The sequence below is a fragment of the Cohnella sp. SGD-V74 genome (genome assembly GCF_003001675.1).
Classification (GTDB): domain Bacteria; phylum Bacillota; class Bacilli; order Paenibacillales; family Paenibacillaceae; genus Cohnella.
Genome location: NZ_PVYW01000027.1, coordinates 1 through 57,466 on the forward strand (window position 1 = coordinate 1; position 57,466 = coordinate 57,466).

Annotated in this window: 52 protein-coding genes, 1 pseudogene and 1 riboswitch (1 of these 54 cut by a window edge); of the genes and pseudogenes, 34 read left to right on the forward strand and 19 right to left on the reverse strand. The window is 57.0% G+C overall.

All coding sequences use genetic code 11. From position 1 onward, the window contains the following. The coding region (locus B0G52_RS30560; RefSeq protein ID WP_143762675.1) for a transposase at window positions 1-440 on the reverse strand (440 nt) is incomplete at its 3' end. A gap of 626 nt (window positions 441-1,066) precedes the next feature. Between B0G52_RS30560 and B0G52_RS30565 the strand changes: the two genes are divergently transcribed. After that, window positions 1,067-1,798 (forward strand): YkoP family protein, encoded by a 732-nt coding sequence (locus B0G52_RS30565; protein ID WP_094050224.1) that lies wholly within the window; start codon window positions 1,067-1,069, stop codon window positions 1,796-1,798. 12 nt (window positions 1,799-1,810) lie between these two features. After that, window positions 1,811-2,491: a phosphatase PAP2 family protein gene (locus B0G52_RS30570; RefSeq protein ID WP_158223959.1), complete on the forward strand. Its 681-nt coding sequence runs from the start codon at window positions 1,811-1,813 to the stop codon at window positions 2,489-2,491. 39 nt (window positions 2,492-2,530) lie between these two features. On the opposite strand, the gene B0G52_RS30575 is transcribed toward B0G52_RS30570, so the two are convergent. Further along, window positions 2,531-4,240, reverse strand: coding sequence for a CPBP family intramembrane glutamic endopeptidase (locus B0G52_RS30575; RefSeq protein ID WP_094050226.1), 1,710 nt, complete (start codon window positions 4,238-4,240; stop codon window positions 2,531-2,533). A 251-nt stretch (window positions 4,241-4,491) separates the two neighbouring features. Continuing rightward, a riboswitch (cyclic di-AMP (ydaO/yuaA leader) is annotated at window positions 4,492-4,672 on the forward strand. Window positions 4,673-4,784: 112 nt separating this feature from the next. Between B0G52_RS30575 and B0G52_RS30580 the strand changes: the two genes are divergently transcribed. The 3 genes from B0G52_RS30580 to B0G52_RS30590 are packed head-to-tail and all read left to right on the forward strand — an operon-like array spanning window position 4,785 to window position 7,646. Next, window positions 4,785-6,128: a TrkH family potassium uptake protein gene (locus B0G52_RS30580; RefSeq protein WP_233163218.1), complete on the forward strand. Its 1,344-nt coding sequence runs from the start codon at window positions 4,785-4,787 to the stop codon at window positions 6,126-6,128. 13 nt (window positions 6,129-6,141) lie between these two features. Then, window positions 6,142-6,810: a potassium channel family protein gene (locus tag B0G52_RS30585; protein WP_094050227.1), complete on the forward strand. Its 669-nt coding sequence runs from the start codon at window positions 6,142-6,144 to the stop codon at window positions 6,808-6,810. A gap of 56 nt (window positions 6,811-6,866) precedes the next feature. After that, a complete protein-coding gene (locus B0G52_RS30590; RefSeq protein ID WP_233163220.1) occupies window positions 6,867-7,646 on the forward strand; it encodes a polysaccharide deacetylase family protein in 780 nt (259 codons plus the stop codon). Window positions 7,647-7,657: 11 nt separating this feature from the next. Here B0G52_RS30590 and B0G52_RS30595 read toward each other — a convergent pair whose 3' ends face one another. Then, window positions 7,658-8,575: a LysR family transcriptional regulator gene (locus B0G52_RS30595; protein WP_094050229.1), complete on the reverse strand. Its 918-nt coding sequence runs from the start codon at window positions 8,573-8,575 to the stop codon at window positions 7,658-7,660. Window positions 8,576-8,756: 181 nt separating this feature from the next. Here B0G52_RS30595 and B0G52_RS30600 point away from each other — a divergent pair, with 181 nt between their 5' ends. The 4 genes and pseudogenes from B0G52_RS30600 (at window position 8,757) to B0G52_RS36855 (ending at window position 13,655) form a co-directional block, all read left to right on the forward strand. Continuing rightward, window positions 8,757-9,428, forward strand: a complete 672-nt coding sequence (locus B0G52_RS30600; RefSeq protein WP_094050230.1) for a succinate dehydrogenase cytochrome b558 subunit — start codon at window positions 8,757-8,759, stop codon at window positions 9,426-9,428. A gap of 17 nt (window positions 9,429-9,445) precedes the next feature. Next, window positions 9,446-11,203, forward strand: coding sequence for a succinate dehydrogenase flavoprotein subunit (sdhA, locus tag B0G52_RS30605; RefSeq protein WP_094050231.1), 1,758 nt, complete (start codon window positions 9,446-9,448; stop codon window positions 11,201-11,203). Window positions 11,204-11,206: 3 nt separating this feature from the next. Further along, window positions 11,207-11,992 (forward strand): succinate dehydrogenase iron-sulfur subunit, encoded by a 786-nt coding sequence (sdhB, locus tag B0G52_RS30610; protein ID WP_094050232.1) that lies wholly within the window; start codon window positions 11,207-11,209, stop codon window positions 11,990-11,992. Between the two features lie 294 nt (window positions 11,993-12,286). After that, window positions 12,287-13,655, forward strand: a pseudogene (locus B0G52_RS36855) (transposase). Window positions 13,656-13,792: 137 nt separating this feature from the next. On the opposite strand, the gene B0G52_RS30620 reads toward B0G52_RS36855, so the two are convergent. The 4 genes from B0G52_RS30620 to B0G52_RS30635 are packed head-to-tail and all read right to left on the reverse strand — an operon-like array spanning window position 13,793 to window position 17,991. Continuing rightward, window positions 13,793-14,908 carry a hypothetical protein gene (locus tag B0G52_RS30620; protein ID WP_094050233.1) on the reverse strand — a complete coding sequence of 372 codons (1,116 nt, stop codon included), beginning with the start codon at window positions 14,906-14,908 and terminating at the stop codon, window positions 13,793-13,795. 1 nt (window position 14,909) lies between these two features. Next, window positions 14,910-16,340 (reverse strand): sensor histidine kinase, encoded by a 1,431-nt coding sequence (locus B0G52_RS30625; protein ID WP_094050234.1) that lies wholly within the window; start codon window positions 16,338-16,340, stop codon window positions 14,910-14,912. Continuing rightward, entirely contained in the window at window positions 16,337-17,020 is a 684-nt protein-coding gene (locus B0G52_RS30630; RefSeq protein ID WP_094050235.1) for a response regulator transcription factor, read from the reverse strand. The genes B0G52_RS30625 and B0G52_RS30630 overlap by 4 nt, the downstream gene beginning before the upstream one ends. Before the next feature lie 23 nt (window positions 17,021-17,043). Beyond that, window positions 17,044-17,991, reverse strand: coding sequence for a D-alanyl-D-alanine carboxypeptidase family protein (locus B0G52_RS30635; RefSeq protein ID WP_094050236.1), 948 nt, complete (start codon window positions 17,989-17,991; stop codon window positions 17,044-17,046). A gap of 220 nt (window positions 17,992-18,211) precedes the next feature. Here B0G52_RS30635 and B0G52_RS30640 point away from each other — a divergent pair, with 220 nt between their 5' ends. Next, complete coding sequence (locus B0G52_RS30640; RefSeq protein ID WP_094050237.1) at window positions 18,212-20,206, forward strand: methyl-accepting chemotaxis protein; 1,995 nt, start codon at window positions 18,212-18,214, stop codon at window positions 20,204-20,206. Between the two features lie 101 nt (window positions 20,207-20,307). Then, on the forward strand, window positions 20,308-20,961 hold the full coding sequence (locus B0G52_RS30645) for a sensor domain-containing protein (protein WP_158223960.1): 654 nt from the start codon (window positions 20,308-20,310) through the stop codon (window positions 20,959-20,961). A 98-nt stretch (window positions 20,962-21,059) separates the two neighbouring features. Here the strand turns inward: B0G52_RS30645 and B0G52_RS30650 are convergent, their stop codons facing one another. Next, window positions 21,060-21,368: a winged helix-turn-helix transcriptional regulator gene (locus B0G52_RS30650; protein WP_094050239.1), complete on the reverse strand. Its 309-nt coding sequence runs from the start codon at window positions 21,366-21,368 to the stop codon at window positions 21,060-21,062. Between the two features lie 159 nt (window positions 21,369-21,527). Between B0G52_RS30650 and B0G52_RS30655 the strand changes: the two genes are divergently transcribed. Continuing rightward, entirely contained in the window at window positions 21,528-23,489 is a 1,962-nt protein-coding gene (locus B0G52_RS30655; protein WP_158223961.1) for an AraC family transcriptional regulator, read from the forward strand. A 164-nt stretch (window positions 23,490-23,653) separates the two neighbouring features. On the opposite strand, the gene B0G52_RS30660 is transcribed toward B0G52_RS30655, so the two are convergent. Further along, on the reverse strand, window positions 23,654-24,466 hold the full coding sequence (locus B0G52_RS30660; RefSeq protein WP_094050241.1) for a histidinol-phosphatase: 813 nt from the start codon (window positions 24,464-24,466) through the stop codon (window positions 23,654-23,656). A 21-nt stretch (window positions 24,467-24,487) separates the two neighbouring features. Beyond that, window positions 24,488-25,390: a LysR family transcriptional regulator gene (locus B0G52_RS30665; protein WP_094050242.1), complete on the reverse strand. Its 903-nt coding sequence runs from the start codon at window positions 25,388-25,390 to the stop codon at window positions 24,488-24,490. A 182-nt stretch (window positions 25,391-25,572) separates the two neighbouring features. Between B0G52_RS30665 and B0G52_RS30670 the strand changes: the two genes are divergently transcribed. From B0G52_RS30670 to B0G52_RS30725, 11 genes are all read left to right on the forward strand, one after another. Further along, entirely contained in the window at window positions 25,573-27,141 is a 1,569-nt protein-coding gene (locus tag B0G52_RS30670) for an MDR family MFS transporter (RefSeq protein ID WP_094050243.1), read from the forward strand. Window positions 27,142-27,145: 4 nt separating this feature from the next. Continuing rightward, entirely contained in the window at window positions 27,146-27,733 is a 588-nt protein-coding gene (locus B0G52_RS30675) for a PadR family transcriptional regulator (RefSeq protein WP_094050244.1), read from the forward strand. Window positions 27,734-27,862: 129 nt separating this feature from the next. Beyond that, on the forward strand, window positions 27,863-29,113 hold the full coding sequence (locus B0G52_RS30680; protein WP_094050324.1) for an MFS transporter: 1,251 nt from the start codon (window positions 27,863-27,865) through the stop codon (window positions 29,111-29,113). Between the two features lie 283 nt (window positions 29,114-29,396). Continuing rightward, window positions 29,397-30,389, forward strand: a complete 993-nt coding sequence (locus B0G52_RS30690; protein WP_094050246.1) for a helveticin J family class III bacteriocin — start codon at window positions 29,397-29,399, stop codon at window positions 30,387-30,389. Between the two features lie 261 nt (window positions 30,390-30,650). Next, window positions 30,651-32,018, forward strand: coding sequence for an ABC transporter substrate-binding protein (locus B0G52_RS30695; RefSeq protein WP_094050247.1), 1,368 nt, complete (start codon window positions 30,651-30,653; stop codon window positions 32,016-32,018). 239 nt (window positions 32,019-32,257) lie between these two features. After that, window positions 32,258-32,932, forward strand: coding sequence for a carbohydrate ABC transporter permease (locus tag B0G52_RS30700; RefSeq protein WP_369827169.1), 675 nt, complete (start codon window positions 32,258-32,260; stop codon window positions 32,930-32,932). A 9-nt stretch (window positions 32,933-32,941) separates the two neighbouring features. After that, window positions 32,942-33,745, forward strand: a complete 804-nt coding sequence (locus B0G52_RS30705) for a carbohydrate ABC transporter permease (RefSeq protein ID WP_094050249.1) — start codon at window positions 32,942-32,944, stop codon at window positions 33,743-33,745. Window positions 33,746-33,814: 69 nt separating this feature from the next. Then, window positions 33,815-34,546 (forward strand): glycerophosphodiester phosphodiesterase, encoded by a 732-nt coding sequence (locus B0G52_RS30710; protein WP_094050250.1) that lies wholly within the window; start codon window positions 33,815-33,817, stop codon window positions 34,544-34,546. A 40-nt stretch (window positions 34,547-34,586) separates the two neighbouring features. Beyond that, window positions 34,587-35,189, forward strand: coding sequence for a glycerol-3-phosphate responsive antiterminator (locus tag B0G52_RS30715; protein ID WP_094050251.1), 603 nt, complete (start codon window positions 34,587-34,589; stop codon window positions 35,187-35,189). A 120-nt stretch (window positions 35,190-35,309) separates the two neighbouring features. Then, window positions 35,310-36,125: an HAD-IIA family hydrolase gene (locus B0G52_RS30720; protein ID WP_369827170.1), complete on the forward strand. Its 816-nt coding sequence runs from the start codon at window positions 35,310-35,312 to the stop codon at window positions 36,123-36,125. A gap of 16 nt (window positions 36,126-36,141) precedes the next feature. Further along, window positions 36,142-36,663 (forward strand): MgtC/SapB family protein, encoded by a 522-nt coding sequence (locus B0G52_RS30725; protein WP_094050252.1) that lies wholly within the window; start codon window positions 36,142-36,144, stop codon window positions 36,661-36,663. Between the two features lie 30 nt (window positions 36,664-36,693). Here B0G52_RS30725 and B0G52_RS30730 read toward each other — a convergent pair whose 3' ends face one another. Then, window positions 36,694-37,650 (reverse strand): zinc dependent phospholipase C family protein, encoded by a 957-nt coding sequence (locus tag B0G52_RS30730; RefSeq protein WP_094050253.1) that lies wholly within the window; start codon window positions 37,648-37,650, stop codon window positions 36,694-36,696. A 113-nt stretch (window positions 37,651-37,763) separates the two neighbouring features. Here B0G52_RS30730 and B0G52_RS30735 point away from each other — a divergent pair, with 113 nt between their 5' ends. The 3 genes from B0G52_RS30735 (at window position 37,764) to B0G52_RS30745 (ending at window position 40,669) form a co-directional block, all read left to right on the forward strand. Further along, entirely contained in the window at window positions 37,764-38,222 is a 459-nt protein-coding gene (locus B0G52_RS30735; RefSeq protein ID WP_094050254.1) for a chemotaxis protein CheX, read from the forward strand. A gap of 82 nt (window positions 38,223-38,304) precedes the next feature. Then, complete coding sequence (locus B0G52_RS30740; protein ID WP_094050255.1) at window positions 38,305-39,087, forward strand: SDR family NAD(P)-dependent oxidoreductase; 783 nt, start codon at window positions 38,305-38,307, stop codon at window positions 39,085-39,087. A gap of 28 nt (window positions 39,088-39,115) precedes the next feature. Then, window positions 39,116-40,669: a DEAD/DEAH box helicase gene (locus B0G52_RS30745; RefSeq protein ID WP_094050256.1), complete on the forward strand. Its 1,554-nt coding sequence runs from the start codon at window positions 39,116-39,118 to the stop codon at window positions 40,667-40,669. Window positions 40,670-40,811: 142 nt separating this feature from the next. Here B0G52_RS30745 and rbsK read toward each other — a convergent pair whose 3' ends face one another. Both rbsK and pdaA read right to left on the reverse strand, forming a co-directional pair. Continuing rightward, window positions 40,812-41,744, reverse strand: coding sequence for a ribokinase (gene rbsK / locus B0G52_RS30750; RefSeq protein WP_094050257.1), 933 nt, complete (start codon window positions 41,742-41,744; stop codon window positions 40,812-40,814). Between the two features lie 319 nt (window positions 41,745-42,063). Further along, window positions 42,064-42,852, reverse strand: coding sequence for a delta-lactam-biosynthetic de-N-acetylase (gene pdaA, locus B0G52_RS30755; RefSeq protein ID WP_094050258.1), 789 nt, complete (start codon window positions 42,850-42,852; stop codon window positions 42,064-42,066). 211 nt (window positions 42,853-43,063) lie between these two features. Here pdaA and B0G52_RS30760 point away from each other — a divergent pair, with 211 nt between their 5' ends. Next, entirely contained in the window at window positions 43,064-44,263 is a 1,200-nt protein-coding gene (locus tag B0G52_RS30760) for an S-layer homology domain-containing protein (protein WP_233163222.1), read from the forward strand. An 87-nt stretch (window positions 44,264-44,350) separates the two neighbouring features. Here the strand turns inward: B0G52_RS30760 and B0G52_RS30765 are convergent, their stop codons facing one another. Next, the gene (locus B0G52_RS30765) at window positions 44,351-44,578 is read right to left on the reverse strand and encodes a hypothetical protein (protein WP_094050259.1); all 228 of its coding nucleotides are present in this window, start codon (window positions 44,576-44,578) and stop codon (window positions 44,351-44,353) included. Window positions 44,579-44,683: 105 nt separating this feature from the next. Between B0G52_RS30765 and B0G52_RS30770 the strand changes: the two genes are divergently transcribed. The 5 genes from B0G52_RS30770 to B0G52_RS30790 all read left to right on the forward strand — a co-directional run bounded on the left by B0G52_RS30770 (window position 44,684) and on the right by B0G52_RS30790 (window position 50,534). Beyond that, window positions 44,684-45,787 (forward strand): GerAB/ArcD/ProY family transporter, encoded by a 1,104-nt coding sequence (locus B0G52_RS30770; protein WP_094050260.1) that lies wholly within the window; start codon window positions 44,684-44,686, stop codon window positions 45,785-45,787. After that, entirely contained in the window at window positions 45,784-47,223 is a 1,440-nt protein-coding gene (locus B0G52_RS30775; protein WP_094050261.1) for a spore germination protein, read from the forward strand. Before B0G52_RS30770 ends, B0G52_RS30775 begins: the two co-directional genes overlap by 4 nt. Next, window positions 47,220-48,365 (forward strand): Ger(x)C family spore germination protein, encoded by a 1,146-nt coding sequence (locus B0G52_RS30780; protein WP_094050262.1) that lies wholly within the window; start codon window positions 47,220-47,222, stop codon window positions 48,363-48,365. The genes B0G52_RS30775 and B0G52_RS30780 overlap by 4 nt, the downstream gene beginning before the upstream one ends. An 83-nt stretch (window positions 48,366-48,448) precedes the next feature. Beyond that, window positions 48,449-49,243, forward strand: coding sequence for an ABC transporter ATP-binding protein (locus tag B0G52_RS30785; RefSeq protein ID WP_304441903.1), 795 nt, complete (start codon window positions 48,449-48,451; stop codon window positions 49,241-49,243). Beyond that, entirely contained in the window at window positions 49,236-50,534 is a 1,299-nt protein-coding gene (locus B0G52_RS30790) for an ABC transporter permease (RefSeq protein WP_094050263.1), read from the forward strand. The genes B0G52_RS30785 and B0G52_RS30790 overlap by 8 nt, the downstream gene beginning before the upstream one ends. A gap of 260 nt (window positions 50,535-50,794) precedes the next feature. On the opposite strand, the gene B0G52_RS30795 is transcribed toward B0G52_RS30790, so the two are convergent. After that, window positions 50,795-52,096, reverse strand: coding sequence for an aminotransferase class I/II-fold pyridoxal phosphate-dependent enzyme (locus tag B0G52_RS30795; protein WP_094050264.1), 1,302 nt, complete (start codon window positions 52,094-52,096; stop codon window positions 50,795-50,797). A gap of 162 nt (window positions 52,097-52,258) precedes the next feature. Continuing rightward, a complete protein-coding gene (locus B0G52_RS30800) occupies window positions 52,259-52,867 on the reverse strand; it encodes a pyridoxamine 5'-phosphate oxidase family protein (RefSeq protein WP_094050265.1) in 609 nt (202 codons plus the stop codon). Between the two features lie 154 nt (window positions 52,868-53,021). Between B0G52_RS30800 and pdxR the strand changes: the two genes are divergently transcribed. Together pdxR and B0G52_RS30810 are read left to right on the forward strand one after the other, a co-directional pair. Then, window positions 53,022-54,590 (forward strand): MocR-like pyridoxine biosynthesis transcription factor PdxR, encoded by a 1,569-nt coding sequence (pdxR, locus tag B0G52_RS35770; RefSeq protein WP_094050266.1) that lies wholly within the window; start codon window positions 53,022-53,024, stop codon window positions 54,588-54,590. Beyond that, on the forward strand, window positions 54,583-55,368 hold the full coding sequence (locus B0G52_RS30810; protein ID WP_094050267.1) for a helix-turn-helix domain-containing protein: 786 nt from the start codon (window positions 54,583-54,585) through the stop codon (window positions 55,366-55,368). The genes pdxR and B0G52_RS30810 overlap by 8 nt, the downstream gene beginning before the upstream one ends. Before the next feature lie 23 nt (window positions 55,369-55,391). Here B0G52_RS30810 and B0G52_RS30815 read toward each other — a convergent pair whose 3' ends face one another. The 3 genes in view from B0G52_RS30815 to B0G52_RS30825 are tightly spaced (at most 45 nt apart) and all read right to left on the reverse strand, a layout consistent with a single transcriptional unit that may run on beyond the window. Beyond that, the gene (locus tag B0G52_RS30815) at window positions 55,392-56,147 is read right to left on the reverse strand and encodes an ABC transporter permease (RefSeq protein ID WP_233163224.1); all 756 of its coding nucleotides are present in this window, start codon (window positions 56,145-56,147) and stop codon (window positions 55,392-55,394) included. Further along, on the reverse strand, window positions 56,080-56,919 hold the full coding sequence (locus tag B0G52_RS30820; RefSeq protein ID WP_094050268.1) for an ABC transporter ATP-binding protein: 840 nt from the start codon (window positions 56,917-56,919) through the stop codon (window positions 56,080-56,082). The genes B0G52_RS30815 and B0G52_RS30820 overlap by 68 nt, the downstream gene beginning before the upstream one ends. Window positions 56,920-56,964: 45 nt before the next feature. Further along, on the reverse strand, window positions 56,965-57,466 hold the 3' end of the coding sequence (locus B0G52_RS30825; protein ID WP_094050269.1) for an ABC transporter substrate-binding protein. The gene runs 530 nt beyond the window's last position; only the last 502 of its 1,032 coding nucleotides appear in the window; the start codon falls outside the window, past its right edge — the gene reads right to left on this strand; its stop codon occupies window positions 56,965-56,967.

The following is a 57,466-nucleotide window of genomic DNA, read 5'->3' on the forward strand; positions in this document are numbered from 1 at the left end:
CGTTTGCAATAGACGGAATCCGAAACGCGAACAATGCCCGATAGCAGCCGATTCGATTCTCTCGCAGCCATGGCGCGGCGAATTTTGTGACAGATTAACCATGCTGTTTTGTAGGTGACATGGATCGCTTCGGAGAGCTGGCGGGCATTCACGCAGCGGGGCTGGGCATGCAGAAATATGGCCTGGAACCAACGATGAAGAGGCGTACGGCTGCCCTCCATAATGGTGCCGGCGATCAAGGAAGTTTGCGTATGGCAGGAGCGACATTCGTAGAGCGGAATCCGACGGGTGGAAATGAGATAGAAAAACGGGTGGTTACAGCGCGGACAGCGAAAGCCGTCGGGCCACTTCATCTCGAATAGAACAGAGAAACAATCCGCTTCCTCCTTATAGACGGAACAAAATTTTTGGAATTTCTCCGCGGCTTCTTTAAGGCTCATACGAATCTCCCTTCCGCATTAAACGAACGTTTGTTCTCTACTCAATTATACCAAACTCTTGTTCTTATTTAAAGTTGAAATTAGTTAATTTTTCTTTTTACCATCATGATTTCCAACTGACTCAAAGGGATATCGGCAAAAGGAGCGAAATGTGAACGGGAAGAAGTAGACGGACTGATCGAAAGGGATAGCGACAAAAGGAGCGAAAAGTGGAACGGTGAGGGGCAGACGGACTGACGGAAGGGGATAGCGGCAAAGGGGGCGAAATGTGAACGGGAAGAAGGAGACGGACTGATCGAAAGGGATAGCGACAAAAGGAGCGAAAACGGAACGGGGAGGAGTGGACGGACTGACGGAAGGGGATAGCGACAAAAGGAGCGAAAAGTGGAACGGGAAGAAGCAGGCGGACTGAAGGAAGGGGATAGCATGAAAGGGGAGAAAGGAGAAGAGGCGACGAGAAGACGAGAGGGGGGCCGTTGTTCCCCGTCGCACTGTCGTTCGCTGAGTGAGTACGCCTCGTCGGCCGTATCTCATGTGTTCTGGACCAAAGTCTAATGCCTGCTGGACGAAAGTTCGGAAACGAACCCGACGCGGAACGATGGGAGCGGGGGAAGCGGCGAGATACAATGAAGCTAAAGCAAAACGGAGGCGGAGGAACGGACATGCAAAATCAACCGGAATGGTCGGCGGGCAACGCGGGGTGGACGAGAGGAACTGCGGCGCTGCGGCGCGGCTTCGGCAGTGCCAGACAGAATGTCTGGATGACGTGGGAGAGGACGGCTGCTTGGGCGATGAAGCTGACGAGCGAGCATGCGCTGTACGCGGGGATCTGCATCGTGATGGTCAAAAGGTATAAGGGAGAGCCGTTCGTCTGCGAGGATGGGACCCGGATCGAACGTGGAGACCAGATCGGCGAGCTGCACCTGAACAACGGGAAGGTGCTGGCGCTGACGCGGGAACTCGGCGCGGATCGGGCAGCGCTTCAGACGGCGCGCCTGGCGCGGAATTCGCTTAAGGAAATCCGGCGGGAGCTGGACGGTCGGCCGGAGCTGGCCGGGATCAAGGCGCTCGTTGGGGTCACGATTCTTCATCGGGGACTGACGCACGGTCTCGGATTTGAACAGCGTCCGCTTGCTTCGAAGCGGTTCGAGAAGCTGACGTCGATCTATTTGAAGCTGCTTCTCCGCTTCATGCATCCGAACGGACTGGCGCGCAGCGAGCGGAGCAGGCTGAAGCTGACCCCGGTGATGCTCGTCTGCACACGCGGCAATCTCGCTCGCAAGTTCGGGCCTAAGCCGGAGCTCCGGCAGCAGCACGAGGGCGGATCGTCCGCCTGCGAGAGTTTAGCCTCTGGATAAGGAGTGAGCAAGTTGAATGCAACCCCGATCGAATCGCGAGCCCAGTCCGTCAAGCGAGGGGCGGCGGCTTGGCGGCCCCTGCTGTGGCTGCTGCTTATTCCGGCTATTAATCTGCTGTACGTTCTGCAGAACCGGGCGGCGGGCAATGCGAGGTCGCTCGTAACCGAAGTCGACGGGAGTATTCCGTTCGTGCCGGCATTCGCGCTGCCTTACTCGCTGTGGTACCCGTTCCTGTTCGTCGTATTCGTTCTTGTTCTTCGCAAGGACAAGAGGGAATATTTCCGGCTGCTGCTGGCGTTTTGCCTCGGCTTACTGCTGTCGAACCTCGTTTTCCTGGTGTTTCAGACGACCGTTCCCCGCCCCGAGATCGGGACGGAAGGTTTTTTCCACGGGATTGTCTCTTTTATTTATGCCAACGACCAGCCTTACAACTGCTTTCCGAGCGTGCACGTGCTGACGAGCGCACTTATGATTTACGGCGCTCGCCGATTAGGAATGGCGGCGAAAATCCCGATCGCGGTCGTGGCCGTCAGCATTATCGTTTCGACGGTGTTTATCAAGCAGCATGTGATCGCGGACGTTATGGCCGGGCTGCTTGCCGCCAAGCTCGTCTTCTGGCTGGCCGGGGAGCTCATCAGGCGGTTCGAACGAAGAAGAGAGCTATCGGAAACGATGAAGAGAGCTGTCGGATAAGTAAACAAAGTATCAGACAGCTCAGCTTCCTCATCAGCTTCAGGTCTGAGGCCGCAGCGCTCGATGAAGCCGCCAGATCACAATGCCGACGAGAGCCGGGGTGAGGAGGCTGAAGACGCCTCCGGCGAAATCGCCCGGCAAGCCGTCGAACATCATCTGCATGCCCATCAGAATCGCATCGAGCGTTACATGCGCGAAAATGACGGCCATCAAACCGAAACGCAGCATAAACCAGCCGAACAGGAACGACAGCAGCACGAGTTCGATGACGCGCGTGTAAACCGGATAGACCGCGTAGCCGACATGGCCGAGCGCCCAGAACAGTCCGGGCGGCACGATGGCGACCGTCGTCAGGACGACGACCGTTCGGGCCGAAGGCTCGCCGCCTTTCAGCTTGCGCGCGAGGCCGACGAACCAACTGCGGAATACCCCGATGCCGAACAGCCGGCTCTGCAGCTCCTCCGATATGCCCGCGCACCAAGCCAGCAGCGGCAGCAACAACGGAATACTCATGTTGTACATCGACTGTGTGGCGTCCGAAGAGGCGAAAGCGCCCAGGCTCTTTTCCAGCACGAGCAGGATGACGGACTGGGCCCCCAGCAAAATAAAGGCGAGGAAATAGCCTTCCTTCATGCTCTTCAGCACCGCTTCCCCGTAACCCGATTCCCGCCATCTCGGCCAGAGCGAGTGGCCCATCGATTTCCACAAGCCGTCTCCGCCGACGGCCGAGAAATAAGTGAGCAGCGCCATCGCCGCGTAAGTGACAAGGCTGACCGTAAGATTAACGGTATCCCCTACGCTGATCCCCGATTCCCAAGTTCCCGCGCGCAGGCCGGGAATCATGTTATAGGTCAGGCCCGCGTACAGCGCGAAAAAGACGGAAGCGAGGAAAATGCCCCTGCGGTAGGAAGTATGACTGCCATGAGTCCCCGCATAGACGATCGCCAGGATGAACAGCAGCACTTGGGGCAAAATGAAGCCGAATACCGACAATCTCGTCGCCCAGCGTTCTTGCCCCTCCATGTACTCGGTGAACGCCTCCGGCAAATCGACCCGGTAATCGACCGCTCCCCCTTGCCATATCGGGAAAGATGAACTCGTCAGGCGGAAGGGCGCGGGAGTGGCGACTTGAAGCTTAAGCTCGGCTTCCCCGATCGCCGCTTGCCGGGAGACGTATTCGAAAGCTCCTCCGTCGGTCGTTCCGCCGGCCCATTCCCAATCGTTCGTGCGAATTCCGAACCAGGAAGCGTACTGCAGCGCGTTCGCGGCTTGTTCGGCCGTCGGCTCCTCCGACGAGAATATAGATTCGCCGGCAGCAGAGTCGGAATCCGCGCCCAAGTGACGCCAAGCGACCAGGCTGCCCGACTCCATGTGGAGCGAGACGGTTAGCGCCCCGGGCACCCCGTCCGCGTACAATTCAACGACGTAGACGTCGGTGGGAGTTACCGCGGCCCACTGCTTATTGTACGAGTCTGTCAACGCATGTTTGGAGAAGTAGCCGTTCGTTTTGCCGTCCGTCATATGCGTGACCGTCGTCTTTTTTACGTCGGAGGCTTGGATGTTGAATTTGTCGGCGGCCCATTGGATCGCCCGCTGCTCCGCTTCGGCTCTTGTGAGCACGGGGGCGGTGTGCATGGAAAACAATTGCCCTGTTATGGGGAACACTTGGATCAATAAAAACAATGCCAGTCCGATCGCGGCCGTCCAAACCCAGCGTTTGTCCAGCGGAAGCGGTCGATTTTCGATCATTCGGTTTCTCTCCTCGCCTGCAGAAATTCAAGTAAACGTATACAGTGGCTTCGTTCTTAACGTCTGCCGATTTTTTCATTTAGTATCTCGTATTTTCGGCGAAAATGAAAGCAAACGAAGCGATAATGACTGTCCGATGGCTAATCCTTCGGATAATTATGCGAAAAAATGCCTAAACGAGCCGGATTGCCCCCTTTTTGACGTTGTTCCTCCGCGGGGTAAAGACTATAATGCGGTGGTACGTCTTTTATCCGATAGAACGGCCGAATTTCTGCATGCAGAAAACGGGGGAACCAACGGACGACGTGTACAAGAACTATTGTATTCGGACATCCCGGGGTGAATTCCGACCGCGACCGACGCGGAGGATAGGGCAGCCTGTTCGAGCCCGAACCCGACAGCTAACCTCGTAGGCGCTATACGAACAGGAATCGCGTGCAGTGATGGCACTGGGGTTCCAGTGCTTTTTTTGCGTCTGGAGGAAGCCAAAGGCGTTTTTGCTTATTTGCGTAAAAAAGCGACGGGTGCAGCCGAGGTGGATTAATTGTTAAAAAAAGCGGTGCGATGGTTGTATGCTTCTCCTCCGAGAATATTGCTGCTCGGATTTTCTTTCATTATATTGACGGGGGCCGTGCTGCTTATGCTTCCCGTCGCGTCCGAGAACCGGGAGCCGATCTCTTTCGTGGACGCCTTGTTCACCGCGACTTCGGCGACATGCGTGACCGGTCTTGTGCTGTTCGATACGGGCTCTCACTTCTCCACGTTTGGCCATTGGGTCATCTTGCTGCTGATCCAGATCGGCGGCATCGGCTTCATGACGATGGCCACGCTGTTTGCGCTGATTTTGCGGAGGCGGATTTCGCTCAAGGAACGGCTGGTTTTGCAGGAATCGCTGAATCAGGGCAGCATCGAAGGGCTCGTCCGGCTCGTGCGCAAAGTCATCTTCTACGCGCTGGCGCTGGAGCTGGCCGGAGCGGTGCTGTACACGATCCGCTTCGCGTTCGACATGCCGTTCGGCCAGGCGGTCTACCACGGCGTATTCCACGCGATTTCCATTTTCAACAACGCGGGCTTCGATCTGTCCGGGAACGGCAGCAGTTTCATTCGGTATTCCGAGGACTTCTATATCAATATCGTGTCGATGGCGTTGATCGTGCTTGGAGGATTTGGTTTTATCGTGCTGGCCGACCTGTTCGATTATCGGCAAAAAAGGAAATTTTCTTTGCACACGAAAGTCGTGCTCAGCGTCTCCGCCGGATTGATCGTCGTCGGGGCGCTGGTCATCCTGATCTTCGAATTCACGAACGGGCGCACGATCGGAGACGAGCATTTCGCGCACAAGGTGCTGTCCGCGCTGTTCCAATCCGTGACGACCCGCTCTGGCGGCGTCTCCACCGTGGAAATTGCCGAGCTGCGCCAAGCGACGCAATTTTTCATCGTCATTCTGATGTTTATCGGAGCTTCCCCGGGTTCGACGGGCGGAGGGATCAAGACGACGACGTTCGCTGTGCTGGTCGGCGCGGTGCTGGCGATGATGCGAGGCAAGGAGGACGTCGTGCTGTTCCGGCTGCGGCTCGCCCAGGAGAGGGTGTACAAAGCGATTACCGTTACGCTGTTCTGTATCGGGATCGTGCTGGCGGGAACGATGCTGCTCGCGACGACCGAGGATGCCAGCTTCCTGAAAATTCTGTTCGAAGCGACGTCGGCGTTCGGCACCGTCGGATTATCGATGGGATTGACCGCGGACTTGAGCTTGGCAGGCAAGCTGACGATTATTGTTCTGATGTTTATCGGGCGCCTGGGGCCGCTTACGTTGACTTACGCATTGGGGCCTAAGCAGGGACGATCGCTTTACCGTTACGCGGAAGGTAAAATCATCATCGGGTAGAGGACGGAGAAAGATGAAGTTGAATCAATTCGTTATCATCGGTCTGGGCAGGTTCGGTTCCAGTCTGGGCCGGGAATTGATCAGATTGGGGTACGAAGTGCTCGGCGTGGACCGGGACGAGGAAAAGGTGCAGGAGCTGGCCGGCGTGCTGACGCACGCGATCATGGCGGACGCGACGGAGGAGGAAGTGCTGCGCTCCATTGGGGCGCGAAATTTCGACTGCGGCGTCGTAGCGATCGGCGACGATATCCAGGCGAGCATTCTGGCGACGATTCTGCTGAAGGAGCTCGGAGTGAAGAAGGTCGTGGCCAAGGCGGTGTCCGATCTGCACGGCCGGGTGCTGGAGCGGATGGGCGTCGACCGGGTCATCTATCCGGAGCGGGACATGGGCGTACGCGTCGCTCATCAGCTCGTCTCGCCCAACCTGCTCGATTACATCGAACTGTCCAAGAAGTATACGATCGCGGAGCTGGCGGTGCCGCAATGCTGGTCCGGCAAATCGCTGGAGGACGTCGACTTGCGCGGCAAATTCGGCTGCAGCATCGTGGCGATCAACAAGCCGCAAGGCATGATCATCGCGCCGGCGGCCAAGGACGTATTGTCCGCGGAGGACGTCATGGTGCTGATCGGCACGAACGATCAGATCGGGCAATGCCAGGAGTCGTTCGATTCCGGTGAATGAAAACCATTCCGTTCGCTCAGGCTAGTGATAGGATGAGCGGGATGGAGGGATCGGCGATGAAGATGAAGCGCCTTGGAAGAGCGGTGATGGTGCTGGCGAGCGCCGTCACCTTTTTAGCGTTGTGGGGCGGTTCTGCAGCCCCGGTCCGCGCCGAACAGTCGAAGCCTTCCGGCATCCACTGGACCGAGTGGGAGCGCAAATACGAAGGCGTATTTGTGCTGTCCGCTTCGCGCGAGTCCCGCAAAGTCGCTTTGACGTTCGACGACGTGCCCGATCCCCGTTACACGCCGCAAGTTCTGGACGTTCTGAAGCGCAAAGGAGTTCGAGCCAGCTTTTTTGTCGTCGGCACGCGCGCGCGCAAATATCCCGATTTGGTCAAACGGATTCATCGGGAAGGCCACGACATCGGCAATCATTCCTACAGCCACCCCGACTTTTCGAAGATGTCGCTTGCACGGGTGCAGGAACAGATCTTGAGGGCGGAGGCTGCGATTGCCGCGGCGGTTGGCTTCAGACCGCGGCTTGTCCGTCCGCCGTACGGGGAAATCGTGCCGAGACAGCTGGAGTGGGCGAAAAAGCGGGGCTATACGGTCGTCAATTGGGATGTCGATTCGTCGGACTGGCGGCAGCTAAGCGCGAACCAGGTGTTCCGCAACGTGACCCGCGCGGTCAAGCCGGGCTCCGTCGTGCTGATGCATGCCGGCGGAGGGGACGGCCAGAATTTGTCCGGCACGGTCGCGGCGCTTCCGAGAATTATCGATTGGCTGCGCGAGCACGATTACGAGCCGGTCGCGTTAACGGAGCTGCTGAACTTGCCGGAGAAGCGGGGGCGGTGAACCCGCCCCCTTTACGATTCTTTGTAGCGCGCGGCTTCCCGATTAAAATACGCGGTCGTCTCCTCGATCAGGAAACGCGTCGATGGCGCGATCCAGGCCGGGTCTCCGTGAATGAGAAACGTCGTTCTTTTCGTCTCCTCAAGCTCTTTGATTCGCGGAAGGTACAGATCGTTGTCGAGCAGCACCTGCTCCCGAAGATAGGATCTGGGAAGCAGCGAGCCGGCGCGGCAAGCGGACAGCAGCCGAATGATGGCCTCGAACGAGTCGATCTCCATGCGGACGTCGGGCTTCAAGTTGTATTTTTTCAATAATTCGTCGGTCAGCGTACGGTACCAGGTGCCGGGGGAGAACAGGATCATCGGCAAGTTCTGGAGATCCGCCATTTCGATGTGCGTTCTTTCCAATATAATGTGGTTTCTCGGAAGCACCAGGATAAGGTGGTCGTCAAATAAGGGTACACTGGTAATGGCGGGATCGTCGATGACGGATGAGGCGACGATGCCGAAGTCGACTTTGCGCTCCTTGACCAGCTCCGCGATTTCGTGCGATTTGCCGGTTACGGCCTTGATCTCCAGGTGGGGATGCTTCTCGGTCATCGTCCTCACGAGATCGGGCAGCGTCGTCTGCAGCGTCGTCAGACTGGCCCCGATCGTGGCGATGTGGGCTTCGGACGATTTGTAAGCGTTCAGCTTTTGCAAGTAGCTGCCGTGAAAGCGTCTGAGTTCCAGCGCGAACTCGTAGGTCACCTGACCGGCCGCGGTCAGTTCCAGGCGCTTGCCCACCCTGCGGAACAAGTCGACCTCCAGCTCCGCTTCGAGCCGGGCAAGGCGCCGGGATAGGGCGGGCTGGGACAGGTTTAGTCTTTCCGCCGCTCTGTTCAGGCTGGTCTGCTCCACGATTGTCGCGAACAGCCGCATATCTTCAAGCATGGAAGTCCCTCATCTCATATGCAGAATAGTTATAAGTTATAATATTAAATAAGCAGTTCCATTATAAGCGAAAATAGAGTAACCTTAAAAGCGGTGACAAAATGGTGACGAATGCCAACCGTGCAACAAGCATCGTCATCCGATGTCGAAGCACGGATGCGAAAGGAGAACAAACTTAGACATGAAAGGTAATTCTTATTTACCGCGCAAGCTTCATTCGCTGCTTGGCGTGATCCCGCTCGGCTTGTTCATCGTCGAACATGCGCTGACGAACTACTCGGCCTTCGAGGGGGGGCAGGAAGGATTCTCGGACGCTATCCATCTGCTGAACAGCCTTCCGCTTATTTTCTTCATGGAGATGTTCATCATCTGGCTGCCGATTTTGTTCCACGGGGTGTACGGTCTGTATATCGCTTACCAGTCGGACCTCAACACGGGCAGATTCAGCTACGGCCGCAACTGGGCGTTCGCATGGCAAAGAATTACGGGGGTCATCACCTTTATTTTCGTCGCGTGGCATTTCTACGATACCCGGATTCAGCTTGCTCTGGGCAATGTTTCCCATGAGGAATTGGGTCAGCACATGAACAACATTTTCAGCAATCCATGGGCCATAGCGGCTTACACCGTCGGCGTCTTGGCCGCGACGTTCCACTTCGCGAACGGTCTGTGGGCGTTCCTCGTCAGCTGGGGAATCACGATCGGCCCGCGCGCGCAGAAGATTTCTTCCAGAATCTGCATGGGCATCTTCGTTATCCTGGCGGCCATGTTCTTGTTGTCCATTTTCGCTTTCCGCAGCGATGAGTTCGCTACGGCGGCGTCTGCGGCGCTAAGCGCGGTATCGGTAGGCTAAGGGAGGAGTAATTACACATGGCAACTCAAAAAGTCATCGTCGTCGGAGGCGGCCTTGCCGGCCTCATGGCGACAATCAAAGCGGCGGAAGCCGGCGTTCGCGTCGATCTGTTCTCGCTTGTTCCGGTTAAAAGATCTCACTCCGTATGCGCTCAGGGCGGCATCAACGGAGCTGTAAATACGAAGGGCGAAGGCGACTCCCCTTGGGAACACTTCGACGATACGGTATACGGCGGCGACTTCCTGGCGAACCAGCCTCCGGTCAAAGCGATGTGCGAAGCGGCGCCGGGCATCATTCACCTGATGGACCGGATGGGCGTTATGTTCAGCCGGACTCCGGAAGGCTTGCTCGATTTCCGCCGTTTCGGCGGAACGCAGTATCACCGCACGGCGTTCGCGGGAGCGACGACCGGCCAACAGCTGCTGTACGCGCTGGACGAGCAAGTGCGCCGCTGGGAAGTGGCGGGCCTCGTGCAGAAGTACGAGCACTGGGAGTTTACGGGAGCCGTCATCGACGACGACGGCGTGTGCCGCGGCATTTCCGCGCAGGATCTGCGCACGATGGAGGCGGTCACGTTCCGCGGCGACGCGGTCATTCTGGCGACGGGCGGACCGGGCATCATTTTCGGCAAAACGACGAACTCCGTCATCAACACGGGAACCGCGGCCAGCGCGGTGTACCAGCAAGGCGTCTACTACGCGAACGGCGAATTCATCCAGATTCACCCGACGGCGATTCCGGGCGACGACAAAAACCGCCTCATGAGCGAATCGGCGCGCGGAGAAGGCGGACGCATCTGGACGTACAAGGACGGCAAGCCGTGGTACTTCCTCGAAGAGAAATATCCGGCGTACGGCAACCTCGTGCCGCGGGATATCGCGACTCGGGAAATTTTCGACGTGTGCGTCAATCAGAATTTGGGCATCGACGGCGAGAACAAAGTCTATCTCGATCTCTCCCACAAGGATCCGAAGGAGCTGGACGTTAAGCTCGGCGGCATCATCGAGATTTACGAGAAGTTCACGGGCGACGACCCGCGCAAAATCCCGATGCAGATTTTCCCGGCCGTTCACTATTCGATGGGCGGGCTGTGGGTCGACTACAATCAGATGACGAACATTCCGGGGCTGTTCGCCTGCGGAGAGTGCGACTATCAATATCACGGCGCGAACCGTCTCGGCGCGAACTCGCTGCTGTCTGCGATCTTCGGCGGCATGGTGACGGGACCGAAGGCGATCGAATACATCAAAGGGCTGAAAAAGTCGGCCGAAGACGTATCCGAGAGCATCTTCGAGCGCGAGCGCAATAAAATCGCGTCCAAGTACACGGCAATTACGAAAATGGACGGCAAAGAGAACGCGTACGTGCTGGCCAAGGAGCTTGGCGAGTGGATGACGAACAACATGACCGTCGTTCGCTACAACAAGAAGCTCGAAGAGACGATCGGCAAGATCAAAGAGCTTAAGCAGCGTTACAACAACATCAACATTAACGATACGGCGCAATGGAACAACTCGGGCGCGGCGTTCACGCGTCAGCTGTGGAACATGCTTGAGCTGGCCGAGTCGATGACGGTCGGAGCGCTCCTGCGCGACGAAAGCCGCGGCGCCCACTACAAGCCGGATTTCCCGGAGCGCGACGACGACAACTTCCTGAAGACGACGAAGGCGAAGTGGACTCCGGAAGGACCGCAAATTTCGTACGAAGACGTCGACGTATCGCTCATCAAACCGCGGAAGCGCGACTATTCCACCAACAAGAAGAAGGAGGGCTAATCCATGTCGGAAGCAACTGCAGCAGCACCGACTGCGTCGGCGACAGGTCGTAAAGTCAAATTTATTATTACTCGCCGGGAGCGCCCGGATGCCCCTTCGTTCACGGAGGAATTCGAGGTTCCGTACCGCCCGAACATGAACGTCATCAGCGCGCTGATGGAAATTCAGCGCAACCCGGTTAACGCGAAGGGCCAGAAAACCGCTCCGGTATGCTGGGAGTCCAACTGCCTGGAGGAAGTGTGCGGCGCTTGCTCGATGGTCATCAACGGCAAGCCGCGCCAAGCGTGCAGCACGCTCATCGACAAGCTGGAGCAGCCGATCCGGTTGGAACCGATGTCGACGTTCCCGATCGTACGCGACCTTGTCATTAACCGCGAGCGCATGTTCAACGCGCTCAAGAAGGTCAAAGCGTGGATTCCGATCGACGGAACGTACGATCTCGGACCGGGCCCGCGGATGGCGGAATCGAAGCGCCAGTGGGCGTACGAGCTGTCCAAGTGCATGACGTGCGGCGTCTGTCTTGAAGCTTGTCCGAACGTCAACGATCGCAACAGCTTTATCGGACCGGCTCCGATCTCGCAAGTGCGCCTGTTCAACGCCCACCCGACGGGCGAGATGAACGCCCACGAGCGTCTCGAAGCGCTGATGGAAGAAGGCGGCATCGAAGGCTGCGGCAACTCGCAGAACTGCGTCCGCTCCTGCCCGAAAGGCATTCCGCTCACGACTTCGATCGCGGCGATGAACAAAGACACGACCAAGCAGCTGTTCAAACAGTGGCTCGGCCTGTAATCTCGCGAAAATGAAAAAGGGGCTGTCTCATAAGTGACTTATGAGCAGCCTTGCTTTATCTCGATTAATGTTTTTTGGGGGGATGTATCTCCTTCCGGTTGCTGTTGGAATCGTGAAATTGGAATGGGGAAACTCGTAACAATGAGATTTCACGATTCCAAAGGCAAACGCTCCGCTCCTCCAGGAGATACATCCCCCCTCTTTTCATCGAGATTAACTACGAAAACGCAAAAAGAAACCGTTCTTTGGTAAAATGGAGGTACCACCCACCCATTTACGAAAGGAACGGTTTCTTTGTACATTCAATATACCATGGACCAACTTTCCCTGCCAATGGACTTGGAGGAAGACATTCCTCAAAATCACCTCGTTCGTGTTGTAAACGCCGCTGTGAACCGACTCAGCGACAGTATCTTCGCTTCCGCTTATCCAGGTGGAGGACGAGACAGTTACCATCCTAAGATGCTCACTAAGGTCATCATTTACGCCTACACACAAAGGATCTGCTCCTCTCGTCAAATCGCTAAAGCGGTCCGCGAGAACGTCATGTTCATGTGGATTGCCGGTAGGCAACGTCCGGACTTTCGTACCATCAACCGTTTCCGCTCCATGCGCTTGAAAGACGTGCTCGAGGCTGTCTTCACGGCTGTCCTGAAATTTCTGGTCGAAGAGAATTACGTGAAGCTGGAGCATGACTTTGTCGACGGCACCAAGATCGAAGCCAACGCGAATCGATATACATTCGTCTGGGGCAAAGCGGTGGTGAAACAAAAAGCCAAGCTGCAAGAAAAAGTACAGACGCTGTTTGCTGCTATTGAAGAGGCCGAGAAGCAAGAAGAATATGAACAGTCCGGACAAGATCTCGCCGAGCTCGGTGAAACCTCCTCCTTGACCAGTGAAAAACTGGAGGCTGCTATTCAGCAATTAGAAGCCAAGCTGAAAGCAAAGCCGAACAAATCGGAACGGAAAATCAGTTTATTGTCGGCTATAGCCTGCATCAACGTCCGACGGACACGCGGTGCTTAAAACCTCACTTGGAGAAAGTCAAAACCGCCCTTGGCAAGCTGCCGGGAACTGTCATAGCGGATGCGGGGTATGGCGGGGAAGAGAACTACGCCTACTTAGAAAGCGGAGAGCTTGAGGCTGTGGTGAAGTACAGCACGTATCACAAGGAAAAATCGAAGAAGTGGCAGAAAGACATCAGTAAGCTGGACAACTGGCAATACGATGAAGCCGAAGATACGTGGACATGTGCGGCCGGGCGCAAGCTGCTGTTTCGCTACGAGAGCAAGGAAACAACGGAAAGTGGCTTTGAAATTCGGAAGAGGCACTACCGGAGTGCGGGCTGCGAAGGTTGTCCGCTTAAGGACGCCTGCACAAAAGCAAAAGGGAATCGGGAAATCAGCGTCAGTCTGAAGTATTTGCATTACAAACGGCAAGCACGGGAAAGACTCCGTAGCGAAGAAGGTTATGCACGATCGGTTCGGCGGATGATTGAGCCGGAGTTGTGTTTGGGCAAATGAAGAATAACCGGGGATTCCGGCGTTTTCTGCTTCGCAGCTTGCCGAAAGTAAGCTTAGAGGTCGGATGGCTTTCGCTTGCCCATAATTTGCTCAAGAAGGCCGCAGTAGATCTAAAACACAAAATGACGGCGCAGGGTTAGCCCCCTTAACGCCGTCATTTTTCAATTAGGCACCTTTTTTTCAAGCGAGCTGTTCTAAAAGTGAGCTAGAACTTACTTTTGGGACAGCTCCTTTCTGTTTTTTCCGTTGGTCTGTTGCGAAAACTCCTTTGGTGCGTTTAGGACGCTTTGACGAGATAGGTGACGAATCGGTTGCGGTCTTGCTGCTCGTCGGGAAGGGTGGACGTGACCATGAGCCGATTGCCGGACGGATTCCACCGAAGAGGATCGGCAATGAACTTGATGTCCAGAGACAACGGAACCGATTGGCCTGTGGAAGCGTCCGCTACGTAAATGCCGTGAACCGTTCCGTTCGGCGTTATGCCCGCGTAGGCAAGTCTGTTGCCGTCCGGAGACCAGGCCAATCCGTAAATCTGAGTATCTTGGGCGATCGCGTGCAGAACGTTGCCTTGCAGATCGGTAACGGTCAACTCCATCTTGCCGCCGCGAAACCGGCTGACGACGGCCAGCCGCTGCTCGTCGGGGGAAGGAACCATCCAGACGACGTCGCTTGAGGATTCCACCCGCACGCTTTCGTTCGGCGATTGAATCATCAGAGCGCCTTGCAGCGTCGTATAGAACAGCCGGTCCCCGAGCAATGCCGGGTTGCCCGGAAACATCTCCCCGCTTTCCAGCAGCAGATTCGGCCTGCCTCTGTCCGTGTTCCATTCGAAGATGTCTCCTTGAATCGTCGCATAGACGAGCGAATCGTTGTCGACCCAGCGTCCGTTGTCGACGGCGATGGCGTCTTCGTCCGTGAAAGCCGCCGATTGCCCAGTGGCCAGATTCGCGACGATCCCTTGCCCCGTATGGCTCTGAAGGGAGAACGACTTGTAAAAGACTTTCGTCTTGTCCGGGCTGGCCAAGGCATAGCCCTGGTTGCTGTCCGAGGCGGCGATCGCGGTTTCCAACCCGGTGGACAGCTCGTGCACATAGACGTTGCGCGGATACCAGGTGGCGCCTTCCGCCCGCTCGGGCTTCCTGTCCCTGTTCTCGCGATCGACGAGCAGCTTCTCGTCGCTGAGCCAATCGGTTCCCCGAACGTTGTCCAGCCGCACGAGCTGGTTGATTTCCGTTTTTTCGTAGGAGGCTTGCTCGGGATTGTCCAGAACGGTAATCGTCTGGCCCGCGATCTCGATCTCTTCCCGGCTCGTCCCCCATTGCGAACCGCAACCTGTCAGGAACAGCATCGAGGCCAGTCCGATTCCCGCCAAAGCTTTGGGCCATTTCGTCAACTCAAGTCAACTCCTTGTTCGGTGGGATTCGGAAGGAGGGGCGCACGGGGAAGGAAAGCCGGAAAGCCGTTCCGCGCTCGACGCGCGCCAGCTCCACCGTTCCGCCTTGCTTCTCGGTCAATTGCTTGACGAGCGCGAGACCGAGGCCGGTTCCCCCGCTTTGGCGGGAGCGGTCCTTGTTCACCGTATAGAACGGCTCGAATACGCGTTCCCGCGCTTCCTCCGGAATGCCGATGCCCGTATCGGCGATTTCGACGAGGGCCCGGCCTTTCTCTTCGCGATTGGATACGACGACTTTCCCGCCTTGCACATTGTATTTGATGCCGTTATCGAGCAGGTTCATGAAAATATGAATCAAGCTCTCGCGGTCGGCCCAAGCGGTTCCCGGATTCAGCCTCGGAACGATCTCGACGCCGAACCGCTCCGCCTTCGCTTTGATCCGGCCGATCAGATCCAGCAGCAGAGCGGCGAGATCGACCGGCTCGGGCCGATACTCGAAGTCGTATTTCTCCGCGGAGGAGAGCCGCAGCACCTTGTCGATCATGTCGGTCAGACGATCCGCTTCCGCGCCGATGTGACGCACCGCGTCCTCCGCCAGGGAAGCGTCCTCGGGATACAGCTCCATCAGCTCGGAATAGGCTTTGATCGACGTGATCGGCGTCTTGAACTCGTGGCTGACGTTGCCGATAAATTGCTTCATGCCGGAAATGTTGTTGCGGATCTCGTTGCTCATATAATAAATCGCCTGACCGAGCTGGCCAAGCTCGTCCCGCCGTCCGAGAGGAGGGCGGGTCAGAAACTCGCCCTTGCGGATGCGTTCGGCTGAGCGGTTCAGCTTCGCGATGGAGGAGGCCGCTCGCGAGAAGTATAAGTAACCGAGAATAAAGCTCGCGGCTAACACGGCTGCTCCGGTCCACACGAACAATCCGGCGATCGTATTGTAGAAACGCTGATCGTTGGACAGCGAATATTGAAACTGGATGACGCCCATCTGCTGTCCCGGTCCTTGAATCGGGGAAAGATAGAAGATGGACGCGTCTTCCCGCTGGTAAGCGATTTTCCCTTCCAGGGCGAATCGGAGCGCATTGTCCACGCCGTACGACGACGTGTTAAGCGGAATGGAGTCTCCGACCTTCTTGCCGTCTTTGTCGTAGAGCACGACATGCAGGCCCGAATATACCGCGAGATCCATCGCGAACTGCTGGCCCCTGGCCCGCAGAAATTGCTGCGCCTCGATAGGAGGCGAGATCATGAAAGCCTGCTTGATGCTGAGATTGGCGAGCCTCGTCTGCTGAAGCAGTTCCTTCTCGATTCTCGACTGCTGGTGATCCTTGATCCCCCTGAGTACGAATACGCTGAGCACGAATACGGTCAGCAGCAGGAGCAGCGCCAGAAACAGGCTGAATTTGACTTTGATGCTGACCGATCTCATGCATGGACTCCGGACGCCTTGTATCCGACGCCGAACACCGTATGCAGCAGATGCTGTCCGGTGTCTCCGAGCTTTTTGCGCAGCCGCTGCATATGGATGTCGACCGTGCGCGTTCCGGTGGCGTAGTCGAGCCCCCAGACGGCGTCCAGCAGCTCGTCGCGCGTGAACACCCGTTCCGGATGCGACAGCAGCAGAACGAGCAGGTCGAATTCCTTGGGCGTCAGCTCGACCGGGTCGTTATGAACGAGCACCGTTCGCAGCTTCGGATGAAGCGTCAGGGCGCCCGCGACGATTTTTTCTTCCTCGGGCTCCTTCTTCTCCAGGCGGCGGAGCAGCGCCTTCACGCGCGCGATCAGCTCCCGCAGGTCGAACGGTTTGGTCATGTAATCGTCCGCGCCCATCTCCAGGCCGACGATCTTGTCCACGATGTCGTTTTTGACGGTGAGCAGGATAATGCCCATATTCGTTCGGTTGTCGAGCCGCTTGCACACTTCGTAACCCGTCAGCTTCGGCATCATGACGTCCAGCACCATGACATGAGGGCGGAAGCTGAGAGCTTGGTCCAGGGCGGCTTGACCGTCGTAGACGGTTTCGACCTCGTAGCCTTCCTTGCGGAAGGCGTAGGAAATCGGATTCGCGATGCCCGGCTCGTCGTCGGCGACGAGAATGCGTTTGTTCATAGTCTCACCCGGATGTTCGTTGATTAGGCTTTTACTCGGATAGCCTCTTCCGCTTCTTCGAAATATTGCTCTAACGTCGTTTTCTTATTCGCGACGTCTTGGGCGATTGTTTCTCCGACGTAGCGCACATGCCACGGCTCGTAAGAATATCCCGTTATGCTTTCCTTACCCTTCGGATAACGGATGATAAACCCGTAGTCGGCGGCGTTCTTGGAGAGCCATTTGCCTTCCTTCGTATCGCCGAAGCTTTCCTCGAGCGCATACGAAGCGCTTGCGCTCGATACGTCCATCGCCAGACCGGTCTGATGCTCGCTTTGGCCGGGGCGGGCGCTTGTCCGATTGGCGACTTCCTCGCCTTTGCGTTTGACGTTGCTCTCGAAGATCGATTTCTGCGTCGCGTAGGAGCGGTAGCCGGAGACGGCCTTCAGCTCGATGCCGTCGTCCTTCGCCGCCTTGAACAGCTTCTCCAGCGCTTTGGCCGCTTCCTTGCGCATCTGCTTCTTCGGCGAGTCTCCCGAGAAGGAGAACGGCACGTTCGGCACCACAAGGTCGCCGGGCGCGTAATCGGAAGGCAGATTGCGCTTCTTGTTGACGAGCACGTACAGGCTGGACGCGTTGGTGATGACGGCTGCGCCCTTCTTGTCCTTCTTGATCGTAAGACTCGGCAAGCTGTCGGCCAGCAAAGCGAACGCCGGAGATACCTTGACCGGCGGCTTGACGATCTCGATCGGAGTTTCGGAACCCTTCGAAGGCTCCGGAGACGGCGATTCGGCCGGTTTGGTTTCCGCCGGAACGGTCGCTTGCGGCGTTTCCGCGGGAGTGTCGGGAACGGCGGAAGACGGACCCGCCGCGCTTTCGGACGGCAGGGCGATCGGCGCGGGCGAGCTATTCGAGGAATGTACATCTTTATACAACAATCCGCCGGCGATAGCAACTCCGAGCGCGACAACGATTACGGTTCTCTTTTTCATCTAGTACTCTCCTTGGATGTTGACGTTTGATTAAGAGAATACTAGACGGATGTTTCTCCGTTATATCGGGATGTTTCGAAAGTGTAAACGAGAAATAGGTCGACGGATCTAATCTTCGAGATTCGAAAGCTGCGGACATCCGTCGAAAGAAGGAGGATTATGGAAAGTTACGTCAAATACATAATAGCTGAATTGTTTTCCATCGGGAGGATGTACGGATATGGCCGAGAACCGGCGTTTTTGGAGCTATTTGCGGGTGCAAGTGATTTTGCTGATGATCGTCGTTCTGATGCTGCCGCTCGGCGGAGTCGGCTGGTACTACTATAAGACGCTAAGCTCGGACCTGGAGGAGATCGAACGGGCGCATGCTCTGGAAGTCAGCGCTTCCGCGCACCGGCTGTTCGATCAGCTCGGAGAACAGTTGTCGGGCTCCGTCATCACGAACGCCAAGTGGAAGGATTACGTGGACGCCGTCAACGGCGGCGATCTGGACTGGATCGAGGAAAATATCAACGTATCGCCGGAGATCGTGCCGAACGTCAGCTTCGTCGCGACCGTCGACTACGAGGGCAACGTGCTGACCCAAGCCGGGGATATCCCGGAATTTACGGGGCAATTGGCGGATATGTCCATCGTCGACAAAGTGAAAGAGACTCCCGACGCGTACGGAATGATCCAAACGTCCGAAGGGCTGGCGGTGATCGCGGTATCGCAAATTACCGACGAACAGGGCGTGGCGGAGTCCCCGGCCGCTCTGCTGTTCGGGCGGCTGCTGGACGACGAGGCGGCGGGAGGAATCGGCGTTATTCTGAATGCGGGCATCTCCTTGCGATCGTCCGAGGGACAGGAGCTGAGGAGCGCGCCCGATTCGACCGGCATGCCGAATCAGGACGGGACGCCTATTCCCGGAGCAGGCGAGCAGCCCGGCTTCGCGACGGTTGAAGCCGGAGGCAAGAGGAACAGTCTCGTCGTCTCCGGCTACCCCGGCATGTCGGGAGAGGCGATCGCGGAGCTGTCCGTCATCGTGCCCGCCGAAGCCAGCGGAACGGTGCACAAGGAAATGGTGCGGATGAGCGGGATCGTGGCGGTGCTGGCCGCTTTGCTGATCGCGCTTATCGCCTTCGTTCTGCGCCGGAGGATCATCTTCCCGCTCGTCGAATTCGAAGCTTTCCTGAAGGAAGTGTCCTCCGGCCGGCTGTCCGTCTCCGTATCGGGCAAGACGAAGGGACGGGAGGATGAGATCGGCTCGATCGGCCGTTCCCTGCAGGAGACGGCCGACCATCTGAGGACGCTAGTGGCGGGAATCCGTTCGACGGCGTCCGCCACTTCATCTGCGGTCGGACAGCTGACCGGAGAAGCGGGAGGAGCCGCGGACGGAGCGAACCGGATCGCCGAGGCGATGAGGGAAGTCGCGGCGGGAGCGGATTCCCAGATGCAGGGCATGAAGCGCGGAGCCGAAGTGGCGCTGGAAATCGTCGCGGGCATGGGCACGATCGGGGAGCGCTCCTCTTCCGTGGCGGCCGCGGCCGAGCAAGTGTCCAAGCAGGCAACCGAAGGGAACGACACGGTCGTCGGCGCGGTCGAGCAGATGGACAAAATATCGGCGACGGTGGAGTCGTCCGTCCGGGACGCCCACGAGCTTCATTCCAAATCGGAACGGATCGGACAGATGGTCGAAGCGATATCGGCGATCGCTTACCGCACGAACTTGCTCGCGCTTAACGCGAATATCGAAGCCAGCAGGGCGGGAGAACACGGACGCGGCTTCGCCGTCGTCGCGGGCGAGGTGAGGAAGCTGGCGCAGCAGGCGGATCGGACTGCTTCCGAGATCGCGGCCGTCATCGCCGAAGTGCAAGGCGGCATCCTGTCCGTCGTGCGCCATATCGAAGCCGGGCAGCAGGAAGTCGGCAGCGGCGCGGTAACGGTTCGGGAAGCCGGCCGGACGTTCCAGGGGATCGCTCTGGGCATTCGCGGCATGGAGGAAGAATTGCAGGGCATCGCCGCGGCCGGACAGGAAATCGGCGCGCAGCTCGAGGAGCTGTCCGCGCTGATCGAGCAGACGGAGGCAATCTCCGAGTCGAGCGCGGAACGCGCCCAAGACGTCGCGGATATCGCGGAATCGCAGATGAACTCCGTGCGCCAAGTCGCGGACGAGACGAACGCGCTGGCGAACCGAATCCGCGTGCTGGAACAGGAAGTCAACCGCTTCCGGTAACCCGGACCTAAGTCCAGTGCAATCCCGTGCAGCGGTCAAGGGAACAGAGCGGAAAAATCAGGTAAAATAAACGCAACAAGAGGAAGAATGAGGAGAGAATGATGAAGATAACGGGATGGACGCAAGCAATCGTCTCATGGAAGCTGCTGCTCGGAAGTCTGCCCCGCGGAATCGTCGCGTTCGTTATCGCGGTGGCGGGTCTCAGCGTGGGACTGCCGCTGGCCGTATTCGCGATCGGCTTGCCGATTCTGGCCGGCATGCTCGCCGCGTGCGAGCGAATACTGGATATGGATCGGCGCCTGATCGCCGCGTGGGAATCTCCGCAAGCGAAATCTCCGGCCCTTCGGTTCGGTCTGCAGGAAACCATTGCCGATCTGAGGAAGGAGGGGTGGAGAGGATGGCTCGGCGTGCTCCGGGACGCGCGGCAGTATCGCAGCCTGGCATACGGAATCGGCCATTTTCCGGTTTCCATTTTGGCGTTCGTGCTCGCGCTCGTCATTCCCGTAACCGCGGCGGCGCTGCTGCTGTCTCCGGCTGCGGAGCTCGTCAGCTCGCGAATGTTCTCATTCAGCTTGTTCGAGGACGATCTGATCATGCAGTGGATTTTTCCGGAATGGTCGAGTTTTCAGCGGTCCTGGTTCAATACGGGACTGGGCGTACTGCTGCTTCTGGCCACCCCGTTCCTGCTGCGAAAGCTGAGCGCGTGTTACGCCTCCTGGATTCGCTGGATTTCGGGAGCGCCGTCCCATACGTAAAAAGAGACGTACGGAACAATTATCGATGGATAGATGCACCTGGCATCCATCCATCGATAATTTTGTACGTCTCTACTTATAGGACAGCCCCTGCGGATTTACATCCACGTTTCACCCCAATGCTGGATGGACTGGATAACTTCCTCCAAATGGCGGCCTTTCTCGGTCAGTTCATATTCGATGCGAACCGGCATTTCCGGATACACCGTGCGGGTCAGAATTCCGGCCGCTTCCAGCTCCTTCATGCGGTCCGTCAGCATTTTATCGCTCATTTCCGGAATTTGTTCCTTAATGTCCTTAAATCGTTTAGGACCTCCGAGAAGGACGCGGATGATCAATCCGGTCCACTTTTTGCCCAGCAGCTCTGCAGCCAATTCGTACTTGGGGCACATTTTGGAATAATCCATACCGATTCCCCCTTTCGTCCTATTTTAGCATACTCACTTCAAAAAAGTAAGTGTGATCTTTCTCCCAGCGGCAAGCCGCAAAAAGATTCGATTCGCAGTATCGTCCGCCCGTCTTCTTTTGCTAAAATGAATGCAGCACACTGGAGGCAGGTAGAGCGGATGCGCAATAACGATAATTACGAGCTGTGGAGCCGCGCTGCGGTAACGTCGGTGGACGTTCGGAAGATGGCTGCGAGGGAGGACGAGCATCTGCCCTCGTATCGGACTCCTTCCAGCTTCTTCTTGTTTGTCGCTCGCGGCGGCGCGGATATTGCTCTGGACGGAATCGTCCGGTCCGCGGAGAGGTTTCATGTTCTGCACGGGGGCGAGGATCTGCTGCTCGACATCGCGCGCGTGCGTCGAGATATGGAATATTATCTTATTTTATACAAGGCCGAGCTGCCGCAACCGTGCGACGGCGAAGCGGCCCGGCTGCTGGAGAGGGTCCGACCGTTTCAAACGCAATATGCTCTCGTTCCGGGCGGCGCGGTCGCGCTGCTGGACGACGTGCGGCTGATGGAGCGGCTGTCGGAGAGCGGCGGGTCGGCGGAACGGCTGCGGCTCAAATCGTTGTTTTACCGATTCGTCGTCGACATTTTACGCGAGTTGGACGAAGCGCCCGTATCCGAGATACGGCCGGATGCCGTCGAGCAGGCGATTCGGTACATTCGCGCCCGCTATGCCGAACCGATTACGGTGGAGGCCCTCGCCGCAAAGCTGGGCTACAGCGAAGGCTACTTGTCCCGCCTGTTCAAGAGCCGGACGGGCACTAGCTTAATCGACTACGTCATTCGGACGCGCATCGAGCGGGCGAAGACGTGGCTGCTCGACACCGAAGCTTCATTGCAGCACATTGCCGCTTCCGTCGGCTATGAGGATGCGTACTACTTCAGCAGGGCGTTCAAGAAGCATACGGGCGTCTCTCCGATACGCTATCGAATGACCGGAAATCAGCTTAATCCATCGCAAAGGTCAGGATCGTCCATTGTCCCTTCGCAAGCTCGGCGCTATAGTAATGTTCGGAATGATAATCATTCTCATACAGGCGCGAGAGGGGATTCCGGTTCAGTGTACAGAATGAGAAAGTCTACGATGGTGATGAGCGGTTTGCTAAGTTTAATGCTGCTGTTGTCGGCGTGCGCGGGAGGTTCGAACTCGAGCGGGTCCGGGGGCAGTCAGAGTCCTTCGGGGAACGCGTCGGTCGCGACCGGGACTGCCCAGACGGCGGAGAAGCCGGCGGAATCGCAAGCGGGGACGAAAACCGTCAGCACGATTTTCGGCGACGTCGTCATTCCGCAGAGGGCGGAACGAATCGTCACGAACAACATGCTGGCGTCCATCCTGGCGGTAGGAGCCAAGCCGGTCGGCTCGCTGCAGCCTTATATCGACAACCCGTTCATCTCCGTGGACAAGTCCGGCATCGAGAGCATCGGAGAAGTGTGGACGGTATCGTTGGAGAAGATCGTGGCGTTGCAGCCGGACCTTATTATCATTGACGTAGAGAAGCAGGATGAATACGAGCAATATGCGAAAATCGCGCCTACGGTCGTTGTTCCGTTCGGCCAGTTCAAGGACGATCATGAGGAAATTCGTTACTTCGGACAATTGCTCGGGCGCGAGGCTGAGGCCGAAGCGTGGCTGGCCGAATACGATCGTCGCGCTCAAGCCGCTTACGAGAAAATCGAAGGATTGTTCGGTGAAGGAGAGACGTTTACGCTTATGCGCTGGGAAGATGAATTTCGGGTGCTGGGCAACCGTTGGGGAAGAGGCGGTCAGGCGATCTACGACATTCTGAAGCTGCAGCCGCCGGCAATCGTCAAGCAACAGCTGTGGGGAGAGACTCAGCAAGCTGCGATATCCGAAGAGGTGTTGGAGCAGTACGCGGGCGACCACATTTTCATGGTCAGCTCGAAGGACAACGTCGCTTACAAGGACGCCCCCGTCTGGAAATTGCTGAACGCGGTCAAGAACGAGCAGGTGTACTGGTTCGATTCGGAGCGGTTCTCCTTCTGGGACCCGATGACGACGATCGCCCAAGCGGAGGAAATCGCCGAGCTGTTGGCGGCGAAGCATGGGCGATAAACGCGGGTATGTCCGCTTTTGTTACACAAATGAAATATTTCTGTTATGCAGCTGTTGCAGAGGTCGGTTATCCTTATTAACAAGACCCCCTTTTTTCATAGTATTGAAGCCTGCCACCGTTGGCAGGCTTCCTTTTTGTATATGGAGCCGTCAGGCGCGGCTTATTACAGAGGCACGACAACCTTCTCCTTCTTCCGGAAAAACACCCAGCGCTTAAACCCGATCTCGCGCAAGCGGGAGCCGACAACCTCCCATTCGTCTCCGACACGCGCCGGAAGATGGGCGTCCGAGCCGAACGTGACGTCGGCGCCGAAGTGCAGCGCGCGCTCGAGAATGGCGTCCGACGGATACCAGCCGCCGCAGTCCTTCGTTTTGCCGCTCGTGTTGATCTCGATGGACAGGTCGTTCGCGGCGACCGCTTTAAGCGCCTCGTCGATATCGGCTTCCGCCCCCGAGATATCGGCGAAGCCCGGATAGTAGCCCTTCATCGCATCGATATGGCCGAGCACCTGGAACAGGCCGCTTTCCGCGGAACGCCGGATCAGCTCGTAATAGTGCTTTTTCTCGTCGAGTTGCTGCGCTTCATCCTTGCCCTTCCACCGGTTGCGGTTGAAAATGCTGACGCCTCTCGTCTGGTGAACGGAGCCGATAATGTAATCGAACGGGTATGGAGCGTACGCGGCCCGGTACAGCTCGAGCTGGTCGATGTAGAAATCCGATTCGACCCCGAGCAGCACCTCGATCCGGTCTTTGTACTCCTCCTTAAGGCGAAGCACCTCCGCCACGTAATTGGGAAAGTCGCTGCGGGCCATCGCGATGCCCGGCTGCGGATGGTCTTGCTCGTGCGCGAAATAAGGCGAGTGGTCGGAGATGCCGATGACTTGCAAGCCGGCCCCGATCGCCGCTTCGATATAATCCCGGATGCTGTCCGCAGCATGTCCGCATCTGTCGTGGTGAGTGTGCAAATCGAATTTCATGTCGTCACTCCTAGCTTTTCGTTATTCGCTTCCGATGAACTGATCTTCGGGCATCCCTTTCAGATCGTTCAGAAATTGCCGCATTGCGCTGTTGACGTATCTTCCCGACTTGGTCATGACGCCGACGGGGTGGCTGACCTCAAGCTCGGTTACGGGAATCATCTTAAGCGTGCCCCGCCTGACCTCTTCGGCTACGGACAGCTTGGAGACGACCGCGGCTCCCAAGTTCAGTTCGACCATCCGTTTCACTTCCTCGCTGCTTCCGAGCTCCATAACGATGTTCGGTTCGATGCCGTATTCGCGCAGCACCCGGTCCGTAAACCGTCTTCCGAGCGTATCCGGGGATAATAAGATCAGCGGAACGTCCTTCAGCATTCCGATCGTGATCCGTTTGGCTCCGGCGAGCGGATGCTGGGGGGCGACGACGAATTGGAACGTATCGTAGTAGAGGATGGACGTTTCCACTTGCAGGCTGCGGTCGGTCAAATAGCCGATGCCGATGTCCACGGCGCCGTTCTCGACGCTGGAGAGCACTTGGGTCGAAGACATGGAAAGGATGCTGGTTTTGATGAGCGGGTATTGGTTCTGGAAATAGGACAGGACGCGGGGCAAAATCTGAATCGCGATCGAGGAGGTGGTTCCTAGCACGATATGGCCTTGAGGAACTTGATTCAGGTCGGTCAGCTTCTGCTTGAGCTGTTCCACGATCGCCAGAATTTGCTCGGCGTGCTCCAGAAACACCTGGCCCCTGTCCGTCAACGCGACGGGATGATTCCGGTCGACGAGAATCGCCTTGAACTCGTCTTCGAGACTTTTGATTTGCGCCGATACGGCGGGCTGCGTCAAGTTGAGCATTTCGCCGGCTTTTCGGAAGCTTAGCGTTTTGGATATCGTGACTAGCGTCTCCAGTTGGCTAATATTCACCTTTACGCCTCCTCGTATTGAATTAATTTATCAACTGCTCCGATGGATATAAACAGGATTTGTCATAGTCTTATTATAGGGGAAATGGTTTTTCATCGCAAAGGTTTACTTGTACTCAAAATTGAGTATAATGAGGTCTGCATACTCAAATTTGAGTAGATGAATAGAGGGGAAGTTATCGAATGGATGTCAACAAGAGCAATACGAAGCTCGTCGTAGCCGGCTTGCTGCTCGGCTTGTTCATGGCGGCGCTCGACCAGACGATCGTCTCGACGGCGATGACGACGATCATCAAGAAGCTGGGCGGGCTCGAGAGTTTTATATGGGTGTATTCGGCTTATATGATCGCAATGGTCGTCTCGACGCCGATTTTCGGCAAGCTGTCGGATATGTACGGGCGCAAGCGATTTTTTTTGATGGGCCTGATTTTGTTCCTGATCGGATCGATTCTGTGCGGCACGGCGCAGAACATGGATCAATTGATCGTTTACCGGGCGATCCAGGGAATCGGCGGAGGCGCTCTGATGCCGATTGTGTTCACGATTATTTTCGACCTGTTTCCGGGTGAGAAACGGGGGAAAATGATGGGGCTGTTCGGAGCCGTGTTCGGCGTCTCGAGCGTCTTCGGACCGGTCATGGGCGGCGCGATCACGGATTACTTGAGCTGGCGCTGGATTTTCTATATCAACGTGCCGATCGGCCTGCTGTCGATTTACTTCATTGCGACCGCGTACCGCGAGTCGAAAAACACCCGCAAGCAGGTCATCGACTGGACCGGGGCGGTCCTGCTTACCGGAGCGATTCTGTGTCTGATGTTCGGTCTGGAGCTGGGAGGCTCCGAAGGCTGGGCATGGGATTCCGCGAAGACGGTCTCCCTGTTCGTCGGCTCGGGCGTGCTGCTGGCCCTGTTCTTGTGGGCGGAGAGCGTCGCGAAGGACCCGATCATCAAGCTGGGGCTGTTCCGCAAGCGCCTGTTCATGAGCAGCATGGCGATCAGCCTGCTGTACGGCGGAGTCATGATCGCCGGCGCCACCTATATTCCGATCTTCATTCAAGGCGTATTCCATAAGACGGCGACGGAGACGAGCTCGGTGCTGACCCCGATGATGCTTGGCGTCGTGCTCAGCAGCCAGATCGGGGGCAGAGTCGCCAGTCTCTTCAGATACCGCGATGTCATGCTTGTATCCGTGTTCACGCTGCTGATCGGCTCCTGCCTGCTCGGCTTCGCGATGGATACCGGGACAAGCCGTCTCGTCATCACTCTGTTCATGGTCATCATCGGTCTCGGCATGGGCGTGTCCTTCTCGCTGCTGAACATTTCGACGCTCGGTTCCGTTCCTCCGCAATACAAGGGCTCGGCCTCGTCGCTCATTACCTTTTTCCGGACGATCGGTTCGGCTCTCGGCGTGACGGTGTTCGGAACGCTGCAGAAGCATCATTTTCAACAGGGCATTCAGGAAGTGCCGAACTTGTCTCCCGAACTGGCGGGGCAGATCAAGGGCGGCCAAGCGCTGCTCGATCCGGCCATCCAGGAAAGAATGGGATTGGCTCCAGATATCGTGAACGGGCTGCTCGCCAAGCTGGCGGATTCCATCACGTACATCTTCCAGTGGTCGGTGCTGCTGCCCGCGCTTGCGGTCGTGTTCGTTCTGCTGATGGGAAGCGCAAGAATGGAGAAAGCCGCGCCGGGCCCGCAGAAGACGCCGGACGATAAGCCGGGCAAGGCGGAGCCTTCCTACAACCGAGGTTAACGCGATGTCGATTCGATTGATCATTCTCGGGCTGTTGATGGAAAACAACCGGCATCCGTACGAAATCCGGCAGACGATCAAGATGAGAAACTGGCATATGGCGTTCCGGATTCGGGACGGCTCGCTCTATTACGCGGTGGATCAGATGCGGGAGGACGGGCTGATCGAAGTGGCGGAGACGATTCCCGTGCAGGGAGACAACCGTCCGGACAAAATCGTGTACCGCATTACGGACAACGGGAAAGAAGCGTTCATGCGGATGATTTACGAGGAGTTCGGCAAGGACTTCTATCCGCAGCATCCGCTGTTCGCCCCGCTCGTGTTCGCGCAGCATGCCGAAGACGGGGCGATGGAGACGCTGATTGCGAGGCGTCTGGACGCTTGCCTGGAAAGAATCGGGCACGTGAAAGCCGTGCTGGAGCTCAAGGGCGGGTGGCTGCCGCAGGGCGCGGTGCGCATGATCGAAGGCGTCTTGCGATTCAGCGAGGCGGAGCGCGATTGGCTGGCGGAGATGCTGGAGGATGCGCGGGCGGGGCGGCTTACGGCTGCAGAGAAAAAGCCGGAATCCATGCCGGATGGCGATCATAGCTGAACGTCTGCCGAATGTAAAGAAGCGATTAAATCTTGCCGAAGGAGCCGACCGGACAAGGAGATCGCCGTCCGTCCGTCGAAGTTAACCGTCAAATCTGCGCGTTAGGGCGAGAGAGGCGACATGTTATCGATGGACGACAAAAAACAGATTAACGCCTGGGTGATGTACGATTGGGCGAATTCAGCCTTCGCCACGACGATTATGGCGGCGGTCATGCCGATTTACTTTATCAGCGTTGCCGGAGGGACGGACGGAAGCTGGAGCTTCACGCAGACGGCGGCGGCGATCGTCGTGGCGCTGCTGTCCCCGCTGCTCGGCGCGATCGCCGATCATACCGGGAGGAAGAAGACGTTCCTCCGCGTATTCAGCATCATCGGAGCGTCCGCCAGCGTGGCGATGGCGTTCATCGGCCCCGGCGACATGTGGCTCGCTTCCGTGCTCGTCGTGATCGGCATGGTCGGATTCGGCGCCGGCAATACGTTCTATGACGCGCTGTTGGGCGACGTGACGTCCCCTGCCCAGCGGGAGCGCGTCAGCGCCAAAGGCTACGCGATGGGCTATCTGGGCGGCGGCGTGCTGCTGGCCGTCAATCTCGGGCTCATTCTCGGCTGGGAGGCGATCGGCCTGCCGGACAAGACGGCCGCGTCGCAAATTTCGTTCGTGACCGTCGGCATCTGGTGGTTCGTCTTCTCGCTGCCGCTGTTTCGCCGGGTTCAGGAGACGAGGCTGGCCCGTGAAGGCACGGTCGGGGCGCACATCAAGACGGGAGCTCGGAGGCTTAAAGAGACGTTTCAGCGGATCAAGCGTTATCCCGAGCTGATGAAGTTTATGCTGGCCTATTGGTTTTTCTTCGACGGCATCAATACGATTATCGTCATGGCCGCCAGCTACGGCACGACGATCGGCATCGAGAGCGATCACCTGATCGCGGCGCTGCTGATTACGCAATTCGTCGGCTTCCCCGCTTCGCTCCTGTTCGGCAAGCTGGCCGACAGGCTGGGCAGCAAGAAGATGCTGTACAGCTCGCTTGTCATCTATCTGATCATCGTCGTGCTCGGTTACTTTATGACCAGCGCCTTGCACTTCTACTTGCTGGCTTGCATGGTTGGCCTGGTGCAGGGAGGTTCGCAGGCGACTTCGCGGTCGATCTTCAGCAAAGTGATCCCTTCCGGCCGGAACGCCGAGTTTTTCGGCTTTCTCAGCTTTACGAGCCGCTTCTTCTCGTTCGGCGGCCCGCTCGTATTCGGTCTCGTGAAGCTGATCAGCGATTCGAGCCGATCCGCGCTGCTGGCCGTTGCTTTCTTCTTCGTGGCGGGCATCATTCTGCTGACGTTCGTCAACTTGGCGAAGGGGGAGCAGGAGGCGAAGCAGTCGATTTGAGGCGGCTCCGGGGCGACGCGGTTATACGATCGAATCGCCTCTTGATTTTCTGGAAAAGAATTGCTACTATGAGAACTACGATGACGGTTGGAGTCCATGAGAAACCCGAACAATTCGATTCGCTCGTTCGCGAGCTTATCCGATTGTCGGGTTTTTTTATGATTGTTGGAGGCGCTGGGTTAACCGGGCTCACACGGAGAGGAGGTTTCGTTCGTATCTATGTCATCGTAATTATCTAAATTTTCAGATTAATTTAGCTCTACAAATTAGAGGAGGTATGGCTATGTTTCAAGCTTCGAAATCGAAGGTTGCGAGACGTCAAGGAAAACTGATCGTTTCAATTATGCTCTCCATCCTGCTGTTGGGAACGTCGGTTATGCCCGCATTGGCGGCAACCCCTCAGAAAACGGTTAACGCTTCGGCAACGCTCGCCTACAATATTCTCGGACTTAATCATAACAAGGTCGTTCAGAAAGCTTATCTCGGCTCCACCTATCTGTACGTCATCCAGCGGGATGAGGGGGATTGTCATCTCTCCAGATTGTCGATAAGCGGAAACAACGCGACGTATATGGACGAGATGACCGTTACCAATGCCGGACATTGCGAAACGTTGGATATGTACGAATACGAGGGTGAAAATTATTTCTACATCAGCTCGAAGGCGGATCCCTCCACGGAGCGATTCTGGTCGCTTCAGGTGGCGAGACTGCAATATTCGCCCGGCATGACCTACAATTATACCGATCTTCACCGATTCACCTACATGAATTACGCCAATGCAACCGGTACGAGATTAGGCGATACCTATCGGGTTGCCGGCGCCGGCAACGGCAGCTATACGATCTTTCGCATCCAAACCAAGCAAAAAACCGTAACGTGGTCTATCTACGACACGAAAAAATTGAATCAGCTGCTCGACAATAATGTGCAGGTGCGAATGGACAGCGTGGCGGCAAGAAACGCGCTCATTACGAGCTTTACGCAGTCGGGGAGCTCGATCGTCAGACCGAACAACTCTTTCCAAGGCGTGGATATCTACAGCCATACCAAGATCTACACATCGGGCGGCGGGGACGGGGACGTTCCGCAGATTGCCTTGATGTCCAATACGGGGCAGTATAAAACTCTGGTAAACATTACGAACATCGGAAATCTTGAAATCGAAGGTGTGCAGCCTAAAAACGGCAACGTGTACTTTACAATCGTGCACGATCACGTCAACAAACAAAATACGCAAAAAGTGTATTACGTTCCCGATAGCGTATTTAATTGAGCGGTTTCTCTTAACTTGACAGCTATAATTCATCATGCTAGAATCGGATTTGTTCACAAACTTCATATTTTGTAAGCGCTATACTCTGTGGGGCGCTTAAGACGGACGGGTAGAGACGATGAGAAACCCTTAGTCTAAAACTGCGAATCCATTTTGGAAGGAGGTTTTAGCTAAGTTTCTCATCGTTTATTTGCATTTTCAAAAAATGAAAATATTCATAAAAAAGAGAGAGAATATACCAAAAAAAAGAGGGATGAAGATATGCGATTCAAAATGTTGAAAGTTTGTCTATCGATCGTGCTAGCCGTGAGCGTTGCAGCCCTTGCGGCTTGTTCTTCCAAAAATAACGAATCCAAAACGTCTCCGTCGGCATCCGGAACACAGTCTGCATCCTCGTCGAACGGCGCTCCGGCGGAAGTCAAGAAGGAGCCTATCGAATTGGTTTTCTTCTATCCGGTTGCAGCCGGCGGCTCCATACGGGAAGTGTTCGACACTCTCGCAGCGCAATTCAACGAGGAACACGGACCCGACATTACCGTAAAGAACGTATTTTCCGGAAGCTACCAAGATACGCTTGTCAAAGTAAAGACCGGCGTCATGGGCAAGGATTCTCCAGATCTGACCCTGCTTTCCTCGACGGCCTTGTTCGAACTGCTGGACATGGATGCGATCATGCCGCTCGACGAACTGATTGCCAAGGACGGCGGCGATGCCTATGTCAACGACTTCTACGAAGCTTTCCTAGCGAATGGCCGGACCAAAGGACAACTGTACAGCATTCCTTTCCAAAGAAGTACGATCATCCTTTACTACAATAAAGATCTCTTCAGGAAAGCGGGGCTTGATCCGGAGAAACCGCCGACCAACTATGCCGAGCTGGTGGAATACGGCAAAGCATTGACGAAAGACGGAACCTGGGGATTGGAAATTACGGCGACCGATTTTATCCAATGGATGTTCCATGCCTTCGCTCTGCAGAACGGCAAAAACATCATGAACGAAGACGGAACGGAAATGTATCTCGATACTCCGGAAAACGTGGAAGCGCTGCAATTCTGGAAGGATATGATCTACAAGCATAAAATGATGCCGACGGGCGCTACGGCGTGGGGCACGATTCCTACGGATTTTATCAGCCAGAAAACAGCGATGATGTACCACACGACGGGGAACTTGGGCACCGTGCAGAAAGGCGCGACCTTCGATTTCGGCACCGCGTTCCTGCCTGCAGGCAAACAATACGGAACGCCTGTCGGAGGAGCCAATCTCTACATTATTAAAGGCTTGCCGCAAGAACGGCAGGATGCCGCCTGGAAGTTTATACGCTGGCTGACGGAACCGGAGCGCATGGCGCAATTCAGTATCGATACGGGTTACGTCGCGGCAACGAAGTCGTCGTACGATACCGAAATTATGAAGAAGTTCACAGCGGAGTTCCCGCAATTCCTGACGGCGCGCGATCAACTGGAATACGCTTCCTCATCATTCTCCGTTCATAATCAAGGGGAGATTACGAAAGTATTCATGTCTGAATTGCAAGCGGCCATCGTAAGCAACGCCGACCCTGCGGAGTCCTTGAGGAAAATACAGAAGGCGGCGGACGAAGCGTTGAAGCAATATCATAATTAACTGAACCAGGAGACGGTATACCGATGAAGTTATTGCGATCCAGACAAGCCAAAACGAATATCTACGGGTATTCCCTGCTCCTGCCTTCCCTCATTTTTCTCGGCCTGTTTACGTTCTTTCCTCTCGGAAGAACGATATACAACAGTTTGTTTTACAACAGAATAAGTCTCCCTAGCCCCGAGTTTGCGGGGTTAGGGAACTTTCGAAGCTTATGGGAAAATGAAGTTTTCTGGAAGGTCATGAAGAATACGTTTATATTCGTTGCAGGTACTGTGCCGATCAGCATTGCGATCGCGCTGATGATGGCGCTGTTTGTGAACAAAGCATTTAAGGGCAGCGGAATACTTCGTACGTTCTTTTTCTATCCGACCGTTCTGCCAACCATAGCGGCCGCTAACATATGGCTGTTCATTTACACCCCTAATTATGGTTTGTTGAATATGGTTCTGGAGAAAATCGGGTTGTCGTCATTCAACTGGCTGGGCGACCCGAGCACGGCGTTAGCATCGACGATGATTATGATGATATGGAAAGAAGCCGGTTATCTGATGGTTTTCTATCTGGCCGGACTGCAAAATATTCCGAAAGATATGTACGAGGCCGCGGAGGTTGACGGCGCCAAGCCATCCTACGTGTTTTTCAAAATCACGTTTCCGCTGCTGATGCCAAGCACGCTGTTTATTCTCATTATATCGACTACGCACGGATTCCGGATGGTCGACCACTTGCCGATCATGACGGGAGGCGGACCTAACAACGCCAGTAACTTGCTGCTGTATTACATTTACGAGACGGCCTTCTCTTCCTGGAACACGGGATTGGCCGCCGCGCTGACTTTGATCCTGGCCGCCATTCTTTTGGCGCTCGCGAGCTTTCAGTTCTTTGGCCTGGATAAAAAAATTCACTATAACTAGGGTGTGCAGATGCGAAGATTATTACAGCTTTTCATGGTCGTAATGGGCATTCTATGGTTCGTTCCGTTCGCATGGATCGTATGGACCTCGATTCGCCCGAGCGAGCTGGCGATGCAGGCGGATTTTACGACATTGAAATTTACTTTGTCCAATTTCGTAGACGCATGGCAAGGTGCGGCATTTAACCAGTACTATATCAATACGATCATCATTGTTTTGGGCATTCTTGTCTTTCAATTGTTTTCCGTGACTCTGGCCGCTTATGCATTTGCGAGACTGGCCTTCTGGGGAAGCAACGCGATGTTGATCGTCGTGATGATTCAAATCATGATTCCGCCGGAATCCCTGATCGCGCCGAACTATTTGACGATCAGCGATATGAATTTGTACGATACGAAGCTGGCGATTATGCTGCCGGCATTCGCGTCGGCCTTCGGGATTTTCCTGCTGCGTCAGACGTTCAAAGCCGTACCGGTCGAAATGGACGAGGCGGCCAGACTGGAAGGCTGCAATATGGTTCAGATGATCTGGAGAATTTACGTCCCGTTATCCGTCCCGACCCTGATCGCATTCAGCATCGTGTCCATCAGCGCGCACTGGAACAGCTTCCTTTGGCCGCTCATCGTGACCAGCTCGCCTGAGAATCGTCCGCTTACGGTAGGGTTGGCCATCTATGCCGGCTCCTCCGAAACCGGTGCGCAGTGGTCTGCCGTATCGGCGGCAACCTTGATTATCGTACTTCCGCTCATTGCCGGCTTTTTAGTGTTCCAGCGCAAATTCATTAACAGCTTTATGCATGTCGGAGTCAAGTGATCAAGCAGGGAACGCTCGCCAACGGGAGCGTCTCGAATAGCGCAATAATACGTCCTATGAGGTGACACAATGTCGAAATCGGAATTAATCGTAATCGGACATCGCGGGTGCGCGGCAGAAGCGCCCGAAAATACGCTTGCTTCGTTCGCTCTTGCCGTGCAGCAGAAGTGCGACGCGATCGAACTGGATGTCCAGCTCTCTGCGGACAACGACATCGTCGTTTGCCATGACCGCACGATTGACCGCACGACGGATCGTCGGGGGGCGATCAGACAACTGACGACGGCCGAATTGAAACAGGCGGATGCCGGAAGGTGGTTTGACGAGAAATATGCCGGTGAAAGAATCCCGCTGCTTGAAGAAGTGCTCGACCTGGTGCCGCCTTCAATCGAATTGAATATCGAAATCAAAAATTCGTGCGACGGGGAAATCGAGCCCCGACTCGTCGAGTTGTTGAAACGGAAAAATCGCATCTCCAACGTCATTATCGTTTCTTTTGATTTCAAAAGTCTGAGCCTTGTCAAGCGCATCGAGCCCGAGCTTCGCATCGGCCTCACTTACTCGAATAACTTGGTCGATCATTACCGGCTTCCCGAATTGGTCGATATACCGGTTTATTCTCTTCATCCGAACTTCATATACATCAATAAACAGGATGTAGAGCAAGCTTTAAGCCGCGGTTTACAGGTTTTTGCCTATACGGTCAACTCCGAAAGCGATATGAAGCAGGTAATCGATTACGGGGTGTCCGGAATATTGTCGGATTGTCCCGGCAAGCTCAGAGCGATTTTGGACGCCTAAGCCGGCGGAGCTCTCAAGATCAGGATCAGGAGGGGTGAAAATGCCAGGGACAACGACTTCGGGGATCGATAGAATTACCTATTGCCTGAAACGCAAGCCCGTGATCGCAACGTTGGTACACGAAAACGATCTGAGCGAGATTTTGCAGACGACGTCCCATATCGTTTGTGTGCTGAAGGCGGATATATTTACGTTAGGCGAAACCGTTAATCAAATCAGAGAAGCGGGCAAGCTCTCCTTTATTCACTTCGACCTCGTAGAAGGTCTCGGAAAAGATAAAGTCGGAGTGGCTTATCTGGCAAAAACGATCGGTGCAGACGGAATTATTACGACCAAGAGTTCTATTATCTCCGAGGCGCATAAGCTGGGGCTGATTACGGTGCAGCGTTTGTTTACATTCGACTCCGTATCGCTCGACAATGGCATAAAATTGGCGAAGGCTTCCAAGCCCGATGCGATCGAAGTGCTCCCTGGCATGGTGTGCTCGAAAATTATGGGCCGGATCCGCAAGGAAACCGACATTCCGGTCATCGCCGGCGGATTGATGATCGATATGGACGATTTGAACGGCGCCATCCAAAGCGGAGCCATCGGAATTTCGACCTCCAGCAAGGAGCTGTGGCGCTGGCAAGATCAACAATAATCATATATCCAGATTCAATGGGCAGAGACATGGAGAAGCCCTTTGCGCGAATCCACACCTTACGGCGACGGAAGGTGAGGGACTGCAAAGGGCTTTTCTTTTTTTTGGAGGCTCGGCACCATGGATGGAAAGGAAACGATCATGGATCAATTTGCTGGCTACATTTTCGATCTGGACGGGACGATTTATCTTGGGGACAATGCGATTAAGGGCGCGGCAGAGACGATCCACTATTTGCAATCGCACCATAAAAAAATGCTGTTTCTCACCAACAAGACCATTGAATCCCGTGAAAGATACGTAAAGAAACTTCGCGGTTTCGGCATTGACGTCGGATTGGAAAACCTGCTCAGTCCTTCCGTCGTTACTCTTCAATACTTGCATAAACACTATCCCAACGCGCTCGTCTATCTGATCGGGGAAGCGGCGCTGAAAGACGAATTGCAGCAAGGAGGCATCAAGTTCGCGGAATCTCCGGAAGAAACCGATATGATCGTCGTTTCCTGGGATCGGGAATTCCATTATAAACATCTGGATTTTGCGTATCAGTCGATTCGCCAAGGCGCTCGCATGATCGCTACGCATCCCGATCGAACTTGTCCCGTCTCGGGAGGGGAAGTCCCCGATTGCGGAGGCATGATCGGCGCCATAGAAGCGGTGACCAACAGGAAGATCGACGTGATTATGGGCAAGCCCTCGACTTTAATGGCGTCAACGGCGCTGAATATTCTGCAAGTCGAGGCCTCCGATTGCCTGATGGTCGGGGATCGCCTGGAGACGGATATTCTGATGGGACAGCTTGCGGGCATGCGCACGGCGCTTGTGCTTACCGGCGCCACCTCCGCGGAAGACGTCCGATCGGCGCTTGTTAAACCCGAATATATCTTGAATTCGGTATTCGATCTTATGCTTCATGAACAAGTACGAACCGAGTGATGGGCAGGGATAGCACATGGCAAACGCGATCGATTTTATCTTCGTTGTGTTCAAGGACTACGAATTTTATTTCCGCATCTTGATCAGCGCCGTTCTCGGACTGCTGATCGGGTTCGATCGAACCCATAAAAATAAACCGGCCGGCGTCAAAACGTTCACGTTCGTGACGGTTGCTTGCGCGCTGATCACGATCGTATCGATCGAGAGCGTAGGCGTATTCAGCCGTCTGCACGATCGAACGATGATGGATCCGATGCGTCTCGCGGCCCAGATCGTAACCGGATTGGGATTTCTCGGGGCCGGCTTGATCATGAAGTCGGGCTTCGAGGTGAAGGGACTGACTTCCGCGGCAATGATCTTGTTCGCGGGGGGCGTCGGCATCGGCACCGGCGCGGGCTTCTACGGGTATGTTCTGTTCGCGATCGCGATCGTCTTCGTATTCGTCCGCATCGGCGGCTGGATCGAGAAGCGGGAGCAGATCAAGTTGCAGAAGGAAGCCAAGGGAAAATCGTTGCCGGGAAGGACTTCGGCCGGGTAGAGCCGGACTAATGCGGCGAATTCGTCAGCATTAATCCGGTACGACCGATTCGGCAAAGACGATGGCGGCGCTGCCGCAGGGCAGACCGGTTTCATAGGACACGTCGCCGAGCAGCTCGCTGAAACGCGTTTTCAGCCGGGCTGCTTCTTCTTCGTCTTCCGGCCGCGCAGCCAGCCACTCTAGTGCAGCCGCCGTCGTCTCGCGGGCGTCTGTTAGCGCCCGGTCCCACAGCTCCAGCGCGCTGTCGCGATGGACAACGGTACGGTCGGTCGGATCGATCCACGCGTGACCGGCGTCGTTCAGCACGTCCCAATCCAACGTTCGGCGGGGCGGAGAGAACGGCCGCAGCTGCCCGAATACGAGCCGGCCTTTCCAGCCGCTCGGATCGTAGAACAGACTCTGGGCTTGCTGCATTTGCGCGACCGCGCGATCGAGCTGCTTGGACGAGATGCGCTCCGCCAGCGCCGGGTAATGGAGCCGGACAAGGTGGAGAAAGCCCGAGGCGAATTCGCCGGGCAGGCGGCCTCCCGTATCGATCTCCGGGGCGACCGGCGTCTTGCACGTATGAATGCCGGCGCGGCGCATCAGAATTTCCGAATCCATCGCCGTTTCGTAGAGCTGATGATGCCATTTGCGAAAGCCCGAACGGCTGAAGACGAACGGGTGAAGATGACGGTCCAGAACGTGGTGAAGCAGAAATCCAAGGCTGTACGCGGTTACCGGATCCTCGGCGGGCCGAGCTCTCGACTCCTCGAGCAAGGAAAGAAGGAAGGGTCCGCACCGCGTCGCATGCATCAGCGCGCCCAGCTTGTTAAGGGCGGTGTCTCCGGTTTGCCAGGGCAAATAACGATCGTAGAAGAGGAAGTCCGGCCCTTGACAGCCGAGCTGGAACGCGGTTTTCCATTCGCGGAGCGTCATGGGTCTTTCGACCCTGAGGTCGCTTAAAACCTCTCTGCCGAACTGAATATGGGCCCAAACATTCGGCATCGTTCATCCTCCTCGGACAAAAATCAGTGTACTTGTACCTATGATTTCAGTATAATAGGAGAAAGTGGTTACGGCTAGCGGTTCAATCCAACAGACAAGGGGCGCGTTCAGGCATGAAGGCTGAGTACATCAACCCGTTTTTGGAATCCGCGCGAATGGTTATCGAACAGATGGTGCAAATTCGTCCCAGCACGGGGCAGCTCTCGATTCGGGACATCAAATTCGCGGAAAACCATGTATGGATTCAAATTGGACTGACGGGTCATCTGACCGGAGACATCGTATTCGGATTAAGCGAATCGGTAGCGTTGCGGATCGTCTCCGCAATGATGGGCGGTTATGCCATTACCGAGATCGACGATATGAGCAAGAGCGCGATTTCCGAGCTGGGCAACATGATCAGCGGCAACGCCAGCACGATGCTGTACAACCAGGGCGTGCACGTCGACATTACCCCGCCGAAGATTATGGAGGCGCATTTCGCTTCGGTTACCGGCGCTACGAGGGCGCTTGCGGTTCCTCTGATTATGGACGGAATCGGAGAGATGGAGATTCAGGTTCTCATTGCGTGATACATACGAATGAACGCCCCGTCAGGGGCTTTTTTCATGGGACGATTTATCCGGATGCGTAATTTGGCGAGGAGGGGTTATGATGAGAGTAGAGCTGCGCGGCAAAGTCGTGCTCATCACCGGTGCTTCGAGCGGCATTGGAGCGAAAGTTGCCGTTCTGTTGGCCGAACGGGGAGCGATTCCGATTCTGACGGCGCGTTCCGTGGACAAAATGGAGAAGCTGACCGCCTCCCTCGCCGGGGAGCATGCCGTGTACGGGATGGACGTCCGGTCGGACGAACAGGTTCGGGAGACGATGGCGCGGGTCGTGGAGCGTTACGGCAAAATCGACGTGCTTCTGAACAATGCGGGCTACGGGGAGTTCGTCCGCTTCGCCGACGCTCCGGTCTCTCATTTTCAGGAGATGATGGACGTCAACTATATGGGCTCGGTCCGCTGCGCCCATGCGGCGCTGCCTTACATGCTGCAAGCGGGGCAGGGGCATATCGTCAACGTCGCATCGATGGCCGGGAAGATGGCGACCGCGAAGTCGACCGCCTACTCCGCGACGAAGCACGCCGTGCTCGGCTTTACGAACGCATTGCGGCAGGAACTGCAAGGAACGGGGATCGCCGTGTCGGCCGTCAACCCGGGGCCGATCGATACGCCGTTCTTCGAGCGCGCCGACCCGAGCGGACAGTACGTGCGCAACGTCAGTTGGTTCATGATGTCGCCGGACAAGGTCGCCCGGGCGATCGTATCCGTCATCGAGAAGCGCAGGCCGGAGCTGGACATGCCATGGACCGCGTCGGCCGGAGCGAAGTTTATGCTGCTGTTTCCGCGGCTCGGCAACGCGTTGTTCGGGAAGCTGATGAATCGGAAATAGGTTTTACATGAGATAAGGGGTTGTAAGGATGGACGACTTTGTAGCATTGGGATTAAACGAGACCTTGGCCGGCAAGCTGGCGGCTTCGGGAATTACGCAGCCTTCCGAGGTGCAGCGTCAGGCTTGGCCGGAGCTGCTGGGCGGAAGAGACGGCATTCTGATCTCGCCGACGGGAACGGGCAAGACGTTGGCGTATTTGCTGCCGCTGCTGCAGAGCATCGACGGCTCGCGCAAGGAGGTCCAGGCGCTCGTACTCGCGCCGACCCAGGAGCTGGCGATGCAGATTATGCGGGAGGCGGAAGTCTACGGGCAGCCGCTCGGCATTAAAGCCGCGGCGCTGATCGGCGGAGCGTCGCTGGCTCGGCAGCTCGAACGGATGAAAAGCAAGCCGGCGCTGATTGTAGGCACGCCGGGCCGGGTACGCGAGGTGGCGAATACGCGCAAGCTGTCGCTGCACGGGGTCGGCTTCGTCGTCGTGGACGAGACGGACCGGATTTTCTCCCTCGGCGGCCGGGGCGACGTCGAGCAGCTGCTGAAGCAATGCTCGAAAGAGCGGCAGACCGTCTTCGTATCGGCGACGCGGTCGCAGGCGATGCGCGAGGCGGAAGCGAAGTGGCAGAAGGACCCGTGGGTGTCCGACGTGACGGAGCGGGAGAACGAGAACGGACTGTCTTCCACGCTTAAACACTGGTATTTCCTCGGAGACCGGCGCGACAAGATCGATCTGGTACAGAAAATCGTCCGGCATATGAAGCCGTCTTCCGCGCTGCTGTTCGTGAACGATACCGAAAAGATCGGCGAACTGATCGCCAAGCTGCGCTACGAGGGCTTGTCGGTCGACGCGTTGTACGGGGACACGAGAGGGCAGGAGCGCGGCGAAGTCATGCAGCGCTTCCGCAAAGGGCGCACGAAGCTGCTGATCGCGACCGACGTCGCGGCCAGAGGGCTCGATCTGCCCGGCTTGCCTCTCGTCATCCAATTGGAGCCCGCTCTGGACGCGGATCACTACGTGCATCGGTCGGGACGTACGGCGAGAATGGGGCGCGAGGGTACCTCCATTACGCTGATTGCGCCGGAGGAACGTTTTATTCTCGACAAGCTGGAGAAGCAATTGAGCATTACGATCGAGCCGAAAACGCTGTACGAGGGCCGGGTCGTGTCTTACGAGGAAGGCATGGCGCGCAAGGGCGGCGGCAGAGGCCGCGGGGCGTCTGCGGATGGCGGCAGCGGCGGCAAGGACGAGCGTCCGGCGTGGAAGTCGAAGGCCGAGTACTTGGCTTCGCTGGAGGCGCGGAAATCGGCGGAGAGCAAGGAAGCGCAGGGCGGCGAAGCTCGGCGCGCTCGGCCTCAGCCGGCGGTCAAGGCTGCCGGGAAGGCGGCGGGCAAGCCGGCCGGAGCGTCCGCGGGCAAGCCTCAGTCTGCGGCTAAGTCGGCGCCTTCGGCTGCCAAGCAGACTCCGGCGGCTGCCAAGCCGAAGCAGGGCAAGTCGAAGTCGGAGCGCGCGAGAGAGCAGAAGAACAAAGGCGCTCCGAAGTGGCTGAAGGCGAAGCGGGAAGCGGCTTCGACTCCTAAGCAGGATTAAAGCTGGGATTGAGCGATTCCGCGTCGGAGGGCGTTGCTCTAAAGAGTCGAACATTGGCGCTTGAATGGTCAGTCCACAAATAGAAAAAGCCGTCTCCTGCGTGCGATCCTTGTATCGCGGCACAGGGGACGGCTTATTTGTATTATTGCGGAATACGTTCGACTTCCTCGAGAGTAGGCATGCCGTCTTGGGCGCCGAACTTGGTAACCGACAAGGAGGCGGCCCTGACCGCGAAGCGGAGCGAGCGCTCCGTGTCCCAGCCGGAAGCAAGTCCATAGGCGAAGGCGGCGTTCAGGCAGTCTCCCGCACCGGTCGTGTCGACGGGCTGAACCGGCGGAGCGGCAACCGTCTCGGGAGCTCCGTCCCTGACGCAGGAAGCCCCATGCTTGCCGCGCGTGAGAATGACGGAATGTCCGTAGCGGTTGGTCCACTCGATCAATCCGGCCTGCCAGTCGTCCGGCGCAACGCCGCCGTCGCCTTCCCGGTCTCCGTAAGCGCCGAGAATGGCGAATTCGGTCTCGTTCGGCGTAATATAATCGGCCAAGCGAAGCACTTCCTCGGGCAGTGTCCGGGCCGGAGCCGGGTTAAGGATCGTCCGCACGCCCGATTCCTTGGCGATGCGAAGCGCGGCCGCGGCCGATTCGAGCGGAATTTCCAACTGCACGAGAAGCACGTCGGCCCCGGCGATCAGATCGCGCGACCGTTCGACCCGCTCCGGAGTTACCTGGCCGTTGGCGCCGGGAACGATGACGATGCTGTTGTCCTCATGCGTATGGAGGATCGAGGCTATTCCCGTCGCGGTATCGTTCAGAACGTCGATACGATCCGTAAGCACGCCGTTTTTTCTCATCTCGTCCACGATTGTCGTTCCGAACGGGTCGCTGCCGACGGCGCCGATCATGTACACTTCGGCTCCGAGCCTCGCGCAGGCTACCGCTTGGTTCGCCCCTTTGCCTCCCGGAATGAAATGGACGGATTCTCCCTGCAGCGTCTCTCCGGTTCGGGGCGCTCGCTCCGCGGTGACGACGAGGTCCATATTCAAGCTGCCCACGATCGCGATGCGAGGGCGTTTCATGTTGACCACCTCTTTTTTTCTTTCTATCATCGCACGAATGGGCTTATTGCGCCAGCTTCTGGAACAGATCCGAACGCCAAACAAAGGGGCTGTCCCATAAGTAAAAAGAGACGTATGAACAATTATCGATAGGTGAATGGTAATGGGCATCTATCTCCTTCCGCTTCTATACGATCCTGAAATGGGAACGGTAAACCCGTTAAGAGGTGATTTCAGGACCGTATGAGGCAGTCTCCAGGAGATAGATGCCCCCTTTTTTCATCGATAATTTTGTACGTCTCTACTTATGGGACAGCCCCGTTGCACGCAGATTAGACGCTTAACGGTACGTTCTGGTTGTCAGCTCGTCCAGGCTCTTGAACTCGTAGCCTTGTGAGCGTGCAGCGTCGATAATGCGGCCGAGCGCTTCGGCGTTGTCGCGGGAGACGGAGTGGAGCAGGATGACCGCGCCGGGGTGAAGCTGGCTCATCACGCTGTCGTAGGCGTATTTCCAGCCTCGCTGCGCGTTGACGTCCCAATCCTTGTACGCGACCGACCAGAAGACGCCGGTATACCCCAGCTCGCGGCAGACGCCGAGCATGGAGTCGCTGAAGATGCCCCGAGGCGGCCGCATATACCGCATTTCCCGAGCGCCCGTCAGCTCGACCACCCCTTGTTTCACCTTGTCCATTTCGCCGCGAATGCGATCCGCTCCGACTTGGCTCAGGTCCGGGTGGCTCCAGGAATGGTTGCCGACCAGGTGGCCCTCTTTGGCCATTCTTTGCACCAGCTCGGCCTGGTCCTTCACGAAATGTCCGGTCACGAAGAAGGCGGCCGGAACCTGCTTGTCGCGAAGAACGTCCAAAATGCGCGGCGTATAGCCGTTCTCGTAGCCGTTGTCGAAGGTCAGGTACAGCTCTTTGTTTCCGGTATTGCCGAGGAAGATGGCTTCCTGCTTCTGCAGAACGCCGATGAACCCTTCCTGCGCGATGGACGGCAGGCTTCCCTGCTTGCTCTTCTTGAATCCGAAGTGGTAGGGGGAATAAGGGTTCGCGGCGGCGCTGGCGGCAACAATCAAACAGGCGGCGATCAGGCCGCACGCCGAGACGGCGAACAAGCGATTGCGCATGAACGTAGGCACTCTCCTTGCGGACATGGTTCTTAATACCATGGTACGAAGGAATCGGAATTATTCACGATTGGCTTCCGAATCCGGAGAATGCTTCCTACTTGAGCCTTATTTCCGGCTTTGGGCCTTGCCAGGGAGGGGTATTTCCCTGAATGCTTATATATGCGGGACATACTCGCGAATACGATCGCTGCAAAGGAGAGACTTCATGATGAAACAGATGCAACCGGTCCTTAAGAAGACAGCTGCGGCTACGCTGGCATTAGCCATGCTTGCGGGCAGCGCGACCGCGGCGATGGCTTCGGCCCAATCCGATCGCGGCTCGAAAAACCGGAACGACGACAAACGCGGCAAGAGCGGCATTCATTTGAATTATAAAGACGTGAACGGCAAAGAGTGGAAATGGGCGTACGGACCGATCGTCCGGCTTGCCGCCCAGGGCGTATTCAACGGGTACGGGGACGGCAGCTTCAAGCCGCGCAACAACATTAGCCGGATCGAGGCGCTCGTCGCCGCGGTGCGCTTGCTCGGACTCAAGGAAGAAGCCGAGAAGCCGGAAAACGCGAACGCCAAGCTGAATTTCAAAGATTTCGCGCAATTGAAGAAAAAATACGGCTGGGCGGTAGGCTACGTCGCCGTGGCGCTGGAGAACGACTTGTTCTCCGAGACGGACGCCGTCATCAACCCCGACAAGCCGGCTACCCGGCTGTGGGCTTCCGTGCTTCTCGTCAAGGCGATGAAGCTGGAGGCGGAAGCGAAGAAGAAGATGGATACGGAGCTGCCGTTCCGCGACGCGAAGGAAATTCCGGCGGGCTCCGTCGGATACATCGCGGTGGCGCTGGAGAAAAACCTGATCAAAGGCTACGACGACAAGACGTTCCAGCCGAACCGCCCCGTTACCCGGGCGGAGCTGGCTTCCCTGCTGGACCGCGTCGATCAGCAGCTTCCCGAAGAAGGCAGGGCGCAAGCGATCGTCGGCACGCTCGAGACGGTCTCGGGCAACGCGTTCACGGTCAGAAAATCGGACGGAACGAAGGTGACGGTACCGGTCGACGCTAACGTGTTCATTTTCCGCGACAACGTCAAAGCTCCGTTCTCCGCCCTGCAGTCCGGCGACGAGATGCTTGTCCGCACATACGAAGGCAAAGCGGTGTTCGTCGAGGTGACGAAATCGGCCGCGGCGAACGCGCAGTTCGCCGACAGCGGCACACTCGGCTCGTTTACGCTGAATGCGGACGGCAAGCTGGCGACAATCTCCTTGAACAAAACGTCGGACGGCGTCACCCACATCATTATTTACGACGTGGACCCTAACGTGACGATCAGCGGCGGCGCCGGCTTGTCGCCTAACGCGAACGTTGTCGTCCGCGGGGTTAATCACGTCGTGAAGTCGATCGAAATCCAATCGTAGCCTTCCGCGGCAACGAGAATCGCAGCATTCCAAAATCGGCGGGTCAGGTTTTCCTGACTCCGCCGTTTTTTTGGCTTAGCAGCACCTTCATCCGTCCGTGGCTTCCTTGCTCGAAGCTTGCTTGGATGAAGCTTTCCTCCCCAGTTCCGCCAGGAACAGAAACAGAAGAACCGGAAGCATCGTTATCGCTTCGACGATCAGAAATCCCCACGTTCCGACGGAGAGCGCCCTATACCATTTGTAGTCCGACAGCACTGCGTATACGAGAGCGAGCCAGACGGCGGACGCCGCATAGGCCAAACCGTAAGCTTTCATCCTAGACACCTCCGATTCTACCATTCCTCACGGTCAGCGTCCCTATTCCGAGTAAAAAAAGGGGGGCCTGCGCATACTGAAACGGCGCCGAAAGGATGGTGGGATATGGAACGTCAGGTAACGATCAGCAATTTTCAATTGATGTCCCTTATCGTCATTTCGACGATCGGAGCTTCCAGCTTATATGCGCCGGCCGCTTTGGTCGGGTATGCCGAGCGGAATTCATGGTATCTGGTCATTGCCGGAGGCCTGGCGGGCATATTGAACATATCCGTATTTCTTGCGCTGAATCGGATGTATCCCGACAAAAATCTGATCCGCATTTGCAAGCATGTACTCGGTCCGTGGGTGGGAGGCTTGCTGGCATTCGCTTTCGTCTGTTATTTCCTGGATATTACGTCATGGGTGCTGAGGGAGTTCGCGCACTTCTTCATCATCGCGTTGAATCCGATCATTCCCCAATCCTGGTATTTGGCCGTCGGCATCATTATGGGAGCCTACGCCGTCAGCCGCGGTCTGGAAGCCTTCAGCCGCGTGTCGGAAATCGTGCTGTTCGTCATCGTATCCGCTTTTTTGGGCATTTACGTGGTATTGATCTCGCAATATCATCCGGAATATTTATTGCCCGTGCTCGAGAACGGCTGGCTCGAACCGCTCTCCGGAATCATTCCCGTCGCTACCTGGTTGGGGGATTTGATGTTCATCTCGATGATGTTGAATCATGTGCGCCGCACGAAAAAGACGGCGGCATTCGCGGTCGGAGCCGTGACCATCACGACTTTGCTGCTGCTGCTGTCGGTTCTCTCCTGCACGATGATGTTCGGGGCCAAGACGACCGCGACGTTTACCTATCCGAGCGTCAGTCTTATCCAGAATATCCGTCTGTTTCGCTACATCGAGCGGTTCGACGCGGCCCTCGTCGCGGTATGGGTTATGAGCTCGTTCATTAAGATCTCGGTATATTTGTGGGCTACGCTGCAAGGACTTGCCGAGTTCATGAAGCTGGAGAAGCCAAGGCTTTTTCTCGTTCCGTTATCCGCGGGGATTTATGTTTGCGCGAAGTTCAAAATATGGGGATTGATCGAGCTCGGCACCTTTTACGAGAGACAGGCCTGGTTTTTCTATCTGTTTCAGTTCGTCATTCCGGTGGTTGTTCTGTCCATTGCGTGGCTCAGGGGAGACGGCCAAAAGGCGGAGGTGGGCGCATGAATCGGGGGCAAACGGAGTTTAGGGAGGACTTGGCGGTAAATGTCGGCGTACTTAAGGAACTGATGCAGCATTCCGACGATCTCGTGTTCATCGATCGGGAGCTTTCGTCCGGAGAGCCGATCAAGATTGCGTACGTGCATGGCCTGACCGATGACCGCAAACTGGAATATTTGCTTGCAAAAGCGAAGGAGTTCGGAGATTCGGACTTTCCTTTCGGAAGCGACGATCGCTTGTCAACGGCCGAGCAAGCGGCGGACTGTCTTGCGGCCGGCCAAGCGGTGCTGCTGTTCTCGGATCCGCCGGGGGCAGCGGCGATCGATGTGCTGGGCGTCCAGCTCCGAGGCGTAGAAGAGCCTTCGAGCGAATCGACCGTCAAAGGACCGCGAAGCGGATTTACCGAATCGTTGACCAACAATTTGGCGTTGGTCCGGTATTTCTGTCCGTCCCCGCAGTTGAAAGTCGAGCATCGGAAAATTGGAAGGCTGAGCCGGACCAACATCGCGGTTCTGTCCGTCGCGGGTGTCGCGAATCCTCGTATTCTGGAAGAGCTGCACCGAAGACTCGACGAAATCATGACCGACTTCTTGCTCGGAAGCACTACGATCGAGGAATGGATCGCCGACAACCGGGGAACGATGTTTCCTTTGCTGGAATCGACCGAACGGCCGGACCGGGTCGTCGGCGCGCTCATGGACGGTCGGATCGCGGTCATCGTTCAAGGCACTCCGTTCGTCGTTTTGCTTCCTTTCGTGTTTTTGCAGGCGTTTCAGGTCGGGGAAGACTATTCATGGAACTACTATATCGGCTCGATGCTTCGTTTGCTGCGGATTTTTTGCGGACTGATCGGGATGCTGCTGCCCGCTTTTTATGTCGCGACGGTTACGTTCCATCACGAGCTCGTTCCGACCGCGCTCCTGCAGAGCATCGCCGCTGCCAAAGAGCCGGTGCCTTTTCCCGCAGTCGTGGAAAGCTTCGCCATGATGTTCGCGTTCGAAATCATGCGCGAAGCGGGCGTTCGCATGCCGAAGCAAATCGGCCAAGCGGTGAGCATCGTCGGCGCGCTCATTCTGGGACAGGCGGCGGTGGAGGCGGGGATCGTATCTCCAATCATGGTCATCGTCGCGGCGTTGACGGGCATTTGTACATTTACGCTGCCGCCGACCGCGATGAATTACGCGCTTCGCCTGCTTCAATTCGGCATGACGTTCCTCGCCTCCATATTGGGTTATGTCGGCGTCGTGGCGGGGATCGTCGTCCTGCTGACTTACTTGGCGTCCTTGCGTTCTTTCGGGGTTCCGTATTTAGGTCCGGCCGCTCCGTTCAACGCGCTGGAGCTTACGGACGTCGTGATCCGGCGGCCAGCCACTTGGAACGTCAAGCGGCCGGCCTTGTTCCGGGCCATCAATCCGTATCGGTTCAGAGGTGGGGACAAATGAGAGGAGCGGGGCGGCTTGCCCGGGTTCTAACCGCCTTGGCTTTATTGTGTTCGGGCTGCAAAGGCAATCTGGAGCTGAACGAACTCCACATCGTTCATTCCGTCGGTTTGGATCCGGGCAAGAACGGCGGCGTAAAGCTATACGCGGAAGTGGCAAAGCTGGCGTCCGGACAGCAGCAGCCGAAAGGGATGCAGAACAGAACGTTCATATTGACCTCGGAGGGGAGCAACCTGTTCGAAGCGGCGCGATTGATGAGGGTCAAGTCGGACCGGACGCTGCTATGGGGACAGACGACGGCGATCGTCATCAGCAAAGACATCGCGCTCCAAGGCATGGAAAGGCAGATCGAGACGTTCCGGCGGTTTCGGCAATTCCGGAATACGACTCTCGTCTACATGGTCGACGGATCGTCGGCGGAAGTCTTGAAAGCGGAGATGCCCAATGCTTCGATCAGCGCTCAGGCTTTAAGAGGACTGGCCGAGGGAGGAGAAAGCACGGCGTTGACCGATCCGACATCGCTGCTGGACATCTATAAAGATTGGAACAACGGCTTTAGAGACATTAAGATTCCTTCTATTAAGGTACTGAAGGACCGGAACGGCGGGAAAGGGGAGAAACTGCTCAAAGCCGTCGGTTTTTTCGCGTTCCGTGGAAATCGGCTGGCCGGCTTCATGCCCGCTCGGGTGAGCAAAGGTTATCTTCGGGCCGCCGATCGCTTGAAAGGCTCGTCCGAAAAGCTGGCATGCCCCGGGGAATCCGGCACATCGATCGCGTTCGAGAACACGAAGAACGACAGCCGTATCTCCGTATCGGTTAGCGACAGCGGGATTCCTTCCGTCCGGATAGAGGTAGACGCGGATTTGAACCTGGTCGGCGCGACATGCGAAGACGTGACCGTAACCCCGGAGCTGATCGCGGGTTGGGAGAAGCGGTTAAACGAAGAGATCGCCGGCCAGATCGAAGATTTCTTCTCCTTCTCCAAGCGTCATAAGACCGATCTGCTCGGCATCGGGGAACGTATTCACCGAAAGCGGCCGAAGCAGTGGAAGCAGATGAAGGACGATTGGGCCGAGATCTATCCGACGTGCCGATTTTCCGTGATCGTTCACACCCGAATCGACCATACCACCTTTACAGTTTGACCTCTTTTTTTGTAAGCCGGTCATGAGCCCGCTATAATAAAGAGAACGAAAGGCACATATGCCGCTTATCGGGAGGCTGGAGATTGGTGGTATTCGGAAAAGGGAAGGCAGGCGGCGAGTCTGCGCTTGCGATCAAGGAGCTGACAGGAGGCTACAGTCGGCGTCGGCCGGTGCTGCACGGCGTATCCATGACGCTGAACCGCGGCGAGCTGCTGGGGCTGATCGGATTAAACGGAGCGGGGAAGAGCACCGCGATCAAACATATTCTGGGACTGATGGTTCCGCACAGCGGGGAAGTTCGCGTCGCCGGAGCGACGCTGGAGGAGGACAGGGAGCTGTACCGCTCCTCCATCGCTTACGTGCCGGAACAGCCGTCCTTGTTCCCGAACTTGACGGTGAAGGAACATTTGCAGTGGACTGCGATGGCTTACGGACTTGAGCAGGACGCCGCTTGGGCGCGCGCCGACAAGCTGGCCGCGACGTTCCGGATGACCGACGCGATGAAGTCGCTGCCGGATACGCTGTCCAAAGGGATGAAACAGAAGGTTATGCTCATGAACGCGCTGCTCGTCGAGCCGGCGCTGCTCATTATCGACGAACCGTTCCTCGGGTTGGACCCGCTGGCGATCCGGGGATTGGTGGGCGCTCTGGACGAAGTCCGCTCGCAAGGCACGGCGATTTTGCTCAGCTCCCATATTTTATCCGCGCTGGAACGTAAGGCGAATCGGCTCGTCGTAGTGCACAAGGGGCGGCTGATCGCGGAAGGCACGCCGAAGGAAGTCAAGGCGCAGGCCGGCTGCGCCGGGGCGGAAGCGACGCTGGACGACGCTTTCGAGGCGTTGGTGGAAGCCGCGGAAGGAGGCCGCTCGGGTGAGTAGGAATGCGCACGGGGAACAGGGCGACTTCCTGCGCTCCCTTCGGCGAGAGCGCGCCGCGGGTTTCCGACGGGAGATCGTGCCGTATTTCCGCTATGTGTTCCAGAGCGGATTCGGCTTGTTCGCTTCGGCGATTTTTTTCGCAGCGCTGATCTGGTACACGGATTTGATCAAGGATGTGCCCGCCGACTGGCCGTCCAAGTGGGTCGGAGCGGTCGTTCTCTCCCTTGCGGCGCTGCGAGCTCCGCTTCGGACGTATTTGCGTCCGGCCGATCCGATCTTCCTGTTGGCGATGGAAAACCGCGTGCTCCGGGAATATATCGGCGGAGCCTTGCGCCGGGCGATCGTTGCCGGTGTGCTTCGGACGCTCGTCGTATTCGCGTTGTACGCGCCGATCTACATCCGTTCTCCGCAGACGGCGGAGCTGGCGGACGCTCATTCGCCCGCCGTTCTGGCCGTGCTGTTCGCGTTGCTGGCCGGTTACAACGTCTACGGCGGCTGGCGCGAGCGGAGGGCGGCGGCGCGATCTTGGCGGATCGGGTTGAAAGCCGTCCGAGTGCTGCTGACCGCGGCCGCGGTGACGGCGCTGCTGCTCAAGCCGCCGGCGGCGGCGATCCTGTTCGCGATGGTGTGCATGGCCTTACTGGCTTTGCTGTGGCGCTTGCCCGCGCAGCATGCGCTGCCCTGGGAGCGGCTGATCGAAGAGGAGGCTTCGTCCCGGCGCAAGTGGATGGGCTTTCTGAGCTGGTTCGTAGACGTTCCTTCCGAGACGGCCAAGCCGGCTTATCGCCGCTGGATCGCATGGGTCGGCAATCTTATTCCGTGGAGCAAGCGTTGGGCTTGGCATTATTTGTACGTCAAAGTGTTTTTGCGGGGAGATACGTTCGGGGCGTTCTGGAGATGGATTATCGTGACGTGTATCGTAGTGGCCGTGTCGGGCAGCGCGCTGGCCGATGCGATCGCATTCGGCGTATCGCTCGTCGTATGCGGGCTGCAGCTCAGCGAGCTTAAGAGAGTTCGCTTCGTGGAGACGGCCGACACGCTGCCGCTTCCTCCGCAAGGGAAGCTAGCCGCGGCTGCTTCGGTCGCTCGGTGGTCCGGCATTGCGGCCGTAGCCGTAATCGGAGCCGTCGGGCCGGCGACTGCGGGGCTGGGAGCGGCGCTGGGCGGGTCCGGTGCGGAAGAGACGCTGCGGCTCGATTACTGGCTGGCGGCGATCGCATTCGGCTTGCTCTGGTGCGGCTGGTGGATGCCTCGGAAAATCGCGAAGTTCAGGGACGAGGACGACTTGTAAGACATGCGAAAGAGGCTGTTCCATGAGACATTCGCGGACAACCATAGAATCATCGATTAAATAAGAACGGGGTATGTATCTCCTTACACTGCTGATACGATCATGAAATTTGAACGAGTAAACCCGTAACAGGGTAATTTCATGACTGTATGAGGCAGACGCTTCGCTCTTCAGGAGATACATACCCCTTTTCTCTCTCTCTCGATGATCTTAGTTGTCCGGTCTTATGGAAAGCCTCTTTGCTTATATCGCCTATAGAATTAAGCGTTGCCCGCCTTCACGTCCAGGACCGCTTGGTAGATCCGGTCGAACAAGTCTTCCAGATTGCCTTCCTCGATGCAGGAGAAGGCGACGCGAAGATCGGTCTCGCCCAGCGCGATCGTGCCTACGCCGTAAGCGTTCAGCAGACGTTGGCGCACGGCTTCGGCGTCCACGGTCAGATTAAGGCACATGAAGTAGCCGGAGTTGAACGGGTAATAAGTCCATACGTCGCCGTACTTGCCGCTGTCCAGCAAATTCTTCACCTTGTTGGCGCGGCCTTTCATGATGCGGAACTTCTCTTCCTTCTGCGCTTGGAAACGGTCCGACTTGAGCGCCCGCAAAATAAACGTCTGCGAAGGGTGAGGTCCGCTGGAAATCGTGGAGCGGATGTTGCCGATCGTCTTCTGCTCCAGCGCCGACAAGCTTGCGTCGCTCAGGCCGCCGTAGGTGATGAAGCCTACGCGAAAGCCCCAGACGTACTCCTCTTTCGTCGCGCCGTCGACCTTGATGGCGAGAACGCGCTCGTGCAGCCCGCTAAGCTGGCCGAACAGCGACTCCTGCAAGGAATCTTCGAAGAACAGGCCGAAGTAGGCGTCGTCGGTAACGGCCACGACGTTGATGCCGGCTTCTGCGGCGTCGCGGACGGCGGCGACGATGGCGCGTCCTTCTTCCACTCCCGGAGTATAGCCGGTCGGGTTGATCGGGAAGTTGAGCAGCACGATCGCCTTCCCCTTGTCCTTGCGGGAGAGCAGCGCGTCGCGCAGTCCGGCCGCGTTGAAGCGATTGTCCGCATCGTACAGCGGGTAGTAGACCATTTCTCCGCCGCGGCGGACGTTAAAGGTCAGCTCGTAGTTTTCCCAGTTTTTGTCCGGTACGATGACCGCGTCTCCCGCGTCCACGAACAGGTCGCCGACGATGCTGAGACCGTGGGTCAGCGCGTTCGTTACGACCGGCTGGCTGATCTGCTTGCCGGCGACGGACGGGTTCTCGGCGATCATCTTCTCCCGCCAAATCGCGCGGAGCTCGGGTTTTCCTCCCGGAGGAGCATATTCGTAAAGATCCTTCGGATCGTAAGCAGACAGCGTTTCCTGAATGACTTCCAGGTGCATGGGCTTGCCGTTCTCGGTCGCGATGCCGATCGTGGCGTTGTAGGAGCCGGCCTTCTGCTTCGCTTCGGCGGATTGGCTCAAGATGCCCAGCTTGGGCAAATACATGGCTTTGCCGAGGCTGGAAAGCATATCGGCGACATGCGGATTGTCTCGGGCAATCGTCTCGTTCAACTGCTGAGCAAGGGGATTCATCACTTTCATCCTTCCAATCGTCATTAGGTGATATTATACACCATTGACCGAAGAGCGTCATTGCGTTAAAGCGTTTTCCCCGAAAAAAAGGACACGGATTTCGTGAGTTTTCACCAATTCGTTTCACGGTCCGATCGCTTGTTCGAGCGCGGGGCTGCGGAGTTACTTTCTCGCTCCGCCGCCGCGAATTCTCTCGACCGTATCGGGGTCCCCCGGCAGACCGCGTTCGAGCAGGCGCTCGGCGATATTCTCCCGCTTCTTCTCCGGAACGTTCTGGCCGAACTTGAACTTGCCCGTCAGGCTCTCCGGGTCGAGGCGCATGACGGCGACGCCCCGCAAGGAAGAGGCATAGCGCGGGTCCGACGCGTCGATGGGCGAGTGTCCTCCTTCCGGCTGCATGTTGAGGAGCAGCGCGGCCAGAGCGGACGCTTTCTCAGCCGGTTCTTCGACTTGGGCGACCGTTCCGCGAATGCGCACGGAGCGGAAGAAGACGGTCGCGGGACAGGCCAGATAAGGATCCGTAAAATAAGAAGGAATGAAGGCGTGAGCCTGATAGACGACGAACTCGGCGCGAGGGTCGGCGGCGATTCCGGCCATCTTCTCGCCCTGCTTGCTGCCGTGGAAGTAGACGGCCCCGTCATGCCAGGCGTAGTTCAGCGGAACCGCCTTTGGCCACCCGTCGGCTCCCGAGAACGTCAGTACGCCGTCGTGCCTTTCTTCCAAAAAATCGATGCATTCCTGTTCGTCGGCTTGGAACTCTTTTCTTCTCATGAAGACATCCACTCGCTTTCACTTGGTTGAGGAACAGTGTACGCCCTGCATTGACAAGAGAAAAGATCCATTTTACAGTAAAATGACTAGTCCATTTATTCAGTCGTGATCCATGGCGGACTTTTTGAACAACCTCTAAAAAGAAGGGTTGCGTATGGCATCTCCGTTTGCTTATTCCGCCAAGCTGTCCGATTGCGGCAGCAAGCATTTGGCGATGTATTTGGCTATTCGGGAAGCGATTATGGAAGGGACGCTGTCGCCCGGAGAGAAGCTGCCTTCCACCCGGCAATTGGCCGCCCTGTACGGACTGTCGCGGGGAAGCGTCAGCCTGGCTTACGAAATGCTGTCCGCGGAAGGCTTCGTGCAGGCCGGCGTCGGACAAGGCACCTTCGTGGCGGGAGCGGATCGGGGATCGGCGGGATTGGGCGCGGCCTCGATCGGAGGGACACCCGATACGGCAAGAGAGCCTCCGCGGCTGACGAAATGGGGCCGCCGTCTGCTGGAGCTGCCGCCGATGGCGCCGTCGCCCCAGCCGAAGCTTCCGTCCGGACGGAAACGTCCCGCGGACGCGGAGGAGATCGTCTCGTTCGTTCCGGCGGGACTTGGCTCGGAGCGTTTTCCGTGGCAGGAGTGGAAAGCGGAAGTCGCGCATCAATGGAAGAGCCTCGGAGTCTCCGGCGCCGTCGACGGCCACGGAACCGAAGGCAGCCTGGAGCTGCGCAAGGCGATCGCCGGCAGATTGCGCCGGGAGCGGGGCATTCCGTGCCGGGAGGACGATATCGTCGTCACCTCCGGATCGATGCAGGCGATCGCTCTGCTGGCGCAGCTGATGCTGGAGGAAGGCAAGTCGGCGGTCATCGAAAATCCTTGCTACGTCGGCATTCGCAACGCGGTGGAGGCAACGGGCGCGACTCTCATTGCGGAGCGCACGGACGGAGGTGGCATCGTGCCGAGGGATTGGGACGCCGAGCTGCTGTTCGTGACGCCTACCCGGCAATTCCCGACGGGCGTCGTGCTCAGCTACGAGCGCAGGCAGGCGCTGCTGGCGTGGGCGTCCAGGCGCAACGCGTGGATCGTGGAGGACGATTACGACAGCGACTTCCGCTGGGGAGGACGTCCGATCGAGCCGCTCAAGGCGCTGGACCGGGAAGGCCGCGTCGTCTACGTCGGCACGTTCTCCCGTTCGATGAGCGCCAGCATGAGAATCGGCTTCGCGGTCGTCCCGAAGGAGCTGATGCAGCCGCTGCTGCTCGCCAAGAAGCTGTACGACCCGCATCCGACGGGCATCGCGGAGCAGCAGGCGCTGGCGAATTGGATGTCCTCGGGCGGCTACGATCGGCATATGCGCAAGGCCCGCCGCATTCTCGGCAAGCTCGAGCATAAGCTGCGCACCAGCCTGGCCGCCAATCTGCAGGAGCTGTTCACGGCTGTTCCGTCGGATGCCGGACTGCACGTGTACGCAAGATGGGAAGGAACGGCAGAAGGCTATCGCCGTTTGGTCGAAGAGTGCGCGCGCGGCGGCGCGGTATGGAAGGACGGGGCGGCTTACGATATTCCGTCCGAAGGGGCGCTCCCGGAGAAGACGCCGACTTCGGCGCTGTTCGGGTTCGCCCACCTGAGCGAACGTCAGATAGAAGAAGGCATTCGTCGAATCCGTCAGGCGGCCGCAGCGCTGAACGTGCTGCGCGAAAGGCCGGAACAAGGAGGTCTCGTTCATGATTAACCTATCGCCTACATCGTTCGTCCTGCTCCCCGCGTTCGCGAAAATTTCGTGCGAACCGGGGTGGAAATGGCAGAAGCGGGAAAAGCCGCTGGCCAACTACGACATTTTCTACGTGTGGAGCGGCGAAGGGGAGCTGTCTCTTAACGGGAAGATGTATACGCTGGGCAAGGGAAGCTGCTTTCTCTTCCGCAAAGGGGATCATACGTGGGCGACGCACAATCCGCAGAAGCCGCTCGTGCTCACGTACATTCATTTCGACGCGGCCGAGCCGGTCGAAGACGTGCCGCAGCCTTATCGCGTGCTGGAGGACACGTTCGATTTCGAGCATCTGCTGTCCAAGTACGTGCGTCTGTTTCTGGTGAAAACGTTCGCGGCCGAGGTCGAAGCGCAGCTGATTCTGAAGCAGCTGATTATCCATCTGCTGCGCTATGATCGCGAAGAACCGATCGAGCGGAAGGCCAGCAATCAACTGAGCGAGAGCATCCGAGAGGTCGCGAACTATATTTTGCAGCATCCCGGCGAAGTGCATCGCGTCGAGGATTTGGGCAAGCGGGCGGGGCTGTCCTCGCGCTACTTCTCGATCAAGTTCAAGGAGCTGATCGGCATGTCCGTGCAAACCTACATGATCCGGGCGCGGATCGAGCGGGCCCAGCATCTGCTGCTGCACGCGGGCATGAACGTGACCGAGGTCGCCGACGCGCTCGGCTACCGCGACATTTTCTTCTTCAGCCGGCAATTTAAGCAGTATACGGGCAAGAGTCCTTCGGAAATTCGGTAGGGGGGACGGCCGGCGTTATCCATTCATTTAGTCAATCCGTAACGAGCCAGGAGCCGGTTCTCGAACCGTTTGAAGCAAAGGTGATCGGAAAGCGTACCGAGGACGGCAATAATGATCACGATGCAAAGCATGCTGGAAGTATCGCCGAGACTGCGGTAATCCTGCAAAAATTGGCCCAGGCCGGTTCCTCTGGCAATCAGTTCCCCTGAAACGAGAGCGCGCCAAGCGAACGCCCAAGATACTCTCATTCCATTCATCAGATGGGGCATGGAGGCGGGGACCAGCACTTGATAAAACAAGCGGTACCCGGTCCCGGTGCCCAGCGTCCGGGCCGCCCGCAACAGCAGCGGCGGGATGTTGATGAAGCCGGTTCGGCTGGACAAGGCCATCGTCCAGGTCGCTCCGATCCCTGTGATGAAAATGACGGAGGTGTCGTTCAGCCCGAACCAGATAATCGCGAAAGGAAGCCATACGATGCTTGGAACCGTCTGCAGGGATACGACGAGCATCCCCAGCGTCTCGTCCAGAAAGCGGTAACGAGAGAACAGGAAGCCTAGCGTCGTGCCTATGACAACCGCGATCGCATAGGCGGTCAGCAAGCGCCGTAAGCTGGACAGCGTCCCTTCGAGGAGCTGCCCGTTAACGAATCCGTCGTAGAACGCGTCCGCCGTCTGCAGTACAGAGGGGAATTTCCATCCCCACTGAAAAATTCTATAGCTCGTTTCCCAGATGATTAACAGCAAGATCAGGAACAGCGTTTTTCTTAATGCGGAATTCATAACCGATCTCCTCTTTCAACACTTTCTCCAGTTCTTCGCCCAACGTCTCCATAATGGCGGCTTCCAGTTGATGCAGATGAGGGTCCACGTAATCTCTCGGTCTGGCGACGGGAACGGTAAACTCTCTTTTTATGCGTCCCGGACGCGTGGACATGACCAGAATCCGATCGGACAAGAAGATCGCTTCGCGAATGTTATGCGTAATAAACAAGAGGGTTGTACCCGTAATCACGGTGATTTCTTCAAGCTGCTTGTGCAAAATGAGCCTTGTCTGTTCGTCGAGGGCTGCGAACGGCTCATCCATCAGCAAAATTTCCGGGTCCATCGAGAGCGCTCGTGCGATCGCGACCCGCTGCCGCATACCGACAGACAGCTCATGAGGATAACGAGCGGCAAACCGGGTAAGGTGCACCATTTGCAGCTTTTCCATGGCGATTTCACTGCGGGTTTTCTTGGGTATCCCTTTCTGCTTCAGTCCGAAGGCGACGTTATCGATTACAGTCATCCACGGAAACAAGGCGTGTTCCTGGAAAACAACCGTGCGGTCGGGCGCCGGACCGTTGATTTTTTTTCCCTGCATGCTGATTTCCCCCGAGTCCGCCTGCTCAAGCCCTGCGATCAAGTTGAGCAAAGTAGACTTCCCGCAGCCGGATGGACCGAGCAGAGAGAGGAACTCTCCCTTGCGAATCGAGAACGTGACGTTCTCAATCGCTCCGAATTTCCTGCCGTCCTTTTGCATGAAGCCTTTGCTTACGCCGCTTAGATCGATCATTACCGAACCCCCTAATCGGGCCGATTGCAATCGGCCCCGACATGTTTACTTCCCGGCTTGAAGCTCTTCGAGCAAGGAAAGATCGAACAATCCGTCCAGCGCGAGCTCCTCGACTTTGACGTCCTTGATGTAGCCGGCGTTGATGTTGATTGTGGCCATATCGATAATGGCTTGTTGATTCACATCTGCGGTTAGCAGCATGTGAGAGAGCGACAAACGAATCAAGTCGACATCCAGCTCGATGCCGGTCACCTTCTTCAATTCCGTGCGGATCAATTCAGGGGCCTCGTCCGGGTTCTTTTTAATGAAATCGATGGCATCAAGATTGGCTTGAATCGCTTTTTTCGCCAAGTCGCGGTGCTCCCGAAGGAACTTGTCGGACGCGACCATAATCGTAAACGGCATATTGCCATTGTTCGGAGGCATCGCGTCCCAGTTCACGAGCACGTCGGCAAGACCTTCCTGAACGAGCAGAGAGCCCCAATGCTCAGGAACCAATGCGGCATCGACCTCATTCTGCCGGAACGCGGTCAGTGTATCGGTAGGC

Coding starts and splice junctions, on each gene's coding strand:
- B0G52_RS30565 (WP_094050224.1), top strand. CDS start 1,067: ATGAAGCTAAAGCAAAACGGAGGCGGAGGAACGGACATGCAAAATCAA.
- B0G52_RS30575 (WP_094050226.1), bottom strand. CDS start 4,240: ATGATCGAAAATCGACCGCTTCCGCTGGACAAACGCTGGGTTTGGACG.
- B0G52_RS30585 (WP_094050227.1), top strand. CDS start 6,142: ATGAAGTTGAATCAATTCGTTATCATCGGTCTGGGCAGGTTCGGTTCC.
- B0G52_RS30590 (WP_233163220.1), top strand. CDS start 6,867: ATGAAGATGAAGCGCCTTGGAAGAGCGGTGATGGTGCTGGCGAGCGCC.
- B0G52_RS30595 (WP_094050229.1), bottom strand. CDS start 8,575: ATGCTTGAAGATATGCGGCTGTTCGCGACAATCGTGGAGCAGACCAGC.
- B0G52_RS30600 (WP_094050230.1), top strand. CDS start 8,757: ATGAAAGGTAATTCTTATTTACCGCGCAAGCTTCATTCGCTGCTTGGC.
- sdhA (WP_094050231.1), top strand. CDS start 9,446: ATGGCAACTCAAAAAGTCATCGTCGTCGGAGGCGGCCTTGCCGGCCTC.
- sdhB (WP_094050232.1), top strand. CDS start 11,207: ATGTCGGAAGCAACTGCAGCAGCACCGACTGCGTCGGCGACAGGTCGT.
- B0G52_RS30625 (WP_094050234.1), bottom strand. CDS start 16,340: ATGAGATCGGTCAGCATCAAAGTCAAATTCAGCCTGTTTCTGGCGCTG.
- B0G52_RS30630 (WP_094050235.1), bottom strand. CDS start 17,020: ATGAACAAACGCATTCTCGTCGCCGACGACGAGCCGGGCATCGCGAAT.
- B0G52_RS30635 (WP_094050236.1), bottom strand. CDS start 17,991: ATGAAAAAGAGAACCGTAATCGTTGTCGCGCTCGGAGTTGCTATCGCC.
- B0G52_RS30640 (WP_094050237.1), top strand. CDS start 18,212: ATGGCCGAGAACCGGCGTTTTTGGAGCTATTTGCGGGTGCAAGTGATT.
- B0G52_RS30645 (WP_158223960.1), top strand. CDS start 20,308: ATGAAGATAACGGGATGGACGCAAGCAATCGTCTCATGGAAGCTGCTG.
- B0G52_RS30650 (WP_094050239.1), bottom strand. CDS start 21,368: ATGGATTATTCCAAAATGTGCCCCAAGTACGAATTGGCTGCAGAGCTG.
- B0G52_RS30655 (WP_158223961.1), top strand. CDS start 21,528: ATGCGCAATAACGATAATTACGAGCTGTGGAGCCGCGCTGCGGTAACG.
- B0G52_RS30660 (WP_094050241.1), bottom strand. CDS start 24,466: ATGAAATTCGATTTGCACACTCACCACGACAGATGCGGACATGCTGCG.
- B0G52_RS30670 (WP_094050243.1), top strand. CDS start 25,573: ATGGATGTCAACAAGAGCAATACGAAGCTCGTCGTAGCCGGCTTGCTG.
- B0G52_RS30675 (WP_094050244.1), top strand. CDS start 27,146: ATGTCGATTCGATTGATCATTCTCGGGCTGTTGATGGAAAACAACCGG.
- B0G52_RS30680 (WP_094050324.1), top strand. CDS start 27,863: ATGGACGACAAAAAACAGATTAACGCCTGGGTGATGTACGATTGGGCG.
- B0G52_RS30690 (WP_094050246.1), top strand. CDS start 29,397: ATGTTTCAAGCTTCGAAATCGAAGGTTGCGAGACGTCAAGGAAAACTG.
- B0G52_RS30695 (WP_094050247.1), top strand. CDS start 30,651: ATGCGATTCAAAATGTTGAAAGTTTGTCTATCGATCGTGCTAGCCGTG.
- B0G52_RS30700 (WP_369827169.1), top strand. CDS start 32,258: ATGAAGAATACGTTTATATTCGTTGCAGGTACTGTGCCGATCAGCATT.
- B0G52_RS30705 (WP_094050249.1), top strand. CDS start 32,942: ATGCGAAGATTATTACAGCTTTTCATGGTCGTAATGGGCATTCTATGG.
- B0G52_RS30710 (WP_094050250.1), top strand. CDS start 33,815: ATGTCGAAATCGGAATTAATCGTAATCGGACATCGCGGGTGCGCGGCA.
- B0G52_RS30715 (WP_094050251.1), top strand. CDS start 34,587: ATGCCAGGGACAACGACTTCGGGGATCGATAGAATTACCTATTGCCTG.
- B0G52_RS30720 (WP_369827170.1), top strand. CDS start 35,310: ATGGATGGAAAGGAAACGATCATGGATCAATTTGCTGGCTACATTTTC.
- B0G52_RS30725 (WP_094050252.1), top strand. CDS start 36,142: ATGGCAAACGCGATCGATTTTATCTTCGTTGTGTTCAAGGACTACGAA.
- B0G52_RS30730 (WP_094050253.1), bottom strand. CDS start 37,650: ATGCCGAATGTTTGGGCCCATATTCAGTTCGGCAGAGAGGTTTTAAGC.
- B0G52_RS30735 (WP_094050254.1), top strand. CDS start 37,764: ATGAAGGCTGAGTACATCAACCCGTTTTTGGAATCCGCGCGAATGGTT.
- B0G52_RS30740 (WP_094050255.1), top strand. CDS start 38,305: ATGAGAGTAGAGCTGCGCGGCAAAGTCGTGCTCATCACCGGTGCTTCG.
- B0G52_RS30745 (WP_094050256.1), top strand. CDS start 39,116: ATGGACGACTTTGTAGCATTGGGATTAAACGAGACCTTGGCCGGCAAG.
- rbsK (WP_094050257.1), bottom strand. CDS start 41,744: ATGAAACGCCCTCGCATCGCGATCGTGGGCAGCTTGAATATGGACCTC.
- pdaA (WP_094050258.1), bottom strand. CDS start 42,852: ATGCGCAATCGCTTGTTCGCCGTCTCGGCGTGCGGCCTGATCGCCGCC.
- B0G52_RS30760 (WP_233163222.1), top strand. CDS start 43,064: ATGAAACAGATGCAACCGGTCCTTAAGAAGACAGCTGCGGCTACGCTG.
- B0G52_RS30765 (WP_094050259.1), bottom strand. CDS start 44,578: ATGAAAGCTTACGGTTTGGCCTATGCGGCGTCCGCCGTCTGGCTCGCT.
- B0G52_RS30770 (WP_094050260.1), top strand. CDS start 44,684: ATGGAACGTCAGGTAACGATCAGCAATTTTCAATTGATGTCCCTTATC.
- B0G52_RS30775 (WP_094050261.1), top strand. CDS start 45,784: ATGAATCGGGGGCAAACGGAGTTTAGGGAGGACTTGGCGGTAAATGTC.
- B0G52_RS30780 (WP_094050262.1), top strand. CDS start 47,220: ATGAGAGGAGCGGGGCGGCTTGCCCGGGTTCTAACCGCCTTGGCTTTA.
- B0G52_RS30795 (WP_094050264.1), bottom strand. CDS start 52,096: ATGAATCCCCTTGCTCAGCAGTTGAACGAGACGATTGCCCGAGACAAT.
- B0G52_RS30800 (WP_094050265.1), bottom strand. CDS start 52,867: ATGAGAAGAAAAGAGTTCCAAGCCGACGAACAGGAATGCATCGATTTT.
- pdxR (WP_094050266.1), top strand. CDS start 53,022: ATGGCATCTCCGTTTGCTTATTCCGCCAAGCTGTCCGATTGCGGCAGC.
- B0G52_RS30810 (WP_094050267.1), top strand. CDS start 54,583: ATGATTAACCTATCGCCTACATCGTTCGTCCTGCTCCCCGCGTTCGCG.
- B0G52_RS30815 (WP_233163224.1), bottom strand. CDS start 56,147: ATGAATTCCGCATTAAGAAAAACGCTGTTCCTGATCTTGCTGTTAATC.
- B0G52_RS30820 (WP_094050268.1), bottom strand. CDS start 56,919: ATGATCGATCTAAGCGGCGTAAGCAAAGGCTTCATGCAAAAGGACGGC.